General features: G+C 64.6%; 60 protein-coding genes and 1 tRNA gene (1 of these 61 cut by a window edge). 30 read left to right on the plus strand and 31 right to left on the minus strand.

The window, feature by feature from the left end:
* A partial coding sequence (locus AvAM_RS25775; RefSeq protein ID WP_212742250.1) for a hypothetical protein occupies window positions 1-296 on the plus strand: 296 nt, incomplete at its 5' end.
* Here the strand turns inward: AvAM_RS25775 and AvAM_RS02810 are convergent.
* The 7 genes from AvAM_RS02810 to cysS all read right to left on the minus strand — a co-directional run bounded on the left by AvAM_RS02810 (window position 264) and on the right by cysS (window position 7,392).
* Window positions 264-356, minus strand: a tRNA-Ser gene (locus tag AvAM_RS02810). The two genes, AvAM_RS25775 and AvAM_RS02810, sit on opposite strands and share 33 nt — an antisense overlap.
* Complete coding sequence (locus tag AvAM_RS02815; RefSeq protein ID WP_137745655.1) at window positions 318-887, minus strand: ACT domain-containing protein; 570 nt, start codon at window positions 885-887, stop codon at window positions 318-320. Before AvAM_RS02815 ends, AvAM_RS02810 begins: the two co-directional genes overlap by 39 nt.
* Window positions 888-1,008: 121 nt before the next feature.
* Window positions 1,009-1,959 carry a tRNA lysidine(34) synthetase TilS gene (gene tilS / locus AvAM_RS02820; protein ID WP_137745656.1) on the minus strand — a complete coding sequence of 317 codons (951 nt, stop codon included), beginning with the start codon at window positions 1,957-1,959 and terminating at the stop codon, window positions 1,009-1,011.
* 141 nt (window positions 1,960-2,100) lie between these two features.
* Window positions 2,101-3,951, minus strand: coding sequence for a methyl-accepting chemotaxis protein (locus AvAM_RS02825; RefSeq protein WP_137745657.1), 1,851 nt, complete (start codon window positions 3,949-3,951; stop codon window positions 2,101-2,103).
* A gap of 232 nt (window positions 3,952-4,183) precedes the next feature.
* The gene (locus AvAM_RS02830) at window positions 4,184-5,161 is read right to left on the minus strand and encodes an acetyl-CoA carboxylase carboxyltransferase subunit alpha (protein WP_137745658.1); all 978 of its coding nucleotides are present in this window, start codon (window positions 5,159-5,161) and stop codon (window positions 4,184-4,186) included.
* Between the two features lie 99 nt (window positions 5,162-5,260).
* The gene (locus tag AvAM_RS02835) at window positions 5,261-5,935 is read right to left on the minus strand and encodes a DNA-3-methyladenine glycosylase (RefSeq protein ID WP_171012119.1); all 675 of its coding nucleotides are present in this window, start codon (window positions 5,933-5,935) and stop codon (window positions 5,261-5,263) included.
* Window positions 5,936-5,982: 47 nt separating this feature from the next.
* Window positions 5,983-7,392, minus strand: coding sequence for a cysteine--tRNA ligase (gene cysS, locus AvAM_RS02840; RefSeq protein WP_137745659.1), 1,410 nt, complete (start codon window positions 7,390-7,392; stop codon window positions 5,983-5,985).
* Between the two features lie 226 nt (window positions 7,393-7,618).
* Between cysS and AvAM_RS02845 the strand changes: the two genes are divergently transcribed.
* The 8 genes from AvAM_RS02845 to AvAM_RS02880 all read left to right on the plus strand — a co-directional run bounded on the left by AvAM_RS02845 (window position 7,619) and on the right by AvAM_RS02880 (window position 14,752).
* On the plus strand, window positions 7,619-8,689 hold the full coding sequence (locus AvAM_RS02845; RefSeq protein WP_137745660.1) for a tetratricopeptide repeat protein: 1,071 nt from the start codon (window positions 7,619-7,621) through the stop codon (window positions 8,687-8,689).
* 75 nt (window positions 8,690-8,764) lie between these two features.
* Window positions 8,765-10,054: a L,D-transpeptidase family protein gene (locus AvAM_RS02850; RefSeq protein ID WP_137745661.1), complete on the plus strand. Its 1,290-nt coding sequence runs from the start codon at window positions 8,765-8,767 to the stop codon at window positions 10,052-10,054.
* Complete coding sequence (locus AvAM_RS02855; RefSeq protein ID WP_137745662.1) at window positions 10,051-10,632, plus strand: peptidylprolyl isomerase; 582 nt, start codon at window positions 10,051-10,053, stop codon at window positions 10,630-10,632. The genes AvAM_RS02850 and AvAM_RS02855 overlap by 4 nt, the downstream gene beginning before the upstream one ends.
* Window positions 10,633-10,654: 22 nt before the next feature.
* On the plus strand, window positions 10,655-11,182 hold the full coding sequence (locus AvAM_RS02860) for a peptidylprolyl isomerase (RefSeq protein ID WP_137745663.1): 528 nt from the start codon (window positions 10,655-10,657) through the stop codon (window positions 11,180-11,182).
* A gap of 36 nt (window positions 11,183-11,218) precedes the next feature.
* Window positions 11,219-11,995: a UDP-2,3-diacylglucosamine diphosphatase gene (locus AvAM_RS02865; RefSeq protein ID WP_137745664.1), complete on the plus strand. Its 777-nt coding sequence runs from the start codon at window positions 11,219-11,221 to the stop codon at window positions 11,993-11,995.
* Window positions 11,996-12,044: 49 nt separating this feature from the next.
* Entirely contained in the window at window positions 12,045-12,875 is an 831-nt protein-coding gene (locus AvAM_RS02870) for a zinc-dependent peptidase (protein ID WP_137745665.1), read from the plus strand.
* Window positions 12,876-13,022: 147 nt separating this feature from the next.
* A complete protein-coding gene (locus AvAM_RS02875; RefSeq protein ID WP_137745666.1) occupies window positions 13,023-13,700 on the plus strand; it encodes a transcriptional regulator in 678 nt (225 codons plus the stop codon).
* A 77-nt stretch (window positions 13,701-13,777) separates the two neighbouring features.
* On the plus strand, window positions 13,778-14,752 hold the full coding sequence (locus tag AvAM_RS02880) for a threo-3-hydroxy-L-aspartate ammonia-lyase (protein ID WP_137745667.1): 975 nt from the start codon (window positions 13,778-13,780) through the stop codon (window positions 14,750-14,752).
* Window positions 14,753-14,794: 42 nt separating this feature from the next.
* Here AvAM_RS02880 and AvAM_RS02885 read toward each other — a convergent pair whose 3' ends face one another.
* The 4 genes from AvAM_RS02885 to mdeB form a co-directional block, all read right to left on the minus strand.
* Window positions 14,795-15,028 (minus strand): hypothetical protein, encoded by a 234-nt coding sequence (locus tag AvAM_RS02885; RefSeq protein WP_137745668.1) that lies wholly within the window; start codon window positions 15,026-15,028, stop codon window positions 14,795-14,797.
* A 146-nt stretch (window positions 15,029-15,174) separates the two neighbouring features.
* Window positions 15,175-16,011 carry an autotransporter-associated beta strand repeat-containing protein gene (locus tag AvAM_RS02890; RefSeq protein WP_171012120.1) on the minus strand — a complete coding sequence of 279 codons (837 nt, stop codon included), beginning with the start codon at window positions 16,009-16,011 and terminating at the stop codon, window positions 15,175-15,177.
* On the minus strand, window positions 16,008-17,156 hold the full coding sequence (locus tag AvAM_RS25580; protein ID WP_171012121.1) for a hypothetical protein: 1,149 nt from the start codon (window positions 17,154-17,156) through the stop codon (window positions 16,008-16,010). The genes AvAM_RS02890 and AvAM_RS25580 overlap by 4 nt, the downstream gene beginning before the upstream one ends.
* Window positions 17,157-17,440: 284 nt before the next feature.
* Entirely contained in the window at window positions 17,441-20,080 is a 2,640-nt protein-coding gene (gene mdeB, locus AvAM_RS02905; RefSeq protein ID WP_137745672.1) for an alpha-ketoglutarate dehydrogenase, read from the minus strand.
* Between the two features lie 103 nt (window positions 20,081-20,183).
* On the opposite strand from mdeB, the gene AvAM_RS02910 reads away from it, so the two are divergent.
* Complete coding sequence (locus tag AvAM_RS02910) at window positions 20,184-20,657, plus strand: Lrp/AsnC family transcriptional regulator (protein ID WP_137745673.1); 474 nt, start codon at window positions 20,184-20,186, stop codon at window positions 20,655-20,657.
* Here AvAM_RS02910 and AvAM_RS02915 read toward each other — a convergent pair.
* Entirely contained in the window at window positions 20,605-21,897 is a 1,293-nt protein-coding gene (locus AvAM_RS02915; protein ID WP_137745674.1) for a methionine gamma-lyase, read from the minus strand. The two genes, AvAM_RS02910 and AvAM_RS02915, sit on opposite strands and share 53 nt — an antisense overlap.
* A gap of 149 nt (window positions 21,898-22,046) precedes the next feature.
* Here AvAM_RS02915 and AvAM_RS02920 point away from each other — a divergent pair, with 149 nt between their 5' ends.
* Window positions 22,047-22,514, plus strand: a complete 468-nt coding sequence (locus AvAM_RS02920; protein WP_063463138.1) for an Lrp/AsnC family transcriptional regulator — start codon at window positions 22,047-22,049, stop codon at window positions 22,512-22,514.
* A 29-nt stretch (window positions 22,515-22,543) separates the two neighbouring features.
* On the opposite strand, the gene AvAM_RS02925 is transcribed toward AvAM_RS02920, so the two are convergent.
* From AvAM_RS02925 to AvAM_RS02950, 6 genes are all read right to left on the minus strand, one after another.
* Window positions 22,544-23,440, minus strand: coding sequence for a DUF3014 domain-containing protein (locus AvAM_RS02925; RefSeq protein ID WP_137745675.1), 897 nt, complete (start codon window positions 23,438-23,440; stop codon window positions 22,544-22,546).
* Window positions 23,441-23,603: 163 nt separating this feature from the next.
* A complete protein-coding gene (locus tag AvAM_RS02930) occupies window positions 23,604-24,275 on the minus strand; it encodes an alpha/beta hydrolase (RefSeq protein ID WP_137745676.1) in 672 nt (223 codons plus the stop codon).
* A 52-nt stretch (window positions 24,276-24,327) separates the two neighbouring features.
* Window positions 24,328-25,149 (minus strand): class III extradiol ring-cleavage dioxygenase, encoded by an 822-nt coding sequence (locus AvAM_RS02935; protein WP_137745677.1) that lies wholly within the window; start codon window positions 25,147-25,149, stop codon window positions 24,328-24,330.
* Between the two features lie 125 nt (window positions 25,150-25,274).
* On the minus strand, window positions 25,275-25,688 hold the full coding sequence (arfB, locus tag AvAM_RS02940) for an alternative ribosome rescue aminoacyl-tRNA hydrolase ArfB (RefSeq protein WP_137745678.1): 414 nt from the start codon (window positions 25,686-25,688) through the stop codon (window positions 25,275-25,277).
* Window positions 25,689-25,715: 27 nt separating this feature from the next.
* Window positions 25,716-26,192, minus strand: coding sequence for a type II 3-dehydroquinate dehydratase (aroQ, locus tag AvAM_RS02945; RefSeq protein ID WP_137745679.1), 477 nt, complete (start codon window positions 26,190-26,192; stop codon window positions 25,716-25,718).
* Between the two features lie 210 nt (window positions 26,193-26,402).
* Window positions 26,403-26,744 carry a hypothetical protein gene (locus AvAM_RS02950; RefSeq protein ID WP_137745680.1) on the minus strand — a complete coding sequence of 114 codons (342 nt, stop codon included), beginning with the start codon at window positions 26,742-26,744 and terminating at the stop codon, window positions 26,403-26,405.
* A gap of 173 nt (window positions 26,745-26,917) precedes the next feature.
* Here AvAM_RS02950 and AvAM_RS02955 point away from each other — a divergent pair, with 173 nt between their 5' ends.
* The 8 genes from AvAM_RS02955 to AvAM_RS02990 all read left to right on the plus strand — a co-directional run bounded on the left by AvAM_RS02955 (window position 26,918) and on the right by AvAM_RS02990 (window position 32,836).
* Window positions 26,918-28,768 carry a glutamine--tRNA ligase/YqeY domain fusion protein gene (locus tag AvAM_RS02955; protein ID WP_137745681.1) on the plus strand — a complete coding sequence of 617 codons (1,851 nt, stop codon included), beginning with the start codon at window positions 26,918-26,920 and terminating at the stop codon, window positions 28,766-28,768.
* A 35-nt stretch (window positions 28,769-28,803) separates the two neighbouring features.
* On the plus strand, window positions 28,804-29,580 hold the full coding sequence (locus AvAM_RS02960; protein WP_137745682.1) for a hypothetical protein: 777 nt from the start codon (window positions 28,804-28,806) through the stop codon (window positions 29,578-29,580).
* Window positions 29,581-29,587: 7 nt separating this feature from the next.
* Window positions 29,588-30,553, plus strand: coding sequence for a hypothetical protein (locus AvAM_RS02965; RefSeq protein ID WP_137745683.1), 966 nt, complete (start codon window positions 29,588-29,590; stop codon window positions 30,551-30,553).
* 3 nt (window positions 30,554-30,556) lie between these two features.
* Window positions 30,557-31,201: a dTMP kinase gene (tmk, locus tag AvAM_RS02970; protein WP_137745684.1), complete on the plus strand. Its 645-nt coding sequence runs from the start codon at window positions 30,557-30,559 to the stop codon at window positions 31,199-31,201.
* Window positions 31,198-31,584, plus strand: a complete 387-nt coding sequence (locus tag AvAM_RS02975; protein WP_137745685.1) for a hypothetical protein — start codon at window positions 31,198-31,200, stop codon at window positions 31,582-31,584. Before tmk ends, AvAM_RS02975 begins: the two co-directional genes overlap by 4 nt.
* Window positions 31,585-31,803: 219 nt before the next feature.
* Window positions 31,804-32,094, plus strand: coding sequence for a nucleotidyltransferase family protein (locus tag AvAM_RS02980; RefSeq protein WP_137745686.1), 291 nt, complete (start codon window positions 31,804-31,806; stop codon window positions 32,092-32,094).
* Window positions 32,091-32,444 (plus strand): DUF86 domain-containing protein, encoded by a 354-nt coding sequence (locus AvAM_RS02985; protein WP_137745687.1) that lies wholly within the window; start codon window positions 32,091-32,093, stop codon window positions 32,442-32,444. The genes AvAM_RS02980 and AvAM_RS02985 overlap by 4 nt, the downstream gene beginning before the upstream one ends.
* A 92-nt stretch (window positions 32,445-32,536) precedes the next feature.
* On the plus strand, window positions 32,537-32,836 hold the full coding sequence (locus AvAM_RS02990; RefSeq protein ID WP_137745688.1) for a hypothetical protein: 300 nt from the start codon (window positions 32,537-32,539) through the stop codon (window positions 32,834-32,836).
* Window positions 32,837-32,928: 92 nt separating this feature from the next.
* On the opposite strand, the gene AvAM_RS02995 is transcribed toward AvAM_RS02990, so the two are convergent.
* Both AvAM_RS02995 and AvAM_RS03000 read right to left on the minus strand, forming a co-directional pair.
* Entirely contained in the window at window positions 32,929-34,035 is a 1,107-nt protein-coding gene (locus tag AvAM_RS02995) for a hypothetical protein (protein ID WP_137745689.1), read from the minus strand.
* Between the two features lie 276 nt (window positions 34,036-34,311).
* On the minus strand, window positions 34,312-35,256 hold the full coding sequence (locus AvAM_RS03000) for a M14 family metallocarboxypeptidase (RefSeq protein ID WP_137745690.1): 945 nt from the start codon (window positions 35,254-35,256) through the stop codon (window positions 34,312-34,314).
* Window positions 35,257-35,335: 79 nt separating this feature from the next.
* Between AvAM_RS03000 and AvAM_RS03005 the strand changes: the two genes are divergently transcribed.
* From AvAM_RS03005 to AvAM_RS03025, 5 genes are all read left to right on the plus strand, one after another.
* A complete protein-coding gene (locus AvAM_RS03005; protein ID WP_137745691.1) occupies window positions 35,336-36,763 on the plus strand; it encodes a serine protease in 1,428 nt (475 codons plus the stop codon).
* Window positions 36,760-37,758, plus strand: coding sequence for an FHA domain-containing protein (locus AvAM_RS03010; protein ID WP_137745692.1), 999 nt, complete (start codon window positions 36,760-36,762; stop codon window positions 37,756-37,758). The genes AvAM_RS03005 and AvAM_RS03010 overlap by 4 nt, the downstream gene beginning before the upstream one ends.
* A gap of 34 nt (window positions 37,759-37,792) precedes the next feature.
* Window positions 37,793-38,122, plus strand: a complete 330-nt coding sequence (locus AvAM_RS03015) for a hypothetical protein (protein ID WP_094287303.1) — start codon at window positions 37,793-37,795, stop codon at window positions 38,120-38,122.
* 172 nt (window positions 38,123-38,294) lie between these two features.
* Window positions 38,295-38,612, plus strand: coding sequence for a DUF2322 family protein (locus AvAM_RS03020; protein ID WP_137745693.1), 318 nt, complete (start codon window positions 38,295-38,297; stop codon window positions 38,610-38,612).
* Between the two features lie 154 nt (window positions 38,613-38,766).
* Window positions 38,767-39,228, plus strand: a complete 462-nt coding sequence (locus tag AvAM_RS03025; protein WP_137745694.1) for an SRPBCC family protein — start codon at window positions 38,767-38,769, stop codon at window positions 39,226-39,228.
* A gap of 42 nt (window positions 39,229-39,270) precedes the next feature.
* Here the strand turns inward: AvAM_RS03025 and AvAM_RS03030 are convergent, their stop codons facing one another.
* Window positions 39,271-40,056 carry a transporter substrate-binding domain-containing protein gene (locus tag AvAM_RS03030; RefSeq protein WP_137745695.1) on the minus strand — a complete coding sequence of 262 codons (786 nt, stop codon included), beginning with the start codon at window positions 40,054-40,056 and terminating at the stop codon, window positions 39,271-39,273.
* 257 nt (window positions 40,057-40,313) lie between these two features.
* Here AvAM_RS03030 and AvAM_RS03035 point away from each other — a divergent pair, with 257 nt between their 5' ends.
* Entirely contained in the window at window positions 40,314-40,562 is a 249-nt protein-coding gene (locus AvAM_RS03035; protein ID WP_063463119.1) for a hypothetical protein, read from the plus strand.
* 153 nt (window positions 40,563-40,715) lie between these two features.
* Window positions 40,716-41,648, plus strand: coding sequence for a M23 family metallopeptidase (locus tag AvAM_RS03040; protein ID WP_137745696.1), 933 nt, complete (start codon window positions 40,716-40,718; stop codon window positions 41,646-41,648).
* Between the two features lie 174 nt (window positions 41,649-41,822).
* Here the strand turns inward: AvAM_RS03040 and AvAM_RS03045 are convergent, their stop codons facing one another.
* The 7 genes from AvAM_RS03045 to AvAM_RS03075 all read right to left on the minus strand — a co-directional run bounded on the left by AvAM_RS03045 (window position 41,823) and on the right by AvAM_RS03075 (window position 49,305).
* Window positions 41,823-42,527 (minus strand): transcriptional regulator NanR, encoded by a 705-nt coding sequence (locus AvAM_RS03045; RefSeq protein ID WP_137745697.1) that lies wholly within the window; start codon window positions 42,525-42,527, stop codon window positions 41,823-41,825.
* Between the two features lie 130 nt (window positions 42,528-42,657).
* Window positions 42,658-44,040: a 3-oxo-isoapionate kinase OiaK gene (gene oiaK, locus AvAM_RS03050; protein ID WP_137745698.1), complete on the minus strand. Its 1,383-nt coding sequence runs from the start codon at window positions 44,038-44,040 to the stop codon at window positions 42,658-42,660.
* Window positions 44,040-45,302, minus strand: coding sequence for a ribulose-bisphosphate carboxylase large subunit family protein (locus AvAM_RS03055; protein ID WP_137745699.1), 1,263 nt, complete (start codon window positions 45,300-45,302; stop codon window positions 44,040-44,042). The genes oiaK and AvAM_RS03055 overlap by 1 nt, the downstream gene beginning before the upstream one ends.
* A gap of 2 nt (window positions 45,303-45,304) precedes the next feature.
* Window positions 45,305-46,654 (minus strand): TRAP transporter large permease, encoded by a 1,350-nt coding sequence (locus tag AvAM_RS03060; RefSeq protein WP_137745700.1) that lies wholly within the window; start codon window positions 46,652-46,654, stop codon window positions 45,305-45,307.
* 33 nt (window positions 46,655-46,687) lie between these two features.
* Complete coding sequence (locus AvAM_RS03065; RefSeq protein WP_249367903.1) at window positions 46,688-47,131, minus strand: TRAP transporter small permease; 444 nt, start codon at window positions 47,129-47,131, stop codon at window positions 46,688-46,690.
* Window positions 47,132-47,343: 212 nt separating this feature from the next.
* Window positions 47,344-48,330 (minus strand): TRAP transporter substrate-binding protein, encoded by a 987-nt coding sequence (locus AvAM_RS03070; protein ID WP_375708135.1) that lies wholly within the window; start codon window positions 48,328-48,330, stop codon window positions 47,344-47,346.
* A gap of 144 nt (window positions 48,331-48,474) precedes the next feature.
* Window positions 48,475-49,305, minus strand: a complete 831-nt coding sequence (locus AvAM_RS03075) for a phosphogluconate dehydrogenase C-terminal domain-containing protein (RefSeq protein ID WP_137745702.1) — start codon at window positions 49,303-49,305, stop codon at window positions 48,475-48,477.
* A 418-nt stretch (window positions 49,306-49,723) separates the two neighbouring features.
* Here AvAM_RS03075 and AvAM_RS03080 point away from each other — a divergent pair, with 418 nt between their 5' ends.
* A complete protein-coding gene (locus tag AvAM_RS03080; protein ID WP_171012123.1) occupies window positions 49,724-50,362 on the plus strand; it encodes a pseudouridine synthase in 639 nt (212 codons plus the stop codon).
* Here the strand turns inward: AvAM_RS03080 and AvAM_RS03085 are convergent.
* Together AvAM_RS03085 and gstA are read right to left on the minus strand one after the other, a co-directional pair.
* Window positions 50,284-50,988 (minus strand): glutathione S-transferase family protein, encoded by a 705-nt coding sequence (locus tag AvAM_RS03085; RefSeq protein ID WP_137745703.1) that lies wholly within the window; start codon window positions 50,986-50,988, stop codon window positions 50,284-50,286. The genes AvAM_RS03080 and AvAM_RS03085 overlap by 79 nt on opposite strands.
* On the minus strand, window positions 50,985-51,593 hold the full coding sequence (gene gstA, locus AvAM_RS03090) for a glutathione transferase GstA (RefSeq protein ID WP_137745704.1): 609 nt from the start codon (window positions 51,591-51,593) through the stop codon (window positions 50,985-50,987). Before gstA ends, AvAM_RS03085 begins: the two co-directional genes overlap by 4 nt.
* A gap of 117 nt (window positions 51,594-51,710) precedes the next feature.
* Here gstA and AvAM_RS03095 point away from each other — a divergent pair, with 117 nt between their 5' ends.
* Together AvAM_RS03095 and AvAM_RS03100 are read left to right on the plus strand one after the other, a co-directional pair.
* Window positions 51,711-52,601, plus strand: a complete 891-nt coding sequence (locus AvAM_RS03095; protein WP_137745705.1) for a LysR family transcriptional regulator — start codon at window positions 51,711-51,713, stop codon at window positions 52,599-52,601.
* 113 nt (window positions 52,602-52,714) lie between these two features.
* Window positions 52,715-53,260, plus strand: coding sequence for a dihydrofolate reductase family protein (locus AvAM_RS03100; protein WP_137745706.1), 546 nt, complete (start codon window positions 52,715-52,717; stop codon window positions 53,258-53,260).
* A gap of 96 nt (window positions 53,261-53,356) precedes the next feature.
* Here the strand turns inward: AvAM_RS03100 and AvAM_RS03105 are convergent, their stop codons facing one another.
* Window positions 53,357-53,794 (minus strand): Lrp/AsnC family transcriptional regulator, encoded by a 438-nt coding sequence (locus AvAM_RS03105; RefSeq protein ID WP_137745707.1) that lies wholly within the window; start codon window positions 53,792-53,794, stop codon window positions 53,357-53,359.
* Between the two features lie 130 nt (window positions 53,795-53,924).
* Between AvAM_RS03105 and AvAM_RS03110 the strand changes: the two genes are divergently transcribed.
* Window positions 53,925-54,292 carry the 5' portion of an alpha/beta hydrolase gene (locus tag AvAM_RS03110; RefSeq protein WP_137745708.1) on the plus strand. Its footprint extends 190 nt past the window's final position, so only the first 368 of its 558 coding nucleotides appear in the window; the start codon lies at window positions 53,925-53,927; its stop codon lies off the right edge, out of view.

Below are 54,292 nucleotides of genomic sequence, written 5' to 3' on the forward strand. Positions count from 1 at the left end.
GCGATCTCGCTGAGAGAGAGTTGGTCGCGCAGCCTCATGCGCCTGACCTTGCCAATCATGTCCATGGTGATCACCTTGAATCCCTGCTGAAATTCTCAGCAGGTCAGTGGAACACCCTGGTCAATATTGGATTGGCACTTTGCGGTTTAGCTGGTCAAGATTGCATCGGCACTAACACCTGGCCAATGGCACTGATGATTGGTAGGTTGAATGGTAGATACAAACAAAAAAGCGCCCCGGAGGGCGCATTTTTGCTTACTTACTGGCGGAAACGGAGGGATTCGAACCCTCGATGAGGCTCTACACCCCATACTCCCTTAGCAGGGGAGCACCTTCGGCCACTCGGTCACGTTTCCAATCCCGCTATTATGCCTCATTTCGGAGGTGGTTCCGGCGGCTTGGGCGGGCTGCGGATCCAGTCCGAAGGCCCTGTACAGGGTGTGCAGGGCCTGTGCCAGCTGCGTTTCGTCGATCAACACGGAGGTGCAGGCCTCGGCAGTGGAGACCATCTGCGCCTGGATGCCATCTTCGCGGAGTGCACCAAACAGCTTGCTGGCCGTGCCCACCTGGCTGTGCGTGCCAGTGCCAGCAATGCTGATTTTGCAAACACCGGTATCGGCCACAACGTCCCGCGCACCCAGTGCGGGAAGCACCTGGACCCTCAGCAGCTCCACGGTGCGCGCGCTATCGTTACGGCGCACGGTGAAGCTGAGATCGGTCTTGCCGTCCTTGCCCGTGTTCTGGACGACCACGTCCGCCTCGATGTGCGCCCTGGCCATCGTGCCCAGAATATGGCTGGCGAGACCGGGCTGGCTCGGCACACCGAGCACGGAGACCTTGGCCTGGTCGCGGTTGACGGCAAGGCTGGATGCGGCGGCTGGTTCCATTTCAGTGTTCCTCAAAGTTTCTGGCGGCCTGGGTGTGCAGTTTGCTGCACAGCCGCCCCCATCCCCTGTGGCAGGCTGCTTGTGGCGCACGACTGTGATGCATGCAAAAAGGGCGGCCCCGCTAGGGACTGGACCAATCCAGTCGAAGGCCGGAGCGCACCACAAAACCACGCCCCACCTTGATGTGGATCTGGTGACCCCGTGTGGTGCAGGCCTGGATTTGGTCAAGCAGTTCACCCAATTGCGCCGCTGCGGGTGTGGTGTGGTGGGCATGCCGCAGCCAGTGGCGCAACACGTTGGCCTGCCGCGCACGGCTGAGCCCTTGCAGGGCCTTGATCTGCGGAGGGACGCCCACCAGGGCCAGGTCCTGCTGCGCCAGTTCGTCCAGCAATTCGGCAGCCTGGGCGGCGTTGTCGGCCGAGCGCGCGAAGGTGTCACGAAAGGACGGGAATGCTGCGTCCAGTGCAGGCAGCAGCTGCGCCCGGATGCGGTTGCGCGTGAAGCGTTCATCGGTGTTGGTGGGGTCTTCCACCCAGGCTTGGCCCTGCGCGCTCAGCCAGCGGCGCACTTCTGCCCCCGCCACCTGGAGCAGTGGCCGGTGCCAGACCAGGCCCGCCCGCTCCCAGCGTGCAGGCATCGCGGCCAGGCCCGCCACGCCAGCCCCGCGCGACAAGGCCAGCAGCAGGGTTTCGGCCTGGTCATCCGCATGCTGCGCCAATGCTATTGATTTGATAGCATTATTTTGAATATGGTCGTGCGCAAAGGCCTCAAAAGCTTGGTATCTCGCCTGCCGGGCCGCATCTTCCGGGCTCTGGCCCGGGGCGTGGCGGGCGTCGAGCCGATGCACCACCAGCGGCACATCCAGCCGCTGGCAGAGCGCGATGCAATGCTGCTCAAAACCATCGGCCGCCGCCTGCAGGCCATGGTGCACATGGATGGCCCGCACCTGGCCGGGCCAGCGCCGGGCACAGGCCAGCAGCAGCGCGGTGGAGTCCGCGCCCCCGCTCAGCCCCACTGCCAGCGGGAGCACAGGCGCGAAGGATTGGATGGCCGCCTCGAAGGACTGGGTCATGCCAGCGGCTTCCGCAATGGGCAAAGGCCTGGGCACGGGCCGGAGGCAGGATCAACAAGGCGGACGAGGCGGCAGGGCATGGGCGCCGATTATCGCGGGCGGCACTGGCCTCATCAGCTACCGCCCACACGCACGCGAGCCTCAACCGGCGGGCGCAGACAGGCGTGGTGCAGAGTGCGACGCATCGGTGGACAGGCGGAAGGTGCCCACCACTTCAGACAGCCGCACCGACTGGTCTTTGAGGCTCTGCGCGGCTGCAGCGCTTTCTTCGACCAGCGCGGCATTTTGCTGGGTCATCTGGTCGAGTTGCGCCACGGCCTGGCCGACTTCGTTGATGCTGGTGCTCTGCTCGTTGGTGGACGCAGTGATCTCGGCCATGATGTCCGTGACACGCTGCACCGAGGTGACGATGTCGTTCATGGTGGTGCCCGCGTCGTGCACCAGGCGCGAGCCGTTCTCAACCTGCTCCACTGAGGTGTTGATCAGCGTCTTGATCTCGCGCGCGGCCTCAGCGCTACGCTGGGCCAGACTGCGCACCTCGCCCGCCACCACGGCAAAACCCCGGCCCTGCTCACCTGCGCGCGCCGCCTCCACGGCCGCATTCAGCGCCAGGATGTTGGTCTGGAAGGCGATGCCGTCGATGACGCCGATGATGTCGTTGATCTTGCGTGATGCGGCATTGATCTGGTCCATGGTGGTGACCACATTGCCCACCACCTGGCCACCATGCCGCGCCACATTCGACGCCTGGGCCACCAGCTGGTTGGCTTGGCGGGCGGAGTCGGCGTTGTGGCGCACGGTTTCGGTGAGCTGCTGCATGGAGGCCGATGTCTCCTGCAGACTCGATGCCGTGAGCTCGGTGCGCCCGCTCAGGTCATGGTTGCCGGTGGCGATCTCTTCAGCCGCCACGCGCACCGAGCTGCTGGCATCGCGGATCTGCGCCAGCACTCCCGAGAGCTTGCCCGCAAAGCTGTTGAAACTGGCGGCGATCTGGGCCAGTTCGTCCTCGCCCTGCGCATCAATCCGGCGCGAAAGATCACCATCGCCCGCGCCGATCTCGTGCATGGCGTCGCGCACCTGGGTGAGGCGGCGCAGCCGCTGCGACAGGATGCCGGCGAGCACCACCAGCGCCACCAGCAGCACCACAATGCCTGCGCCCAACGACACCTGCAGCATGGTGCTGATGGCCTGCAGCGCCTCGCCCCGGTCGAGCGCAATGGCCAGCAGCCAGGGTGTGCCGGTGACTGGTGCCACCGTGAGCAGCATGGCGCGGCCCTGCAGATCCATCGCGTTGAGGTCGGCACGTTTGGCCATGTCGGCCAGTGCAGCGGCGGTGAGTGCAGGGGCCACGTCGGTGGCGGGCTTCAGGGCCAGCTTGACCTCGGGGTGGGCAATGATGTTGCCGTCGCCACCCACCAGAAAGGCATAGCTCGATGGTGTGGGCTTGATAGAGGCCACATTGGCCACCACCGCCGCCAGCGAAACATCGCCCGCCATCACGGCCTTGACGGTGCCGCCTTCGCGCGCCGCCTTGGCAAAGGTCACCACCAGCCCCGCGCCCCCGGCGTCGGCATAAGGCGCCGTCAGCACCGAGGCATCGGCCCCGGCCGCCTGCTTGTACCAAGGGCGTGCGGTGGGGTCGTAGTCGGGCGGCAGGTTCTGCTTTTCGGAGAACACCGTGCGCTTGTCGGCATAGCCGAAATAAGTGGTGTGGAAGTTGCCCGCCTTGGCCAGCATATTGAGCGGCTTGGCGGCGTCGGCATCGTCAAGCGCAGCCGCCGCAGACTCAACGACCTGGGCCTTGCTGCGCGCCCAGTCGCGCAAGGCCTCAATGTGGCTGTGGGCCAGGGCCTGCGACTGCGCCGTGAGGGAGGCGTAGGCCTGGGATCGTGCGGTGAGGTAGTTGGCCACGGTCAGGGCAATCAGCCCGGCCACCAGGCAACCCACCGATACCAGAAGGATCTGGCCCTTGAGAGTCTTCAGAAGCGACATTGAGCACCCCTTGGTCCACCCGCACGGGCGGCGTCGAACCATGTTACATCCGGTATCACGGTGCGCGCCAGTGGGGGTTACCGCGAAGAGGTGAGCTGTTCGCTCTTGAAACGCCTGTGAAACGCGTGCAAAAGCCCCGGATCAGTCCACAAAAACAACAACGGCCCCGAAGGGCCGTTGTGCAGTGCAGCAGTGCAGTGTCTTGAGCAGGGTCAAAACGCCCTGTGCCATCTCAGCGGCTGTCGGCCTTGGTGTCGCCGAAGCGGCCGTAGCTTTGCAGGCGTTCGTAGCGGCGGTCCAGCAGGTCTTTGGTCTTGAGGTCAGCCACCTGACGGAAGGCGTCGCCCAGCGCGCGCTTGAGGAAGGCGGCCATCTGCTTGTGGTCACGGTGGGCGCCGCCCACAGGCTCGCTCACGATCTTGTCCACCAAGCCCAGGGCCTTCAGGCGGTGGGCAGTGATGCCCAGCGCGTCGGCGGCCTCCTGGGCCTTGTCGCTGGTCTTCCAGAGGATGGACGCGCAGCCTTCGGGGCTGATCACGGAGTAGATGGCGTACTGCAGCATCACGACCTGGTCGGCCACGCTGATGGCCAGCGCGCCACCCGAGCCGCCTTCGCCAATGATGGTGGTGATGATGGGCACTTCGAGCTGCGCCATCTCGAAAATGTTGCGGCCGATAGCCTCCGACTGGCCGCGCTCCTCAGCATCGATACCAGGATAGGCGCCGGGCGTGTCCACAAACGTGAACACAGGCAGCTTGAACTTCTCGGCCGTCTTCATGAGGCGCAGGGCCTTGCGGTAGCCCTCGGGCTTGCTCATGCCGAAGTTGCGCATGGCGCGCTCCTTCGTGTCACGGCCCTTCTGGTGGCCGATGACCATGCAGGCATGGCCATTGAAGCGCGCCAGGCCGCCCACGATGGACTGGTCGTCTGCATAGTGGCGGTCGCCATGCAGCTCCACGAAGTCGGTGAAGATGTCGCGCACGTAGTCGAGCGTGTAGGGGCGCTCGGGGTGGCGGGCAATCTTGGTGATCTGCCAAGGACTCAGCTCGCTGTAGATGTCCTTGGTGAGCTGCTGGCTCTTCTTGCTGAGCTGATCGATCTCTTCCGAGATATCGACGGCGCTCTCGGTCTGCACGTAGCGCAGTTCTTCAATTTTGGATTCCAGCTCTGCGATGGGCTGCTCGAAATCCAGAAAGGTCTTTTTCGCCAACGTTGTTCTCCTTGGGGCTCGCGCCGGGCGGCTGCCACGATGAATGGCACGCACTGTAACCGACGGTTAACGATTTTTTGTCAAACGCGTCAGAGGGCGTCAGTAAGCAACCGGCTGCGGGTCGAGCGACCGCCAAATATACCAAGTCGCCACACTGCACCAGGGCTTCCAGGCCTCAGCCACTTCGCGGGCATCGCTGCGGCTGACCGGGTCACCCGAGAAGTAATTCTGGCTGATGCCGGTGATCAACCCCGGATCGTCCAGGGGCAATACATTGGGCCGCATCAAATAGAAGATCAAAAACATCTCGGCCGTCCAGCGGCCAATGCCACGAATAGCCACCAGCTCGGCAATGATGGCCTCGTCGTCCATCGCCGCCCAGTCCTTCACGTGGAGCTTGCCGCTCTCGAAGTGCATGGCCAGGTCCACCAGGTAGTCCACCTTGCGGGCGGACAGGCCTGCGGCACGCATGTCGTCGATCTTGAGCTTGAGCACGCTGGCGGGCTTCATGCCACGCGGCAGCAGCGCCACCAGACGCTCCCACACGGCCTGGGCAGCCGTCACCGACACCTGCTGGCCCACGATGGAGCGCGCCAGAGTGATGAACGGGTCGCCCTTGGTCCGCAGCGCAGCGTCGCCAAACTGTGGGATCAGGCGCTTCATCACCCGGTCTTTTTTCACCAGGTGCTTGCAGGCCTCGGCCCAGTAGTCGGGCGTGGCCAGCACCAGCGGCGGCGCCACAGCGTCGCCCGCTATCTTTTTAGAAGCTGCCACGGCTTACCCCATGCGCCGAAGCGGCATTTTTTGCATCAAACAATGGCTCACTGGGCGGCTTCCCATGTCGTGCCTGCTGCCGAGTCCTTGAGCACGATGCCTTGCGCCAGCAGTGCTTGGCGGATGCGGTCGGCCTCGGCAAAGTTCTTGGCGGCCTTGGCGGCAGCGCGGGCGGCAATCTGCGCCTGGATGTCGGCTTCGTTCACGCCAGCGCCAGCTTGCAGGAAAGCCTTGGGGTCGCCTTGCAGAACCCCCAGGCAACCGCCCAGGGCCTTGAGCAGCCCTGCCAGCTCAGCCGAGCGGGTCTTGTTGACCTCACCCGCCAGCTCGAACAGCACAGCCACGGCCTCGGGCGTGCCAAAGTCCTCGTCCATGGCGGCCTTGAAGCGGGCGGCGTAGTGATTGCTCCAGTCGATGGCCGCCACTTCGGCGGGGGCAACCAGGCTCAGCGCCGTGTACAGGCGCTTCAAGGCCTGGCGCGCGTCGTCCAGGTGGGCATCGCTGTAGTTCAGGGCACTGCGGTAGTGGGCGCGCACCATGAAGAAACGCAGCGTCTCTGCGTCGTAACTCTTGAGCACGTCGCGGATGGTGAAGAAGTTGCCCAGGCTCTTGGACATCTTCTCGTTGTCCACGCGCACGAAGCCGTTGTGCACCCAGAACTTTGCCAGGGGCTTGCCGGTGGCGCCTTCGCTCTGGGCGATCTCGTTTTCGTGGTGGGGGAACTGCAGGTCCGCACCGCCGCCGTGGATATCAAAGGTCTCGCCCAGCGTCGCACCGCACATGGCCGAGCACTCGATGTGCCAGCCGGGGCGGCCCGAGCCGAAAGCGCTGTCCCACTTGGCCTCGGGCGGCTCCTCGGGCTTGGAGGCTTTCCACAGCACGAAGTCGAGCGGGTCTTCCTTGCCATCGAGCACGGCCACGCCACCCTGCGGGCGCGAGCCCTGCAGTTCGCGCGTGCCGGCGCGCAGCTCGTCCAGCGACTTGCCCGAGAGCTTGCCGTAGCCATCGAACTTGCGCACCGAGTAGTTCACGTCGCCGTTGCCCGCGCGGTAGGCAAGGCCCTTGCCTTCCAGCTGGCCGATGAGCGAGAGCATCTGGGGCACGTATTCGGTCGCGCGCGGTTCCACGGTGGGTGGCTCGATGCCCAGCAGGCCGATGTCCTGGTGCATCGCGGCAATCATCTCGTCAGTGAGCTGGCGGATGGTGATACCCCGCTCCAGCGCGCGTTTGATGATCTTGTCGTCGATGTCAGTGATGTTGCGCACATAGGTGACGCGGTAACCGCTGCTTTTGAGCCAGCGCTGCACCACATCAAACGCCATCATCATGCGGGCGTGGCCGATGTGGCACAGGTCATAGATGGTCATGCCGCACACATACATGCGCACATGGCCAGGTTCGAGCGGGGAAAAGTCCTCCAATGCACGCGACAGCGTGTTGTAGATGCGCAAACTCATGGGATTTCAGTCACGGGGAAGAGGTGGTTGGGTGAAGAGATTCACCCGGCAGCAAAGGGTCTGGAACAGGTTTTCAGAGCCCTTAGCGGGGGTTGGCCCGGCAAGGGGCCTCCAGTGAAATCACCCGCGGCAACAGCGTTCCGTCATGACAACCCCCTCAGCTACAATCCGCCGCAGTATAAGCCCCCCGCCCCGGCGGGCCGCTGCCCAACACCCCGGAATCCCCATGAAGCCAGTCCTCCGCACCCTTCCACAACTCCTGCGCCTGGTGGCGCTGACCGCGCTGCTGGGCGCTGGCGTGGCCCATGCCGAGGACTACTCCGACATCACACAGTTGCTGAAAACCGGCAAGGCCGCCGAAGCCCTGGTCAAGGCCGATCAGCGTCTGGCCGCCACCCCGCGCGACCCCCAATTGCGCTTCCTGCGTGGCGTGGCGCAGGCCGACAGCGGCAAGCAGGGCGAGGCCATCACCACCTTCACCAAGCTGACGGAAGAGTACCCCGAGCTGCCCGAACCCTACAACAACCTGGCCGTGCTCTACGCCAACCAGAACCAGCTGGACAAGGCCCGCACAGCGCTGGAAATGGCGATCCGCACCAACCCCAGCTACGCCACCGCGCACGAAAACCTGGGCGACATCTACGCCAAGCTGGCCAGCCAGGCCTACAACAAGGCCTTGCAGCTCGATGCCACCAGCGCCAACTCGGTCAAACCCAAACTGGCCCTGATCCGCGAGTTGTTCTCTGCCGATGCGGCCAGCAAGTCCGGCCGCCCTGCGGCGGCAGCCCCTACCCCCGCCGTGGTGACCACCCAGCGCCCCGCACCGGCCGCAGCGCCTGCAGCACCCGCCCCCGCAGTGGCTGCCGCGCCTGCGCCAGCACCAGCCGCCGCGCCGGCTGCTGCGGCACCGGCCCCCACGCCCGCACCGGCCCCAGCCCCTGCCGCCGCCAGCGACGCATCCACCCAGGCCGTCACGGCCGCCGTGCAGGCCTGGGCCGCCGCCTGGGCCGCCAAGGACATGAAGAGCTACCTGGGTGCCTACGACAAGTCCTTTGACCCACCAGGCAACCAGAACCGCTCTGCCTGGGAAAAAGAGCGTGAAGCGCGCATCGTGGGCAAGTCCAAGATCAGCGTGAAGCTGTCCGACATCGCCGTGTCGGTCCAGGGCGACAAGGCGACGGCCCGCTTTCGCCAGGCCTACAGTGCCGATGCACTCAACGTGACCAGCCGCAAGACCCTGGATCTGGTGAACAGCAACGGCCGCTGGACCATCGTTCGCGAATCCACAGGCGGTTGACCGTGAACCCCGACGCGGCGCCTGCGCCTCTTGCGCGGGCTTTTTTTTTGCCCTGACCCGATCCTGATGCCGCGCATGTCTGTGCCTTTGTCCGCACCAGGCCGCCTGGCGGCTACCGTCGTCCTGTGCCTGGCGGGCCTTTTGCTGGCCTCCCCCGCCATGTCCCAGGGCGATAAGGAAAAGAAGAGGCGGCGTGCGGCTCCCTCCGCAGCGCCGCCTGTCTCGGCAGAAGCCCTGCGCGACGGCCAGGCCGAGGCCCGCCTGATGGCGGTGTACAAGCTTGTGGGCGAAGGCCGGGGCCGCGAAGCCCTGGCGCAGGCCGAAAGCCTGGCGCGCGACTACCCCAACTTCCAGCTGGCGCAACTGGCCGTGGGCGATTTGCTGATGTCACGCACGCGCCCCATCCGCCACCTGGGCGACGTGGCACCCGAACCCGACTCAGCCCGCAGCATTCAGGCTGCCGCCACGCTCACCGAGCTGCGCACCGAATCCCGCCAGCGGGTGGACGCGCAGCGCAGCCGCCCGCCTGACAACAGCATTCCAGCCCAGTTCCTGGAGCTATCGCCCCGTTCGCGCCACGCCATCGCGGTGGACGCCTCACGCTCGCGCCTTTACCTGTTCGAGAACACCCCCAAGGGCCTGCAGCTGGTGGCCGACTACTACGCCTCTGTGGGCAAGCTCGGCATCGAAAAAGAGGTGGAGGGCGATCAGCGCACGCCACTCGGGGTGTACTTCATCACCAGCCGCCTGGATCCCGCCACGCTCAAGGATTTCTACGGCGCGGGCGCCCTGCCCATCAACTACCCCAACCCCCTGGACCAGAGCCGGGGCAAGACAGGCAGCGGCATCTGGCTGCATGGCACGCCACCCGACCAGTTTTCACGTGCGCCGCTGGCCACCGATGGCTGCCTGGTGCTGGCCAACCCCGACCTGGAACGCATCCTGCGCACCGTGGAGACACGCTCCACACCCGTGGTCATTGCACGCCAGCTGCAGTGGGTGCAACCCCACAGCGTGGCGGCCGAACGCAAGTCGTTCGAAGCCGTGCTCAATGCCTGGCGCACAGCCAAGACCGAGGGCGACATGAAGCGCCTGCTGAGCTTTTATGCCCCCAACTTCCAGAGCTACCGCAAGAAGCCCCTGGACGAATGGAGCCAGGTGCTGCAGGCCGAGGCACGCGCGCTCAAGGGCCGGGAACTCCAGCTCAAGGACAAGTCTTACCTGCGCTGGACAGACTCGGCCGACACCATGGTGGTAACGTTCGGCGAAGTCGCCGAAGGCGCCCGCACCGGCCCCACAAAGCGCCAGTACTGGACGCGGCGCGGCCAACATTGGCAGATATTTTTCGAAGGAGTGATTGGATGATTTCCAGAAGAAATTCGACCCTTGCGCTTGCCAGCATTGCCCTGGCAGCTATTTTTTCGGTAGCACCTGTCCAGGCGCAAGATGCCCCCAAGGTCAAGCTGGCCACGTCGATGGGTGACATCGTGGTGCAGCTCGACGCCGCCAAGGCGCCCAAGACGGTCGAGAACTTCCTGGCCTACGTGAACAGCAAGCACTACGACGGCACGGTGTTCCACCGCGTGATCGACGGCTTCATGATCCAGGGCGGCGGCTTCACAGCCGACATGCAGCAAAAGCCCACCAAGGCCCCCATCGCACTCGAAGCCAAGAACGGCCTCAAGAACGACACCTACACCATCGCCATGGCCCGCACGGGCAACCCCGACTCGGCCACCTCGCAGTTCTTCATCAACGTGAAGGACAACGCCATGCTCAACGCCCCCAGCCCCGACGGCCACGGCTATGCCGTGTTTGGCAAGGTGGTTGAAGGCACTGCCGTGGTGGACAAGATCAAGGCCGTGGCCACCGGCAACAAGGGCCCACACCAGAACGTGCCCACCACCCCCGTCACCATCACTTCCGCCACCGTGGTGAAGTGAATTTTTTGAAGAAAGCACTGCAATGAGCAATCCACAAGTCGAACTCCACGTGACCATCAACGTGGCTGAAACCGCCACCCAGGGCGTGATCACCATCGAACTGGACGCCGTGAACGCGCCCAAGTCCACGGCCAACTTCCTGAGCTATGTGAACAGCGGCTTCTACAGCGGCACCGTGTTCCACCGCGTGATCAAGAACTTCATGGTCCAGGGCGGTGGCATGACGGCCGACATGAAACAAAAGGAAACCCAGGCTCCGATCGAAAACGAAGCCAAGAACGGCCTGAAGAACGACAAGTACACCCTGGCCATGGCCCGCACTGGCGACCCCCACAGCGCCACGGCCCAGTTCTTCATCAACACGGTGGACAACGCCTTCCTGAACCACACCTCTCCCACCGCACAAGGCTGGGGCTATGCCGTGTTTGGCAAGGTCGTGAAGGGCCAGGACGTGGTGGACGCCATCAAGGCCGTGCGCACCACGCGCAAGGGCTACCACGATGACGTGCCATTCGACGCTGTCGTGATTGACAAGGCCGTGGCCCTGTAAGTCCACAGCCTGGTTCGGGCCTTGACTGCAGCCCCGTTGACGACCGTGCCCCCGTTCGAGGAGCTTGCCGCTCCATCGCACTGGCGCACGGTCGAATTCATTTCGGACTTGCATCTGCAGGCCAGCGAGCCCGCCACCGTGGTGGCCTGGCAGCACTATCTGCAGACCACCCAGGCCGATGCCCTCTTCATCCTGGGCGACCTGTTCGAGGTGTGGGTGGGCGATGACGCCCTGCAGGAGCCCGGCAGCTTCGAGGCCACATGCTGCGCCACCCTGCAGGCCGCCGCGCAGCGCCTGCCGGTGTACTTCATGCACGGCAACCGCGACTTTCTGGCCGGCCCGGCCTTCCTGACTCATTGCGGCATCACTGGCCTGGCCGACCCTACCGTGCTGGTGTTTGGTGGCCAACGTTGGGTGCTCAGCCATGGCGACCTGCTGTGCCTGGATGACGTGGACTACCAGCGTTTCCGGGTGCAAGCGCGCAGCGCTGAATGGCAGCAGCAGTTCCTGGCCCAGCCCCTGGCCACACGCCGCGCACAGGCGCGCGGCATACGGCAGGAGAGCGAGGCGCGCAAACAATCCGGCGCCACCTATGCCGATGTGGACGGCCCCGCCGCCACCGCCTGGCTGCAGGCTGCGGGCGCACACACCCTGGTCCATGGCCACACCCACAAGCCTGCCAGCCATCCACTCGCCCCGGGCCTGCAGCGCGTGGTGCTCAGCGACTGGGACGCCGCCGCATTGCCCCCCCGCGTGGAAACACTGCGTTTGTCCGGCGCGGGCTTGGAACGGGTCGCACTGGCCCCCACGTAGATGCGATCCTGAACTGCGCGGGGCGTTACCTCCCTGCTGTCTGATCGCCATGCCCCCTTTCCTCAACCGGCTCTGGCGCCATGTGCGCTCCACCGTGGCCCCCGTGCCCGACATCTCGGCCACGCTGTGGCTGCAGACGCTGCAGCGCTACCCGTTTCTGGCGGCGCTGTCGTTGCACGACCAATCCAAGCTGCGCGCGCTCAGTGCCCTCTTCCTGCACCACAAGGAGTTCCACGGCGCCCACGGCCTGGTGGTGACCGACGCCATGGCCATCGACATTGCGGCCCAGGCCTGCCTGCCCCTGCTGCATTGGGGCGACCCCGCCAAGGCCCTCGCCTGGTACGACGATTTTGTCGGCATCGTGCTCCACCCCGGCGAAGCCGTGGCCCGCCGCAAGACCGTGGACGAAGCCGGCGTGGTGCATGAACACACCCAGGTGCTGCTGGGCGAAGCCATGGAGCGCGGCCCCATCATGCTGAGCTGGGAGCATGTGGCCAACGCCACCGAAAACACCGCGCGCGGCCACAACGTGGTGGTGCACGAGTTCGTGCACAAACTCGACATGAAAAGCGGCGAGCCGAATGGCTGCCCGCCCCTGCCTGCCGGCTTCATGGGCGCACGCACCGGCCGTGCGGCGTATGAAGCCTGGTGGAACACCTGGGAACCCGCCTACCAGGACTTCCGCGAAGCCGTCATCAAGGCCGAGCGCTTCGGCGCAGAACGCCCTTGGCTGGACGCCTATGGCGCCACCTCGCCCTCCGAGTTCTTCGCCGTGGCCTGCGAGGCGTACTTTGTGAACCGTGCAAGGTTTGCGCTGGAATTTCCGGGGCTGATGCCGGTGCTGGACACCTTCTTCCAGCGCCCCGCCCACGCGGGCTGACAGGGTTGCCACAGGGGGGAGAGCAAAGCGCCCCTCCAGCATGCACCGGAACCCCGATACCCGGGCACTGTGGACTTGGATGGACTGCTCACCAAGACAAAAAGTCCATATTTTGACAATTTATCCAATTTTGGATAAATTGCCACCATGCCTCAACACGCCCCGGCGCCAGCCCGTCCCCGCACCCGCCAGCGGACTCCAGCGCGCACGGCCGAACAAACAGCCCTGCTCGCCCAGATCGAACAGGTCGCCCAAGGCCTGGCCGCCACGTTCGCGCCGTTCTGCGAGGTGGTGGTGCACGACCTGCTGGACCCCAAGCACTCCATCCTGGCCATCCATAACAACCTGTCGGAGCGCATGGTGGGCGACCCCACCACCGAGATGGGGCTCACGCGCATCGCGGACCCGGACTATCCGCAGGTGGTCGCCAACTACGCCAACCAGTTCGCTGACGGCCGCCCGGCCAAGAGCACCTCGGTGGGCATCAAGGACGCATCGGGCCACTACATCGCCGCGCTGTGCCTGAACGTGGACCTCACCCTGTTTCGCAGCTTGCAGAGCGTGGTGGGCCAGTTCACCGCCACGGACGGCGACACGGGGCTCAAGGAATCGCTGGACCCCGCCGGGGCCGAAGCCATCCGCCAGCGCATCGACCAGTTCGCTGCCCGCCTGTCGTCGGCGCCACGCGCCCTCAAGGCGGCCGAGCGGCGCGCGCTGCTGCGCGAACTCAAAGCATCGGGCAGCCTGGAAGTGCGCCGTGCCATGGAGGTGGTGGCGCAGCACCTGGGCGTGTCGCGCGCCACGGTGTATGGCGACGTGAAATGACACGGCACCACAACACAGCCTTCGCACCCGACGCACCTGATGCATCTGACTTTTCCACTTTCCACCCGGACCTCACCATGACCTCTGCCCTCCCCGCCCTCCCCACCTATGACGACGTTGTGGCCGCCGCTGGCCGCATTGCGGGTGTGGCGCACCGCACGCCGGTGCTCACCTCGCGCACCATCAACGAAGAGTTTGGTGCCCAGGTGTTCTTCAAGTGCGAGAACCTGCAGCGCATGGGCGCATTCAAGTTCCGTGGGGCCTACAACGCGCTCGCAAAATTCAGCCCTGCGCAGCGCAAGGCCGGAGTGGTCGCGTTCTCGTCGGGCAACCACGCACAGGGCATTGCGCTGGCCGCGCGCGAACTGGGCATCCCGGCCACCATCGTCATGCCGCAGGACGCACCCGCTGCCAAGGTGGCAGCCACACAGGGCTATGGAGCCACCGTGGTGTTCTACGACCGCTACACCCAAGACCGCGAGCAGATCACCCGCGACCTGGCACAGCAGAATGGCCTCACGCTGATTCCGCCCTACGACCATGCTGACGTGCTGGCCGGCCAGGGCACGGCCGCCAAAGAGCTGTTCGAGGAGGTCGGCCCGCTCGATGCATTTTTTGTCTGCCTGGGCGGCGGCGGGTTGCTGTCGGGCTCGGCCCTGGCCACGCGCGCGCTCTCGCCCCAGACCAAGCTCTATGGCGTGGAGCCCGCAGCGGGCAATGATGGACAGCAGTCGTTCCGCAGCGGCTCCATCGTGCACATCAACACCCCCACCACCATTGCCGACGGCGCGCAGACACAGCACCTGGGCAACATCACCTTCCCCATCATCCAGCGCGATGTGGACGACATCCTCACGGTGACGGACGAACAGCTGGTGGATGCCATGCGCTTTTTTGCCGAGCGCATGAAGTTGGTGGTGGAGCCCACCGGCTGCCTAGGGTTCGCCGCCGCGCGGGCCATGCAGAGCGAACTCAAGGGCCAGCGCGTGGGCGTGCTCATCAGCGGTGGCAACGTGGACTTGGCACGCTTTTGCGCCTTGCTGGCGCAGTAACGGAATAGCGGGCGCGGGCTCGCACCGCGAGCAACATACGCACTATGGCGACAGCGCCTGCTCCACCGCCTGCTTGGCCTCTTCCAGGCTGCTGAAGAAACGCGTGGGCTGGGGCATGGCCTTGGGGAGATGGGCGGGCGCGGGCCACAGGCGCTCATCCGTCCAGGCCGCCGTCCACCCGCCGATTTCTTTGCGCTTGACGGCGCAAACGGCCTGCCCGTCCATCAGCGCGGTCCAGGTGGTTGGCAGGTTGTTGTCCCAGCTTACATGTGCCATGGCGCCCTCCAGCGGTTGCTTGGTGCAATCCATTCTATGAAGCCGACCTGGGGCGGGCAATGTGCCCAACCCTATACATGTTCTGCGTGAGTCGAGCGCAAAAAGTGCGAATGCATATGGCCCAGCGCCGACCGGCTGTCGCAGTACTAAGACCGCCTGATGACGAAAGCCCCCCACCCCACCAATCCAAACGTCAACGCAAGCAGCATCCACGTGTTCAAGGTTGGCACCGGTGTCAGTGTGGCGCCTGCAGAAACAATCGTCACCTGCACGGAGGTGGGAGCCCCGAGAGGCAAGTAGGCGACGGAGTAGCTCGCTGGCGTTGCACCCGCAAAGGTGACTGACCCGAAGGTGCCCGTCACGGCGGACGCCGTGAGAATCGTGTAGGTGCCTGACTGATTGACGGTTGGCCCAAGGTCGATCTCCAAAGTACCCGCCAACTGTGCCGCCCCAGTTGCCGCGACAAGATCGCTGGCACCTCCCGCCGCCAGCTCCATCTTCAGCCGACTGGAAGCGTTCAACACAAGGCTTGCCGTATGGATCGTTCCAACCGAGTTCCCGGGCGCCAGGATTCCAGAATTGGTCAAGGCACCCGATACCGTCGCGTTGCCAGAAAGCGTGCCGCCCGCACCGATGACGGCGCTCCCAACCAAGCTGCCATTCAGATTGAGTGTCCCGCCATCGACCGCCGTGGTGCCTGAATACGTATTTGCCCCGCTGAGGTTCAGGGTCCCGGCACCGATCTTCTGAAGGCCACCCGTCCCGTTGGGCCCGTTGGTCTGATCCCCTGCGATGGGCGTTGCGATGCTGAGGGTATTGCTCAGATTGAATACGATCGACCCTTGCTCGCGCACGAAGATGTCCTGGCCCAGCGCCACGCCATCACCGGCGGATACATAGCCTGGATCAGCAGCATTGGTGGAAGCTCCTCCAACACCGGCGATGGCGGTGTTGCCAGAGATTTGCGTTGCATCCACGATCACGAGGGTGCTGCTTCCCTGAACGAAAATCGCGCCGCCCAGCCCAGAGCCGCCGCCACCGCCCCCAACGCCAGATGCATCGGATGCACCACTGCCCCCACCAGCACCGAATCCACCGCCGCCCGCGCCGGCAATAGAACCGCCGCCGCCTCCGGCTCCAAACCCTCCTTGCCCCCCCGCGCCGGCGATCCCGGCGCCGCCACCACCACCACCGAGGACACCCCCAGCACCGCCAGTGTTGTTTGACCCGCCCCCCCCCCGGCAGCGCCCACTCCCATCGCACCCGAAAATCCGGTTTCCGACGCAGCTCCGCCGCCACCACCACCTCCGAACAGGAGGTCCAGGCCAATCCCATTACCACCATTGCCCGGCACACCGCCGCCACCAGCCCCCGTCGCGGAAAACCCGTCCTGGCTGGCTCCGGCCCCGCCCCCGCCATTGCCCGCTGACTGGGCGCCTCCCACAAAGGCACCGGTTGGATTGGCGCTGCCACCTACACCACCGGGCACAACGGAATTGATGCCAGCGCCGCCGCCTCCTCCTCCAAAGTACACACCGGCACCGCCATTCACAGAAAGCGAAGACCCGCCATTGCCTCCATGGCTGTGGCCTCCGCCACCGCCGCCAGTGGACACGTTGAGCACCGCGCCACCTCCATTGCCACCGCCAAACCCTCCCCCGCCACCTCCGCCCGAATTTCCATTGTTATTCGCAAGGCCTCCATTGCCACCCCGGGCAACGTTGCTGATCAGGCTTGAGGCCGCCATGGTGACTGACGCACCGCCATGAACGTAAAGCGCACCACCGCCGCCCACGCCTCCGCCTCCGCCGGAATACCCATCACCACCGTCACCGCCCCTGGAAAGCGCGTTCTGAACCGTGACATTGCTGACAGAGACGGTGCCCGCCGCCACCTGAAAGGCCTGGTGGCTTCCAGCACCATTGATGGTGATGCCCGCCCCATTGATCGTGTAGTTTCTGACAATGGCTGGAAGCGACGACGTCAGAATGATTTGCTGCCCTGCAATGGCGGCGCAGTCGATGGTGTCACCGTCGGCTGCATTCAGTAGCCAATAAGGCAAGGTTCCGATCACCGAGGCATCGTCGGACGTGCTGTTGACGGTTCTCGTAGCGGCCTCTCCAACCATGGGCGCGGACGCCAGGAGTAAGAGGCTTATCGCTCTGAAGACAGGTGACCTATGACTCTGAATGGATCTCATGGTGAGGTCGCCCCATTGCTTCGAAAAGCACGTCATGCTGCCTGAATGCCCCGTGGGGCTGGCAGGCCGCGCGGGGGCTGTGTGCGGATGCACTGAGCGCGGCCGGTCCCTTCAAGGACTCAGTGCGCGCGGACCATCGTACATCAGGCTACGTTTTGAAACACTGACCCAATCGCCACCGTCGCGCACTCACCACGGCCCACGCGGGTGCATCACCCGCAGGTCGCCCGCGCCACCTGGGCAATGTTCTGCGCATCCACTCCGAATAAGTCGCGCAGCGCAGCACGCGTGTCGCTGCGCCCAAAGCCATCGGTACCCAGGGTTCTGTACCGCCTGCCTTCCGGCAGATAGGCCCGAACGCTTTCGGGCACGGCGCGCACGTAGTCGGTAGCGGCGACGATGGATCCTTGCGTGGCGGCCAGCACTTGCGCAAGCCACGGTGTGGCGCCACTGGCCTCGCACGCAATGCCGTCGCGGGCCAGTTCGCTCCAGCTGGTGACGCTGAGCACGGTCACATCCAGGCCTTCGCTGGCGAGTTGTTCTGCGGCCTTGACCACCTCGGTCAGGATGGCGCCGGAGCCCATCAGGGTGACGGAATTTTGAGAAGAAACAACGCCCCTCCGCGCGTCCACATTGCCCTGATAGCTCCTGAAAACATAGCATCCACGCAAGACCCCGTCTGCAGCGCCTGCGGGCAGGTCGGGCTGGGCGTAGTTCTCGTTCATCAGCGTGACGTAGTAGAAAACATCGCGCTGCTCGGTCACCATCTCGCGCATGCCGGCGTCGATGATCACGGCCATTTCGCCCGCATAGGCCGGGTCGTAGGCCTTGCAGTTGGGGATGGTGGCGGCCACGAGGTGGCTGGTGCCGTCCTGGTGCTGCAGGCCCTCGCCGCCCAGCGTGGTGCGGCCCGACGTGGCGCCCAGCAAGAAGCCACGCGCACGCTGGTCGGCCGCCGCCCAGATGGCATCGCCCACGCGCTGGAAACCGAACATGGAGTAATAGATGTAGAACGGCAGCATGGCCAGGCCGTGCACGCTGTAGCTGGTGGCGGCGGCCGTCCAGCTCGCAATCGCACCCGCTTCGCTGATGCCTTCTTCGAGGATTTGCCCATCCAGCGCTTCGCGGTAGCTCAGCACCGAGCCGATGTCTTCGGGCGCATAGCGCTGGCCCACGCTGCTGTAGATGCCGACCTGCTTGAACAGGTTGGCCATGCCGAAGGTGCGCGCCTCGTCGGCCACGATGGGCACGATGCGCGGGCCGAGCTGGGTGTCCTTCAAGAGCGTGCCGAGCATGCGCACAAAGGCCATGGTGGTGCTCATCTCCTTGCCATCGGCCTGCAGCGCAAACTGGGCGTAGCTGGCCAGGGGCGGCACGGGCAGCACATCGCAGGCCGTCTGGCGGCGCGGCAGGTAGCCGCCCAGCTGCTGGCGGTGGCGGCGCAGGTACTGCATCTCGGCGCTGTCTTCTGCTGGCTTGTAGAACGCCAGGCTGGTTGCCTGCTCGTCGGTGAGCGGCAGGTTGAAGCGGTTGCGAAATTCGATCAGGTCGGTGTCGTCCAGCTTCTTCTGGCTGTGCGTGGTCATCTTGCCCTGGCCGGCGGTGCCCATGCCGTAGCCCTTTTTGGTGTGGGCCAGGATCACCGTGGGCTGGCCCTCGTGGGCAGCGGCGGCAGCGTAGGCGGCGTGGATCTTCACCAGGTCGTGCCCGCCACGCTTGAGGCGATCGATCTGCTCGTCCGTCATGCCCTGGGCCAGGGCGGCCAGTTCGGGGTTCTGGCCGAAGAAGTTGTCGCGGTTGAAGCGGCCGTCCTTGGCGGCAAAGGTCTGCATCTGGCCGTCCACCGTGCCTTCCAGCGTGCGCACCAGCGCGCCGGTCAGGTCACGGGCGAACAGGCCGTCCCAGTCGCTGCCCCAGACCAGCTTGACCACGTTCCAGCCCGCGCCAGCAAACAAACGCTCCAGCTCGTCGATGATGCGGCCGTTGCCGCGCACCGGGCCGTCCAGGCGCTGCAGGTTGCAGTTGACCACCCAGACGAGGTTGTCGAGGCCTTCTCGCGCGGCCAGGGTCAGGGCGCTCATGCTCTCGGGCTCGTCCATCTCGCCGTCGCCAAACACGCCCCACACCTTGCGGCCCGTGCAGTTGAGCAGGTTGCGGTGCGTGAGGTAGCGCATGAAGCGCGCGTGGTAGATGCTGCTGATGGGGCCGATGCCCATGGAGCCGGTGGGGAACTGCCAGAAGTCCGGCATGAGCCAGGGGTGCGGGTAGCTCGACAGGCCCTGCGCGCCCGCGCCGGGAGCGGTGATTTCCTGCCGGTAATGCTGCAGGTCGTTCTCGGTGAAGTGCCCTTCCAGAAACGCCCGCGCATACACGCCGGGCGCGCTGTGCGGCTGAAAAAACACCAGATCGCCCCGGTGCTGGCCCTCGCCCACGCCTTCGCGCGCGCGGAAGAAATGGTTGAAACCGCTCTCGAACAGATCGGCCGCGCTGGCGTAGCTGGCGATGTGGCCGCCCAGCTCGCCATACGCCTGGTTGGCGCGCACCACCATGGCCAGCGCGTTCCAGCGCATGATGGACGCCAGCCGCTCTTCTACCGCCAGATCGCCCGGGAACGCAGGCTGCGCCTGGGCCGCCACGGTGTTCACATACGGCGTGTTGAGCTGCGGCTGCCAGCCCACGCGCTGGGTGCGGGCCAGGCGCACCAGCTCCTGCAGCACAAACCGCGCGCGCTCGGGGCCTTCGGTGGCCACCAAGGCCAGGAAGGCGTCGCGCCATTCGGCGGTCTCTTGCGGGTCAATGTCGGCCAGGGTGTCCTGGGGGCTGAGGAGGTGGGGGGGCAGTGGGGCGTTCATGGGAGCACACTGTAGAAGGGTTTTCCAAAAATAGGATGCCGAAACGCGCAGGCTTGGCGACTTCAAAAGCACAATATGCCGTATTAAAAAGAAATGACAGCATATGAAGCTTGACGTGACCGATCTGCGCATTCTGGCCGAGTTGCAGGCCGATGGTTCGCTCTCCAACGTGGAGCTGGCGCGCCGCGTGCACCTGTCGCCTTCGCCCTGCCTGGCGCGGGTGAAGGCGCTGGAGGCTGCAGGCGTGATCGCCCGCTATGTGGCGCTGGCCGACGCGGCAGCGCTGGGCCTGGGGCTGAATGTGTTCATCAGCATCAGCCTGAAGACGCAGAACAAGGAGGCGCTGGCCGACTTCGAGCGGCGCATTGCCGAGCACGACGAGGTGATGGAGTGCTACCTGATGAGCGGCGACTCCGACTACCTCATCCGCGTGGCGCTGCCCGACATTGCGGCGCTGGAGCGGTTCATCCTGGAGCAGCTCTCGCCGATCCCTGGGCTGGAAAAAATCCGCTCCAGCTTTGCGCTCAAGCAGGTGCGCTACAAAACGGCGCTGCCGCTGCCGCACGCTCGGGGCTGAGCCCGGCGTGGATGCCAGCGCTGAGGTCCATGGCGTGTGCCAGGTCCAGCGCCTGGCCGATGTCGGCCAGCAGGTCGTCCAGGTCTTCCAGCCCCACCGACAGGCGCACCAGCCCTTCGGCAATGCCGTGGGCGGCACGCTGCTCGGGGGTGTAGGTGGAATGCGTCATGCTGGCCGGGTGCTGGGCCAGGGTTTCGGCATCACCCAGGCTCACGGCGCGGGTGACGAGCTGCAGCGCGTCCATGAAGCGCACGCCCGCTGGCAGGCCGCCGCGCAGCTCAAAAGCGATCATCCCGCCCATCTGGCGCATCTGCCGCTGGGCCAGCGCGTGCTGTGCAAAGCTGGGCAGGCCGGGGTAGTGCACGGCCGCCGCAGCCGGGTGGGCGGCGATGAATTCGGCCACCTTCTGCGCGCTCTGGCAATGGCGGTCCATGCGCAGGGCCAGGGTCTTCAGGCCCCGCATCACCAGGTGGGCGTCTTGCGCCGACATCACCGCGCCGGTCATGTCTTTCAGGCCGTACAGGCGCACACGCTGGGCCAGTTCGGCATCGGCAAACACCGCTGCGCCTGCGGTCAGGTCGCCGTGGCCGCCCAGGTACTTGGTCATGGAGTGCACGCTCACATCGGCACCCAGCAGCAGGGGCTGCTGCAGGTAGGGTGTGCAGTAGGTGTTGTCCACCACCACCTTGGCGCCCTGGGCGTGGGCCAGGGCCGACACGGCGGCGATGTCCACCAGGCGCATGTTGGGGTTGGCGGGGGTTTCGAGATAAAGCACGCGCGTCTTGGCGGTCAGCGCCTCGGCCACGCGGGTGGGGTCGGTCATGTCCACATGGCGCACCGTGACGCCAAAGCGGCCGAGGCCATGGTGCAGGAACGAGAAGGTGCAGCCATAGAGCGTGAGGTCGGCCAGGATCTCGTCGCCCGGCTCCAGCATGGACCACAGCGTGGCCGTGATGGCCCCCATGCCCGAGCCGAACACCACGGCGCCCGCGCCCTCTTCCAGCGCCGCCAGCCGCCCTTCAAGCAGCGCCAGCGTGGGGTTGGCGATGCGGGTGTAGAAGTAGCCCGGCTCCTGGCCCGCAAAGCAGCGCGCGCCATAGGCCACGTCCGGAAAGGCGTAGGTGGCCGAGGTGTGGATGGGCGGCACCAGCGCGCCCTGGTGGTCGGCGGGGTTGTAGCCGTGGTGGATGGCGCGGGTGCTAAAGCCGGTGGCTGGGGTGCGGTCGGTGGTGCGGGTCATGCTTGTCTCCTGATGGGCCGACCACAGACGGGATGAGGGTCGGATGCGGAGATTCTTGGCCTCATTGGCGGGCAAAATTTCGCCTTCTTTGCCCAAAAAACCAATCGCAAGGGCAAAATTTGCCCCAATCAATCACCTTGCAAGCCACCATGCACCCCTACCCGCTCGACCCCGTGGACCGCACCCTGCTCAACGCCCTGCAGCGCGACGGCCGCGCCACCGTGGGCGATCTGGCCGAGGCCGTGTCGCTGTCCACCTCGCCCTGCTGGCGGCGCGTGCGGGCGCTGGAAGAAGCCGGAGTGATTGCGGGCTACCACGCCCACCTGCACCGCCAGCGCGTGGGCTGGGGCGTGCTGGGCTTTGTGCAGCTGGCGCTGCACGACCACACGGCAGAGACCACCTCGGCCCTGGAGCGCGAGGTGATGGCCATGCCCCAGGTGCTGTCGTGCCACAACCTCTCGGGCCGCTACGACTACCAGCTGGAGGTGGTGGCCGCCGACCTGGAATCGTTTGCCGAATACGTGCGCACCCATGTGCGCAGCCTGCCGGGCGTGCGCGAGATTTCGACAAGTTTTTCGCTCAAGGAAGTGAAGCGGACCATGGCGCTGCCTGTGTAGCCCCCAGCGCGGCAGCCACCGCGCTCCCTTCAGCGCGGCGAGGGCTGCAGCGCGCTGGTGGCCACACGTTTGCGCAGATTGCGGATCAGCGCCTTGGCCCGTGCCTCGTTGGCGGGCCCCATGCGCACCAGGATCTTCTGGCCGCTGGAGAGCGATTCGAGCGCCGGATCGACAAACTCGTACCGCACCCACGGGCGCAGGTTGGGCACCTCGGTGTTCACTGGCGTGAGCTTCACGCGCAGCGGGCCCTGGGGCTCGGGCGCCAGCAGCAGGTGGTCCAGCACGGCCACCAGGCGGTCGTTGAAATAGCGCCGGGGGTAGCCCAGCTCTTCGTATGCCTGCTGAAACAACGGGTACAGCCGCGCGTAGAGCGCCACGGCGGGCTCCATCGGCACGGCTTCGGCAAACGCCAAAAAGGCGCTGTAGCGGGCCGCATTGGCGGCGGCCACCGTGGTGGGCGCGTCTCCGTCGGCATCCACCACAAAGCGCTGTGGCATGGGCTGCACCGGCCACATGCGCGACGGGGCCTGGGCGCGGGCCAGGTTGTCCACCGTGGCAACCACGCGGCGCACAAAGCCATCGGTCAGCAGAAACGACGCCACTTTGTCGCGGCCCAGCAGGTCGGCGAGCAGCTCCGCCACCCGGGGGTCGGATTCCGCCAGTGCGGGCAAGGCGGCGTCTGCCGGGGCCAGCGCATCGACGGGGTTGTGCGGCCCCGAGGCTTCGGGCATGGGCGATGGGGCCGCAGGCGCTTCTGGGGCGGCGGCCACCGGGGGTGGCGCCATGGGGGTCTGCGCCGGGCGCAGCCAGAACCACCAGGCGGCGCCGGCCCCCACTGCGCAGGCGAGCCCGGCGGCGAGAACCCAGGGCGTGGAAGAGGTGCGCTCTGGCGCGGGGCGGAACTCGGCGGTGTCGTGGTCAGGCATCGGGTCTCCTTCCATACAGGAACAACCCTTGTCCGAGTGGCTGCAGCGCCGGGCGTTCCCCATCCACACCAACGAGGTTGTAGCTGGATTGGATACGCGCTGGATGAAGCGCCGGTAACGCGATGTAGGCAGCGCCTCGCACGCCGCACCGCACAAGCCCCGGCTAAAACGCCGTGGGCGTCGTCGAAAGCGACTCCAGCCACGCCACCGTGGCCGCCAGTTCCGACGGCCGAATTTCGTGCGCGCTGGGGAACTCGTGGTACGTCACCGCCACCGGCAACGGCGCCATGTGGTGCGCAATGGCCTGGGCATTGGCCAGGGGGATCACGTTGTCGTGCGTGCCATGGCTCAGCCACAGGCGTTTGCCCCGCAGCGCATCGGCCGGGGCCGTCAGCGGCACCACCTGCGGCAGCAGGCGGCTGTGCCACACCAGGCCGGCGTGCATTAGCTCAGGCCGCGTGAGCAGCAGCGACAGCGCCATGATGCCGCCCTGGCTGAAGCCGCCCACCACCACGCGCTCGGGCGGGATGCCCAGTTGTTCGGCGGCAGACTCCAGCGCCTGGGCCACCAGGGCACGGCTTTGGGCCTCTTGCGCTTCGTTGATGGTGCGGTCGCCGTTCGGTTCGATGGAGAAATCAAACCACGCGTGCGAGCCCGGCCCCATGCGGAACGGCGCGCGCAGGCTCAGCACATGAAAGCGCCCGGGGATCTGCGGCGACAGGCTGAACAGGTCCTGCTCGTTGCTGCCCACACCGTGCATCAGCACCAGCAGCCAGGGGCGGGGCGTGGAGGCGGCAGCGGGGCGCTGCAAAAATGTGAGCGGCAAATTGAGCATAGACAGGCGGCAGGGGCAGTTTTTACTTAAGAAATGCGGGACTGGTACATCATCAATGCACCGGCTCCAGGGCAAATGCATCCATCGACAGCATGCTGTACATCACCTCGCGGCTCAAGTAGTTTGCGTGCAGGTCGTCGCCCGCCGCGCCCACCGCAAAGAAGATCGGCAAAAAGTGGTCTTCGGTGGGGTGTGCGCGGTGGGCGTGGGGCGCCTGGCTGCGGTAGTTGAGCAGCGCCGCCATGTCGCCACGGGCCAGCGCGTCTTCGATCCAGCGGCTGAACTCCAGCACATAGGGCGCGGGAGCACGCTCGCCGCCAAAAAATTCGGCCAGGTTGTGCGTCATGCTGCCCGAGCCCAGCACCAGCACGCCCTGGCTGCGCAGGCTGCGCAAGGCCGCGCCCAGCGCATACACCTCGGCCGGGCCAGCCCCCACAGGCAGCGCCACCTGCACCACGGGCACATCGGCCTCGGGGAACAAATGCATCAGCGGCACCCAGGCGCCATGGTCAAAGGGGCGCGCGGCATCGCCCTGGGCGGCCACACCAGCGGCCTGCAACAGGCCCAGCACTTCTTGCGCCAGCGCGGGCGAGCCCGGGGCGGGGTATTGCAGCTCGTACAGCGCGGGCGGAAACCCGCCAAAGTCGTGCCAGGTGGCGGGCTGCGGGCCGGTCATGACCTGCACCGAGCGCGCCATCCAGTGCGGCGACATCACCACCACGCCACGCAGGCCGGGGTATTGCGCCTTCAGGCCCTGGCCCCACTGCGTGAGCGCAGGGCCGGTGGTGCCAGCGTCCACCGCAAACAGCGGCGCGCCGTGCGATACGAACAGGGCTGGAACAGTGGGGGAAGGGGTGTGGGCAACAGCGGTCATGGCAGTTTCATCCGTGAATGCCTTCACTGTAGGCCTGACGGGCGCCCGCACCAAGCCCTGCAGGGCAGACAGATTGTTCTATGGGTGATGCCAATCAAGCCCGGGGGTGCCCCACCCCGCCGCCATCAGGCGCCGTCGCGCACCCGCCCCCGCAGCGCCTTGGTTTCGCTGCGCTGGGTCTTGCCCTGCAGGCGGCGCTGCTGCGATCCATAGGTGGGCTTGGTGGCGCGGCGCACGCGGGGCGGCACGGCCACGGTGTTGACCAGCGCGTTCAGCCGCGCCAGCGCATCGGCACGGTTCTGCTCCTGGCTGCGGAACTGCTGTGCCTTGATGACCACCACACCCTCTTGCGTGATGCGGGTGTCGCGCAGGGCCAGCAGGCGCTCCTTCACCCCCTCGGGCAGCGACGAGGCCGCCACATCAAACCGCAGGTGGACGGCGCTAGAGACTTTGTTGACGTTCTGCCCGCCCGCGCCCTGGGCGCGCATGGCGGTGATTTCGACCTCGTCTTCAGAGACTTGCAGGGGCAGCGGGGCCATGGCAGTGCAATCCCGCGCGCCCGGCCATCAGGCCGCTGGTTGCTGCTGGGCCAGCAGTTGCGCCAGGCCGTCAATCGCCAGGCCATAGCCCAGCACGCCAAAGCCGCACATCACCGCCTTGGCTGCGGCGGCCATGTACGAATGGTGGCGATACGCCTCGCGCGCATGCACGTTGCTGATGTGCAGCTCGATCAGCGTGATGCCCGTGCCCTTGATGGCGTCATGCAACGCAATGCTGGTGTGGGTATAGGCCCCGGCGTTGATGACCACCCCCGCCAGCTCGCCCGCCGCATGCAGGCGGCCCGCCTCGTGAATCCAGTCCACCAGCGCGCCTTCGTGGTTGCTTTGGTGAAAACGCAGCGCAAAACCGTGGCGCTGGCAGGCGTCGGCGCAGAGTTTTTCCACATCGGCCAGCGTTTGGGCGCCGTAGACGGCAGGCTCGCGCGTGCCCAGCAGGTTCAGGTTGGGGCCATTCAGGACAAAAACGGTTTTTTGAGCGGTCACAGACAGGGTCTCCGGGGCAATGCGCCTGCCACGCTGGCAGGCCAGAGTGCGGGATTATGCGGCGCCCCAGCGCAGGGGCCGCCCCAATAAAAAAGCGGCCCCGAGGGACCGCTGTAAAAGGCAGCCTGTGCAACGCTGCCTGTGAGCGACTCGCGCCCAAGAGGTTGGTGAAGGATCAGCCTGCCAATGCAGTGCCGCCAGGCTGGCTGATCAGCGGTCCCAATGGCGACCGTGGCCGTGGTGGCGATGGCCATGGTGCCGGTAGCCTTGGCCATAACCGCCGTAGTAAACGGCTGGTGGGGGCGAGTAGTACACCGGTGGGGCGTTGTAATACACAGGCCGGGGAGGCGCGTAATACACCGGAGGGGGCGGCGCCACGTAGACCGGGGCGGGTGCGTAGTAGCCATTGCTGGCACCGATCACCACGCCGGGCACGCCAACGCCAACCGACCAATTGACGTCACGGGCCTGGGCAGCGCCAACACCGGCCAACAAAGCCAGAGCCACGCCAGCCGAAGCGGCCATGGCATACAGAGAACGGGTTTTCGTCATGGAAATCTCCTGTTAAATGAAGGCCACCCGCCAGGTGGCAAGGGCCCTCACCGGTACACAACGCACCAAGTAGGCAAAAGGATGGCATAAAAGCGTCTTTACGTTGTGTCTGAACGTACACGTGCTCGTTTTAATGCGTAAACCGTCACGAAACCGCCGCCTAAAATGGCTGGATGAGCACCCCCTCCCCCGCCAATACCTCCGCCAATCCCCCCGCCAGCGCCACCGCTGCGGACACCGCTGAATCCACCAAGCCCAGCAACTTCCTGCGCCAGATCATCGAAAAAGACCTGGAGCAAGGCACCTACACCGCCCGCCGCTGGGCTGGCGCCCCCGGCGACGCCGCCCACCACGCCCAGGGCGAGCCCGACCCCGCCAAGATCCGCACCCGCTTCCCGCCCGAGCCCAACGGCTACCTGCATATCGGCCACGCCAAGAGCATCTGCATCAACTTCGGCCTGGCGCGCGACTACGGCGGCGTGTGCCACCTGCGTTTTGACGACACCAACCCCGAAAAAGAAGACACCGAATACGTCAACAGCATCATCGACGCCGTGAAATGGCTCGGTTTTGACTGGGCCCAGCTCGGCCAGACACCCGGCAGCGCCGCCCCCTACCAGGCCAGCGACTACTTCGGCTTCATGTACCGCGCGGCCGAATACCTGATCGAAGCCGGCCACGCCTACGTGGACGAGCAAACCACCGAGCAGATGCGCGCCAACCGGGGCGACTTCAGCAAGCCCGGCGTGGACAGCCCCTTCCGCACCCGCACGCCCGAAGAAAACCTGCGCATCTTCCGCGAGATGCGTGACGGCCAGCACGAAGACGGATCGATGGTGCTGCGCGCCAAAATCGACATGGCCAGCCCCAACATCAACATGCGCGACCCGGCCATCTACCGCATCCGCCGCGCCACGCACCACAACACGGGCGACACCTGGTGCATCTACCCCATGTACACCTACGCGCACCCCATCGAGGACGCGCTGGAGCAGATCACCCACAGCCTGTGCACGCTGGAGTTTGAAGACCAGCGCCCCTTCTACGACTGGCTGCTGGAACGCTTGACCGAAGGCGGCCTGCTGGCCAGCCCCGCGCCCCGCCAGTACGAATTTGCGCGCCTGAACCTCACCTACGTCATCACCAGCAAACGCAAGCTGGCCCAGCTGGTGTACGACCACAAGGTCAACGGCTGGGACGACCCCCGCATGCCCACCATCGTGGGCCTGCGCCGCCGTGGCTACACGCCCGAAGCGCTGCAGGTATTTGCCGAACGCATTGGCGTGACCAAGTCCGACAGCTGGATCGACTACAGCACCCTGGAAGGCTGCCTGCGCGAAGACCTGGAACTCAAGGCCCACCGTGGCATGGCCGTGCTCAACCCCGTCAAGCTGGTGCTCACCAACTGGGACGACGTGATGGGCGCAGGCCACCTGGAGCCTTGCAGCCTGCCCGCCCTGCCCCACCCGCCCGAAGGCGTGGAAAGCCCCTTGCGCCACTTCACCATCGGCAAAGAAGTCTGGATCGAACGCGAAGACTTTGAAGAAGTGCCGCCCAAGGGCTACAAGCGCCTCTTCCCCGGCAACAAGGTGCGCCTGAAGGGCGGCTACGTCATTGAATGCACCGGCTGCACTAAAGACGCCGACGGCAACATCACCGAAGTGCTGGCCACCGTGGTGCCCGACACCAAGAGCGGCACTCCCGGCGCCGACAGCGTGAAGGTCAAGGCCGCCATCACCTGGGTGGGCGTGGCCGACGGCGTGAACGCCGAAGTGCGCATGTACGACCGCCTTTTCCTGGACGCCCACCCCGACGCGGGCGGCAAGGACTTCATCGAAAGCCTGAACCCGAACAGCCTGAAGGTGGTGACCGCCATCGTGGAGCCGTCATTGGCCAATGCCAAGCCGGACGACAAGTTCCAGTTTGAGCGGCATGGGTACTTTGTGGCGGATCGTATTGACCACAAGGCGGAGAAGCCGGTGTTTAACCTCGCGGTGGGGTTGAAGGATAGCTGGGGCAAATAGTTCAGCGACAGCCACCCTTTAACTACCAATGCCTGATGACGATACTATCAAACACAGAAATACGCTCGCGATCAAGGAATCAAGGTTTGATTACCCCCTTCCATCAAAGCGGACTGGGGGGGGCATCGTATGAACTTAGATGCAGCTCAACATATTACGACTTAACAGAAGGCGGAGTAAAAATTGATGCCAAGCCATATGGCGACAAGATAATCATAAAGCCTAAACACACAATAGTGATCATTACCGAAGAATCACTAAAAATCCCAAGCGACCTGACGGCGCACATAATTAGCAAAGGGAGTTTATTCAGTATCGGCCTTTCACCCGTCAGCACGTACGCCGATCCTGGCTTTACTGGTCAGCTCGGCCTAGTTACTACAAACACTAGCGATAAATATATTGTTCTCGATACACAGCAATCTGTAGCAAAAATCCACTTTACGCAGTTGTCCTCCAACTCCACCGTTGCATATACAGGCCAACATGGATATCAAACCCGACTATGGCCGATTAGAACCGATTTGCAAAAGATCCATGCCGAGGTTAAAAATGACAAGAGAGTAAAAACAGAAGAAGCGGAGGCAACGGCAATTTTACCTATGCATATCACATTGGCACTGAAAAATATAAGAGCACAGAATACAAAAATTCTAGCCGCGATTGCAGTCGCATTTTTATTAAATGCTCTTCTTTTTTACAACATCGCAAAGAATAACAACATTGAAGTAATTTCTAACATTGCAATAAATCTTATCTCAAGCGTTATTACGGGATGGATTGCAATTACTAATTCTCGCTCTAAGTTATAGCAAAGCGATGGGACGCATCTTTTTCTTAGGAGTAAATACCGGCTATGTAAGGGATGAAACCCCGACCGCGCAGCATATAAAATTCCACGCAGAGCGAAGCGGGAATGGGCTCTACTGCACCATTGTGGGAAATGTCCTAACACCTCGGGGGCACGGAACGAATAGTGTTTGCGCAAGAATTAGCCGCGCACCGGAATGGAAGACACTAGTTAACGAAATTCAAAACTCCGGAGCAATTGCCGGCATACAATTAAGCTCAACTTGGACAGAATATCAAGGAATAAAAGAATTTAAAAACAAAAGTCCAGAAAATAAACTCGACGAGTATCTTTTGGTAGCAAAAAAAATCAACAACAGCAATATTAAAGATCTTTTTTCGGACCTTCGAAGCGCATCCGAACTATCAATAGAGGCCGGTTTCAAGCACATCCAACTTCACGCAGCACATGGTTACTTATTTAACTTGCTGCTCGATCCATTTTTTTCCTCGAACTATGAGCTCGCTCTAGAAGAGTTTTACAGATGGGTCGAATACTTAAAAGCCAACAATATTGAATCCTCAATTCGGCTATCCACAAAAATTGGAGTGGCACAAATTGATTCAAATGACACTAGGCTTGCCGAGTTAATGGACACCCCCTGCGACTATGTCGACTTATCGCAAGGCCTCTATAACATCGAGAAAAGGCTAATCTACCCAACTTTGGCCGAAATCTTAGATGCCCGCTGGGAGACCAATATTGACACTGCAAAAAGGCACCCAAATCGAAATTTTATTGCCTCTGGCAAATTTCGAAGTAACAACGCACGATCCAGAATTCTTCCCGAAAATATATATATTGGCATCTGCAGAGATTTGATAGCCAATCCGAATTTTCTAGAGAATCGGAGTGATGGATGCCAAAACAAGATGAAATGTCATTACTTCTCCAGAAACGAAGATAGTCTATCCTGCGGAAAATGGAATAAATAAGACATGAAGCCAATTTTTATTGTATTAGAAGGCCTAGACGGGTCCGGCACAACAACGCAGGCACACCTTCTGGAAAGTTACTTCCGGGAACTTGCTCTGCCTGTAGAAAATACAGCAGAACCTTCCACCGGACTAATAGGCTCTACTATTCGCCTCGCGTTGAAGCGCAGAGTATCATTTCAGGATGATCCAAAGCTATTTGACAGGCAAATGGCTCTTATGTTTGCGGCAGATAGGCATGATCATCTCTACAATGACAAAGAAGGGATTATTCCCACATTGAACAGAGGCATATCTGTTATATGTACAAGATACATACCTTCATCTTTTGCTTACCACTGCGCAAGCGAAGCGGACTGGGATTTTGTAGAACTTCTAAATTCCGAGTTTCCCTTGCCTGATCTTCTCATATATCTCGACAATGATGTGGAAAATTCTTTAGATAGAATATCCAGAAGAAATACCATAGACTCATACGAACGAGAAGAAAAACTCAACCAAGCAGCACTTAACTATAAGCGATACCTATCAAATTATCCAGCTAGGTCGATTAAAATAAACGCTTCCTCACCAAAGGAAGATGTATTTTTAACAATCATCAGTGCAATAAAAGAGATCATGGAAAAAGACGAAAGGATTAAATCATGAATCGACTAAATAACGACGATAATGAGAGCCAAAGAATTCTTGCGTGGTTCAACAAGAGCGATGAAAACACAGTTAAATCTGCACTATACAAAATCGCCGACTCCAACCCCGAACTCGATAAGCAATTTTCAACCAAATTCACCGCAAACGAGTATGAATTGCTATTCAACTCAAACAGAATTTCCGGAAGGATTGCAATTTTAATTGGCGCAATTCTCGGTTTAATTGACCCATTTATGGCTCAAACCTCCATTGCAGAAAATCTGAGAGAAAAAGCAAAATCAATTTTAGCATCTGGCGGAATAAACACCCTCAGTTACAATCCGCGAGCTATTGAAATGAATAATAGCGAACTCAAAACCATTTTCAGTGAAATTATTTGATTGACGAATTGCTCTCTCGCTCCTTCCCGCTGCAGCACTCAGACCCACAGCTCCGGATTTATTATTAGAGCGAGCATTGGGGCCAGGTCTTGCCTTTTGCCTATTTCACCCCGGACTTGCGGAGCCGGGCACAGAGCTTTAGTAGCTGCTTTTGCAATCTTCGCAAGCGCCATCGGCCAAGCTGGCATGTAAACATGCAGCGCCGCTAAACTCCAATCCATGCGCCCCTCCGAAGCCCTTTCCCTCCACCGCTCGCAAATCCGCGAGATCGCACTGCGTCACCACGTAAGCAGCGTACGGGTGTTTGGGTCGGCGCTGCATGGGGACGACACGGCCGACAGCGACCTGGACCTGTTGGTGGAGCCCACCGCGCAAACCACGCTGATGGACATTGGCGCGATCCGGTTTGAACTGAAGCAGTTGCTGGGCATGGAGGTGGATGTGCTCACCCCCAACAGCCTGCCCGCCAGCTTTCGGGACCAGGTGCTGCGCGAGGCGATCACCGTATGAGCCGGGCGCACCCGCTGCGGGTGGCGGACTATTTGCAGCACATCCTGGAAGCCATTGGCAACATTCAGGACTACACGGCTGGCATGGACTTGACGGCGTTCCTGGCAGACCGCAAGACCTGCGACGCGGTGATTCGCAACCTGGAAGTGATTGGCGAGGCCTGCAATAACGTGGCCAAGAACCACCCCGACTTTGCGCAGAAACATGCCCAGGTGCCGTGGGGCTTCGCCTATGAAATGCGCAATGCACTGGCCCACGGCTATTTCACGGTGGACCTGGGCATTGTCTGGCAAACCGTGCAGAACGATCTACCAGCGCTGCGGGCGCAAGTAGCAGCACTCTCGGTCTAGGTTGCGTCAATTTCGATAGCTTCTTGCGCTTATCCATCAGGCGCGAGAGGCCAATTTCATTCAAGAAACTGCAGCATAGCTAAAGCCCCTCGATGACGCCCCCGTTCACCCCCACCTTCGCCCGCATACCGCCCGGCCCGCTGGCAGGCCCCTTGCGGCTATTGCCCATCAACGCCACCGCGGTGTCCGTCCACACCGCCGATGGCGCGCATCTGGGCTCGCTCAAGCTGGTGGGCGGGGTGTGGAAGTTCAAGGCCATGGGCTACGACGCTGCCGGGCGCATAGAGCCGGGCCACGGCCCGCTGACGGAGCAGCACAACATGCAGTTCGCCACGCTGGATGCGGCCGAGGTGAGTGCGCGGTTGTTGAATGCTTTGGGAAGCAATCCTTAGAGCGCACTCGCACTCACGCCTCAAACCCTTATTGCTTTCATTCTGATAGCAATAAAGGCAATACCATCAGGCGGAAGCGGCCGATTTCGCCTCTATTTCCGCTCCACCAACGCCCGCAACGGCTGCCCGCCTGTGGACAGCTGAAACACCAGCCCCATGGCCTGCACCTGCCAGCCCTGCTTGGCCAGGGTGGGGGTAATCTGAAAGCCCGCCATCACGCAATCGGTCGTGCGCACCTCGCCTGCTTCGGGGGGGTTGCCCAGCATCTGGGTGTAGGTCTGCGGCAGTTGCTGCGGCTGCGCCGCCTGCCCCTCTTTCACCAGCACCAGGTACGCCCTTTCGCGCGCGATGGGGGCGGCGGGGTCGGCGCCGTCGGGGCGCAGGGTGAGGGGGAAGTCAGGCACGGGGGTGGCAGGGTCAAACACCAGCTGGGGCGTGAACTCGGCCTTGGTGGGTGCGCCGTTGCTCTGGGCCCAGTGCAGGCGCAGGTAGGGTGGGGGTTCCTGGGCGGACCACATCAGGTGCACGTCGTTGCCGTGGGTGCAGTAGCTGGGGTGGGCCACGGGGTGGGGGTGGGCGGGCCATTGGCCGCCGCCGTCGCGCTGTTCCACGCGCAGCAGGCGGGTGTCGGGGGTGCCCAGTAGGGATTGGGTGTAGATGAGCCCCACGCCGGGCAGCTGGTAGCGCTGCACGGGTTGCACGGTGTGGGCCAGCGGGGGGTTGCTGGCGGGCAGCTCGCGGCGCTGGGCCACGTCGCGTGCGGCGGTTTGCAGGGCGCTTTGCGCCAGCAGGCTGGCGTAGACGGGCACGGCGGCAATGGCCAGGCCGGTGAGGCCCAGCACCAGGCTTTCGGCGCGCGAGAGTGCGGGCCGCACCCAGCGCCCGGCCAGCACATGGCCCCCAAACCACACCACGGGGCCCAGGGTGTAGAGCGACAGCACAAACACGCCCAGCGCGGCGGGCCCGCCCACGGCGCGCGCGGGCAGCAGCACAGCTGCTACCGCCAGCAGCGCGGCCAGCATCGACACCAAACGCACCGCCAGCCAACTGCCCACGCGGCGGCTGGGTTGGAAGTAGCGGCTCTCCAGCCACAGCAGCGCCACCACCACGGCCAGCAAACCGGCGGCCATGCGCCACCACGCCTGCTGCTCGGCGGCGGGCATGCGGGCGAAGGTGTCCAGCATCTGGGGCAGGTCCATGGGCGTTTCCTTCCGGTCCGGGCGGTGCGTAGGCTTATGCCTTGGTGTGTCAGCGCCTCATTGCTTCAATATTGATAGCTATCAGCGCTTATCCATCAGGCGGCAGCAGCCTATTTGATGCATATAAGGCTGATGACTTGGAACCGTTCACGCTGAGCCCGTCGAAGCGCCGCGCGAGGCTTCGACGGGCTCAGCCCGAACGGATTTTTCAGGTTCAAGCGCACCCGATGCTGATCCATTCAAAAGGCGGCAGCACGGGCTGACTGCCTCACTGCCTTACCGCGCCCCACATACAAACTCCACCGCCGCGCACACCGCTGCCACCTGCGCGGCGATGCACTGCTCGGGTGTGGCGCGGGGGCTGTCGGGGTAGACCTCGGTGGTGGTGGTGTAGCGTGCGCCGCTCACGCTGGCGCACAGGCCCCAGGCCTTGAGCTGGTAACGGATCACGCCGGGGGCCACCACGGGCGAGCCGATGATTTCGTTCTTGTCGTCCGCAGGCGCGATGTGCGTGACGCGGCCCACGGCGTCGATGATGGCTTGCTGGAAGGCGGGCTGCGGGCTCTCGGTGTCGTCCACCAGGTAGAAGCCGTCGGGGATGCTGCCGGGCTCGAACACCTTGTCGTCGCGCGCGGCCACGGCGGGGCGGTATTCGGATTCGTCGGTGTCGGTGGTTTCGTGCAGGTCGATGTGGGCGTCGAATGGGCCGTACTGCGCCTGGTGCTGCGCCACCAGGCGCATGAGGGCGGCGGATTCCTGTGCGGGCGAGCCTTCCTTGAACGAGCGGTTGGGGTCGATGGCGTCGAAGTTCCAGCGCTGAAACCGCTCATACGCCCAGGGGCTGACGCAGGGCACCACCAGCAGGTTGGCGCGGCCCACAAACTCGGCGGCATGCTGTTGCGCAAAGCGCAGCGCGCCGTGCACGCCGCTGGTTTCGTAGCCGTGCACACCGCCGGTCACCAGCACGCTGGGCAGGCCGGGCTGCCAGTTGCGGCTGCGCAGGGCCTGCAGGGGGAAGTGTTCGGGCGCGTGGTGGGCGTTGGCATAGGCCACCTCGCCGTAGGGCTGCACATCCCACTGGCTGCGCAGGGCGTCGATGGCGCGCAGCACGTCGTCGGCATAACTGCGCTGGCGCACCTGGCGCGCGCGCCACTGGTCGCGTTCGGCGTCGCCCCAGGGTTGGCCGGGCGTGCCGATGGGGTAGGTGTGGTTTTCTTGCATGGGTGCGTGGCTGCGTAGATATTGGATGGATTGCCCAGGGAGAGCCTGGGGCGGTGCAGGGCGTTCATAGAATACCGCGATGCCCTTCCCCCTGATCCGGCCCCTGCGGCTGGCCACCTCCTCCCTGGTTCTGCTGCTTTGCGCCCTGGCGGCCCAGGCACAGAATGCCCCCTCACCCGCTTCCGCATCCGCCCCTGCCCCGGCCACACGCCCCGCGGGCAGTGACCCGGCAGATGGCACAGCCCAGCCCCCAGCAGCCACAGCACCCGCAGGGGCCGATGCCGCCCTGCTCTCGCGCGATGCGCGGCGCATCTACGAGCTGTCGCGCGACAAGCTAGTGCAGATCCGCACGCTGCTGCGCAATGCGGGCACGCAGGCGTCGATTGGCTCGGGCTTTTTTGTGTCGGCCGATGGGCTGATCGTGACCAACTTCCACGTGGCCAGCCAGCTGGCGCTGGAGCCCGAGCGCTACCGGGGCGTGTACGTGACGATGGAGGGACAGGAGGGCGAGGTGGAGCTGCTGGCGTTTGACGTGCAGCGCGACCTGGCCGTGCTGCGCGCCAAGGGCCGCACGGCAGCGGCGCCGGTGCTGGGCTTTCGGCCCGCCGACGAGGCGCTGGCACAGGGCGAGCGCATCTACTCGCTGGGCAACCCGCTGGACATTGGCTTTGCCGTGACCGAGGGCACCTACAACGGGCTGGTCAAGCGCAGCTTTTACCCGCGCATCTTTTTTGGCGGCACGCTCAACCCCGGCATGAGCGGCGGCCCGGCGGTGGACGACGCAGGCCGGGTGCTGGGCGTGAACGTGGCCAAGCGGCTGGATGGCGAGCAGGTGAGCTTTTTGATCCCGGCCGAGTTTGCGCAGGCGCTGGTGCAGCGCGCGGCCAACGCGCAGCCCATCACCCAGGCTGCATATGGCGAGGTAACGCGGCAACTGGTGGAGCACCAGCAGTTGCTGACCCAGCGGTTCCTGAAGGCGCCGTTTCATGAGCAGCGCCACGGCAACTACCGCGTGCCGGTGCCCGACGATGCGCTGGCACGGTGCTGGGGCTCGGGGCGTGACCCGTCCTTCCCCGGCCTGAACCTGGAGCGCACACAGTGCCGCGCCGACAGCGATGTGGTGGCGGGCGACTTCAACACCGGCGCGGTGCGCCTGTCGTACGAGGCCTACAACGCGCCCACGCTGGGCGCTGCGCGGTTTGCGCGCATGTATTCGCAAAGTTTTGCCAACGAGCAACTGCCCACGCGCGGCAACCGCCACCAGACGGCGGCCGAGTGCACCGAGCGTTTTGTGGACCCCGGCAGCCTGCCGCTGCGGGCCGTGGTGTGCCTGTCGGCCTACCGCAAGCTGACGGGCCTGTACAACATGACGGTGCTGGTGACCTCGGTGAACCAACCCACGCAGGGCGTGCTGGGCCGCCTGGATGTGCAGGGCGTTGCGTTTGACAACGGCATGAAGCTGGCCGGCCACTACCTCAAGGCCTTCCGCTGGGAGGCCGCACCATGAGCACGATGCCAACAAACACCACCCTGGGCCTGATCGAGGCCCATGACCGCCACGGCGCGCTGCTGGCGCGTGCGCCCATCACCCACTGGCCCGTGACGGTGGGCCGCGCACTGGACTGCGACCTGGTGCTGGACGACCCCTTTGTGGCGCCCCGGCACCTGCGCATTGAGCGTGCGGTGGACGAACCCCGCACCGTGCAGGTGGAGGTGCTGGAGACGCGCAACGGCGCGCGCCTGCAGCGCAAGCGCCATGCCCAGGGCGAGCGTTTTGACTGGCCCGGCAGCACGCCCATCGACCTGGGCCACACCCACATCACGCTGCGCCTGGCCGATGCGCCCATTGCCGACGAGCAGGCGCTGCCGGAGTTTCCGTGGCGCACCGTGGGCACCACCGCCGCGCTGGTGGTGCTGGTGGGGGCTGCAGCCATGGCTTCGGCGTGGCTGGAGTCGCGCGACAGCTCGCAGTACCTCAAGTCGCTGCCCAGCGTGCTGCTCATGCTGCTGTTGGTGGTTAGCGCCTGGTCGGGCCTGTGGGCCGTGGCCAACAAGATGTTTGCGGGCCGCCTGCAGTTCTGGCGCCATGTGCGCATTGCCTGCACGGTGTACCTGGCCAGCGAGGGCCTGCGGCTGGTGGCCAACCTGGCGGCGTTCTCGTTCTCGCTGGAGGCGCTGTCGCAGTTCGCCAGCGTGCTGGGCGTGCTGGTGCTGGCCTGGGCGCTGTATGCCCACCTGGCCACCGTGCTGCCCCGCCGCCGCGTGGGCCTGGCCTGGACAGTGGCCGCCGTGGTAGCCCTGGGCGTGCCTGCTTGGCTGGGCGCACAGTGGCTCAACCGCATGCGGCTGACGAACGAGATGTACATGAGCAGCCTGTTCCCCCCCAGCCTGCGTGTGGCCCCTGCGGCGCCGGTGGACCAGCTGCTGCAAGACGCCGAAGCCCTGCGCGCCAAGCTGGACCGGCGCCTGAAGGACGACGGGCTGGCGGACGAGGACGAATAGGCGCGCCGCACGCAGCTGCCCAACCCCCTGCCCCATGCGCCGCCGCAAGCCCCACCACCACGTCTATGTGGTCGAACTCTCCAAAGACGTGCTGCTGGAGCCGCGCTTTCGCAAGAACAACCCGGGCTACATCGACGGCAAGCCCTGCGTGTATGTGGGCATGACCGGGCTGGACCCGGATGTGCGCTTTGACAAGCACAAGGCGGGCATCCAGGCCAACCGGTTTGTGACGCAGTACGGCCTGCGGCTGCTGCCGGATCTGTACGAGGGCTTCAACCCCATGAGCTATGAGGAGGCGGTGGACCGGGAGATCGAGATCGGCATCGATCTGCGCTCGGCGGGGTTTGGGGTGTGGCAGGCGTGAGGGGCTGTTTGCGCCCCAAAAGGACATCGAAAAGGTTCTCTGCCCCCCGCCATGCTGCCGCGCCCTTACCATCGCCCCCCACTTATCCACTCCTCTTTTGGTAGCTAACAGCGTTTACCCATAGCGCGGAAGCGGCCCATTTCATTCAAATTTTCACTCCTAACACCATCCTATGAACTTCGCAGACCGCCTGAAACAACTCCCCTCCGCAAGCCACCTCGCCGCCTTGCACCTGCTGGGTGCTGACGGCCAGGTCCTCGCCAGCATCGAGAACAAGCCCGGCCAGACCGGGTCGCTGGTGGTGTATGCCGCGCTGGGGGCGCTGTATGGCGGCCGCATCACGCCCGCAGCCGCCAGCCTGGGGCTGGAGTGGTATGCCGAGCATGTGGCAGATGCGCGTGCCTTCCCCGGCAAACACCCCAACATCGACCGGCTGCTGGCCTGGGCGCAGGGCAGCGAGAGTTTTGGGGTGCAAGCGGTTTCGGCCTGATACAAAAAAGCCGCTGTGGCCACGGCGGCTTGTCGAAAAAGCCCGGGGCCATTCGTCGTAATAGGTGTGGGCTGGCTGGAATGCGCGGTATGGTTCTGCGGCCCACGCTTTCTTCTTCATCATCCACCCCGATGTCCCTTCAGGAGACCCGAGCATGACGACAGACACCACCACCGGCACCGTCACCCTGCACCGCGTGCTGCGCGCACCGGCCGAGCGCATCTACCGCGCGTTTCTGGACCCCGACGCCATGTGCAAGTGGCTACCGCCCCACGGGTTTACCGGCCGGGTGCTGAGCATGGACGCACGCGTGGGCGGCAGCTACCGTATGCAGTTCACCAACATGAGCAGCGGCGGCACCCACGCATTTGGCGGCGAGTATGTGGAGCTGGTCCCTGGCGAGCGCATCGTGCACACCGACCGCTTTGACGACCCCAACCTGCCGGGCGAGATGCGCACCACCGTCCAGTTCAGGAAGGTGATCACGGGCACCGAGGTGTCCATCGTGCAGGCAGGCATCCCGGCGGTGATCCCGACCGAGATGTGCTACCTGGGCTGGCAGGAGTCGCTGCAGCTGCTGGCGCTGCTGGTGGAGCCGGAGATTCCGGGCGAATAAGCCACCCACACACCGTGCCAGGCCCGGGTCACCTCAACCGCGTCACTTCAACCACTTGTCAGCGGCCTGCTTGATGGTGCCCCGGCTGTCCACCAGGCCCCACACAAAACCCATCACGCGAACATAGTCGGCGTCGTCGGTGGGCAGCATGAAGCCCAGGTAGTTCTTGGGCGTGAGCGGTGCGTCCACAAACGCGGCGTGCAGGCGCGGGTCGGCCTTGGCGTAGTGCAGGGCTTCGTAGGTTTCGGTGATCATCACGTCGCCCTTGCCCTCGGCGATGAGTGCGGGGATCTCGGCGTTCTTGTCGTGCGTGCTGACCTGCGCGGCCTTGAGGTTGGCCAGCACATAGGTCTCGTTGGTGCCGCCGGGGTTCTTGATGACGCGCACCGTGGGCTGGTTCATCGCGTCCACGCTGGTGTACTTGGCCTTGTCGGCCGCGCGCACCAGGGCCACTTTGCCGAACGGGGCGTAGCCGGGCAGCATGTCAAAAATGCGCATGCGGTTGACGTTGCGGGTGATGCCGCCCACGGCCACGTCGAACTTGTCGCCTTGCAAATCCTTCACCAGGTTGGGCCACGAGGTCTGCACGTACTCGATCTTCACGCCCAGCTCCTTGGCCATGGTTTCGATCACGTCGATGTCATGGCCGCTGTAGCCCGCGTCGGTCTTGATGGCAAACGGGCGGTAGTCGCCCGGCGTGCCCACGCGGATGACCTTGGCCTCCATGATCTTGTCGAGCCGGGGCCCCGCCTGCGCGGCCTGGCTGAAAAGGGACAGGGCGGTGAACAGGGCGGCGGCAGCCACGGCGAGTGTTTTCTTGGGGATCATGTGGGAAGTGCTCCAGAGGACAAAGGGAATGAAACCGGCCGCCAGGGCCGTGCTGCGCGCACCACCCTGGCAGAGCCGAAAAAAGGATACGCCAACAGCAAGCATGCAACATGCCACGCGCGCGACCGCGACCGGTGGTGGCTTCTTGCGGGCACTGCCACCGTGCTGGGTTACCCTCCGGGGCTTGAAGACCCTTCACCGGCTTGCACCCACAGCAAGCCACCCCCCATTACCCAATGGACTACCCAAGGAACACCATGAAAAAACTCAACGTCACCATCCAACTCGAAATGACCGTCCCCGACGACTGGGCCCTGGTCGAAACCTCCGAAGGCACGCCGGTGATCCAGATGGCCGATGGCAAGTTTCTGGACATCGCCATCGAACCCCTGTTTGCCACCGACCCCGAAGACATGTGGAGCAGCACCGACAGCGAGGAAGAACTCCATGAGGTGCTGGACATGGTCGAGAGCGAGGCCGTGACCTACGAGTTTGTGACGCACTGACCAGCCCCGCCCGCCGTTCCGCCCCGCGCGCCCTGGCGGGGGTCGACCTTGCGGGCCCGCTGTCCGCTGTCCGCTCGCACGCCGCAGCCTGCGCAACCGCCGCTGTGGCTGTGGCCGCTGAAACCGTCTTTTTGCCACGCCCCCTCCGTCCCTGTGCCCCACCCTACCCACACCGCCGCCGCCTTGACCCTCACCCGCCGCACCGCCTTGGCCAGCGCGGGTGGCCTGCTGCTCGCGCCCGTCACGGGCCTGCACGCCAAGCCGCAACCCGCATCACCCACCACACCCGCCAAGCCCCCGGCAGCACCCGCCGTGCGGCCCCAGGCGCTGCAGGTGCCGGGCGGTGTGGCCCGGTTGTCGCTGGGCCCCGCCGCCGCGCGGCCCCGGGCCCTGGTGCGCCAGGGCGACGTGGATGTGCCGGTGCTGGTGGTGGGCGACGTGATCGAGTGGACAGCCATCGTGGGCATCCCGCTGGCGACGGCGCCGGGCGATGCGCACATCACCGCGCTGACCGATGGGGGCGCCCCGCGCCCGCTGCACTACACCGTGGCGCCCAAGCAGTACCAGGAGCAGCACCTCAAGGTATCGCCCCGCACGGTAGACCTCTCGCCCGAAGACCAGGCCCGCTACGAGCGCGAGCGCGACCACCAGGCGCAGGTGATGGCCACCTTTACCGAGCAGCCCGCTGGCGTGGCCCTGGCATCGCTGCGCATGCGCGTGCCGGTGCCCGGGCGGCGGTCCAGCTCGTTCGGGCTGCGGCGCATGTTCAACGGCCAGCCGCGCAATCCGCACAGCGGCATGGACATTGCCGCCGCCACCGGCACGCCCATCGTGGCGCCGCTGGCGGGCCGGGTGATCGACGTGGGCGACTACTTTTTCAACGGCGGCACGGTGTGGCTGGACCACGGCCAGGGCCTGCTGAGCATGTACTGCCACCTGAGCCGCATGGATGTGCGCGTGGGCGATGTGCTTCAGGCGGGCGACGCGTTCTGCCAGGTGGGTGCCACCGGCCGCGTGACCGGGCCGCACCTGCACTGGGGCGTGATGCTGAACCGCACCATGGTGGACCCGGCGCTGTTTTTGTAACGGTTGCTGCACACGCCGTACGGCTTCGAAATAGCTACCAATTTGATAGCGCGGCAGGACAATGCGACAGGCGCCTTGCCTGCATATTTTCAAGAAAAAGAGAGCGCCACCCGGTTTTCGTGTGTTTCGCTTTGATGCCTTCTGCCGCGCAACCTGCCAGTGCTGCGTTGCACGCTAGCTGTGCGCGCGGTACAGCACGTTGGCACGGGTCAGGTGGTCGTGCATGGCCATTGCAGCGGCATCAGGGTCGCGCGCGGCAATGGCTTCGTAGATGCGGGTGTGTTCTGCCAGGGTGACCTGTTCTGCCCCGGGGGCGCGCACGATGGTCTGGTAGAAAGCGCTGGCCCAGTTGAACATTGCTTCGACGATGGCCGGAAAAATCGGATTGCCACTGATGACCGCAATCTCTCGGTGAAACAGCATGTCGCGGTTCACAAAGACGCTCAGGTCGCTCAGGGAAGCGCGGTGCGCATCCAGGCAGGCCCGCAGGCGCTCAATGTCGGCATCGCTCGCCTTTTGTGCCGCAATACGGCACAGGCCGGTTTCGAGGAAGAGGCGCGCATCCTTGAGGTGGCCGAGCATGTCAGGCTGCATCTGCAGCAGGTGCTTGGCGCCGCCAGCGACCTGCTCAATCAGGAGGTCGGCCGTGGGTACCACGACCCGGGCGCGCTCGCCATGGGTGATCTCGACGATCCCGGACCGCGCAAGGTCCTGAAGTGCCTCGCGCACCGCAGGCCGCCCTACACCGTAGGCGTCCATCAGATCTCGCTCTGACGGGAGATGGTCTCCGGCACCCCATTCGCCGGCCCGAATCCGGTTCATCAGGCGATCCACCACCTCCTGGTAGATTTTTCGTCTCTGGATAGGCTCGGAATTCATGGCGGTGGAGGATACCGTACCCCTGGCGTCGGCAGGACCTCCGGCGGATTCCCACGCAGCCACAGGCGGCTGCGGGTGGCCGCTAGCTCCCAGAAGCGCCAAAGCGGTGACTGTGTGTGGATCACCCACTTCATGCGGCGGTGCCGCGCAGCGCCTGGCCAAAGAAGTCTTCGCCCCCCATTTGGCCGCCCTTGAGCACGATTTCAAGGCCATCCATCGCCGGGGTATCTGACCATGCTCGGCACAACGGGGCGCCAGGCACCAGCTGCGAATGCACCGTCAGCGCGGTGATGTCCAGGGCGCTGGCCACGGCACCCGAGCTGTCGCCACCCGCAATCGCCACGCGGCGTACTCCGGTCTGAGCGATGACCTCCTGCATGCAGCGCGCCAGCGCCTGCCCCACCATGGCATGGGCCTGCGGCACGGTCACCCCCGCGCGCATCGCCGCTTCAGGAAACTGCACGACATGCGGGTCGTCGGGCCCGCTGGCCGAGTAGATGAGGGGCGGGCGCCCTGCGGCAACCGCCTGCACCGCGCCTGTCACCACCCGTGCCACTTCGGCCTGTGCCACCTGCGCATCCAGCAGGCGCTCAACGACCAGGCGCTCGGTGGCAAAGCCATGGTTTTGCGCCCAGGCGATCTGCGCCGCCGTCACGGGTGAGCAGCTTCCGCTGACCGCCACCATGGATGCAGCAGGCTGCGTGCGCGCAAGTGCTGCACCGCCCGCCAGGGCACCGCTGTGCCGCCAATGCGCCACCAGCGCGTACTCCAGCCCGGACGACGAGGCAGAAAACACGCCGTTTCCGCGCTCTTCCCAAATCACCCGCCCGGCTTCGGCCAGTGTGCGGTCATCCACCACGTCCATCAAGACGACGGGTGGCGCGGCGGCATCGCGCAACGGCGCCAGGGCCTCCGGTCCGTGCCCGGCGTGCAGGGTAACCAGATCGATCAGCTCCAGCCGCCGCGGCGTCTGTTTTGCCAGGTGCTGCCTCAGGTCGGCCTCGGGCATGGGGGTGACGGGGTGGCGCGACATGGTGGGATGCCGGTCCAGGCGGTGCACCGTGCCTCCCATGGCAGCAAACAGGTTGCCAAAAGCCTGGTAGCGGCGCAGGCGGGGCGCACCAATGACCATGGGCGACCAGGCGCCGCCCATGGCGGCCACACCCAGTTCGATGGCCTGACCGATGGAGCCGATCTCAGGGCTGGAGTCGAAGGTGGAGCAGACCTTGTATTGCAGGATGGGCGCCCCGAAGGCCTGCAGGACGGCAAAGGCCGTGGGCAGGTGCTCGCGCATCCAGGCCGGGCTGCGCCCGCGCGAGGTGCCGGCCAGGCCGATGCAGCGCATGTGCGCAAAGCGCTGCACCCAGGCGGCAGACGGTGGCTGCAGAAACAGCACGGTGGGAACGCCGGCCAGAGTAAAGGCCTCCATCACGTCGGTGGAGCCGGTGAAGTCGTCGCCGTAGTAGGCCAGCAGGGGCCCTTCGGGCAGGGCGTGGTCGGTGTGCGCGTTCATCACCAAAAGCCCAGCGCCTGTTGCAGTTCGGGGTGGGTGGCGGCGTGCTGCGCCAGCGGCACATCGGCCACGGCTGCATCCCAGGCCTGGCGCAGTGCGGTCACCCCGGCGGGCACGCCCGCCGGATGGCCGAAGATGCCGCCCCCGGCGGCAAAGATCAGGTCCTGGCTGCCCGCAGCGGCATAGGTGGCAGCGGCGACCAGGCCGGTCTGGCCCGAGCTGAACACCGGCATGACATGCATGGGCGCATGCGGCCACAGCGGCTCGGTCACGGCCTGTACCGAGGCGCGCACCTGGTCGTCGCCCTCGCTGAACTTGTTGCCAAGGCCGTTGACGTGCAGATGGTCGGCACCGGCCAGCCGCCAGAGCTTGTGCCAGGGGCGGTAGTCCCAGCCCAGCGCAGGGTGGCGGCTCAGGTAACCCCAGCCGTTGCGGTGAGCGTGGATGGGCAGGCTGCTGTGGCGACGCAGTTCGTGCAGCCCGCTCAGGCCCACCGAGTTGAGACTGACCATGACGCAGGTGCCGCCCTGGGCCTGCACGAAGTCGTGGCGTCGCTTCATCTCGTCGATCTCGCCCGTGAGGTTGAAGGCCACCATCACTTTGCGGCCCAGGCGGTCAGCGCCGGCGTGCACCTCGCGCATGACGGCGCGCACGCGGTCCTCGAACGGGCAATGGGGGCCGTCGGCCTGCAGCTCGTCATCCTTGATGAAGTCGATGCCGCCTGCAATGAGCTTTTTCACCTCGGCGGCGGTCTGCTCAGGGCCCATGCCCACGCTGGGTTTGAGGATGGTGCCTATCAACGGCCCATGCGCCCCCCCCGCCAGCGCCCGCGTCCCGGTAATGCCAAACGCCGGCCCTGGGTAGACATCGGCGAACGCACTGGGCAAGTGCAGGTCGGTGATGCGCAGGCCCGAAACGCATTGCAGCTCAAACAGGTTACCGGCCACCGTCGCGAGCACATTGGGCAGCGATGTGCCTATGTTGCCCAGCGGCCACGAGAGTTCCAGCTCGCAGCGGGTAAAGCGCGCGCCTTCGGCGTAGCACCCGGGCAGGCTGGGGTGGTCCACGGTGTCCAGCACGGACAGGCGCTCAACGCGAGCGCCGCTGCGCTCCTTGAGTTCGGCTGTCTCGTTGGCGAGGGCTAAGAAAGTGCCGCTGGATTGCTCACCCGCAATGATCTCTGCGGCTTTGGCTGGGGACTCACTGGTTTCCAGCCAGTAACGCGCGTGGATGCGATCGGAAGACGCAGGAGACTGCAGCATGTTCATTGGGAGTTGGAAGTTGGAGCAGTAGGAGCGGATGGAGCCGCTGGCGCAGGCGCCACAACGGCCGCTTTGCGGGGGAACACCGCATCCCGAGCAAGCAGCGAAATGGAGGGGATGTAGGTGACCAGCATCAGACAACCCAGAATGACCAGCACAAACGGAAGCAGATGACCAATGATGCGGTCCAGGGAAATCTTGGCCACGGTACAGGCCGCAAACAGGTTGACGCCAAAGGGCGGCGTGATCATGCCCAGGGCCAGGTTGACAACCATGATCGTGCCGAAATGCACGGGGTCTACCCCGAAGTGGATAGCAACAGGCACCAGGATGGGCGCCAGAACAATGATGGCGGCCGAGGTTTCAATGAACATGCCGATGACAAAGAGCGCCGCATTCACGCCCAGCAGAAACCAGCCGGGCGAGCGCAGCACCTCGGTCAGCCACACGCCAATCGCATCCGGGATGCCAGCCCGTGTGATGAGGAAAGCGAACAGCCCCGCATTGGCAATGATGAACAGGATCACGGCGCTGGAGAGCACCGACTTGCGCAGCACCTGGACGAGGTCTGCGAGCCTGAGCTCGCGATGGATGAGCAGCCCCACCATCAGGGCGTAGAACACCGCAACCACGGATGCCTCGGTGGGCGTGAAGATGCCACCATAGATGCCCCCCAGGATGATCACCGGCATCAGGAGAGCCCACCCGGCCTCGCGCGTGGCCACCAGCGGAGGCAAACGGCCTTCGCCGTCTTGCTTGCCCCAGCCCTTGTAGCGTGCGTGCAGGTGCACAAACAGCATCAGCGCACCGCCAATCAGCAGGCCAGGACCCAGGCCCGCAACAAACAGCTCGCCAATGGACACTTCGGCGGCCACACCGAACAGGATCATGGGAATGGACGGCGGAATGATCACGCCCAGCTCTGCTGCCGTGGCCTGCAATGACGCGGCATAGCTGGTGGGATAGCCATGCTTGACCAGCGCAGGGATCAGGATGGACCCGATGGCGAACGTGGTGGCCACCGAAGAGCCTGATACGGCCGCAAAAATCATGCAGGTGAGCACGCAGCTCATGGGCAAACCGCCTTGCACGCCGCCCACCAGCGATTTCGCGAAATGGACCAGGCGGCGAGAGATGCCACCGTTCTCCATCAAGTTTCCGGCAAGGATGAAAAACGGTACGGCGGCCAGCGGAAAGCGGTCGATGGCGGAAAACATTTCCTTGGGAACAAGTATGAGCCGCGCCGGGTCGAAGAACGCCAGCCCCAGGATGGCAGAGCCACCAATGGAAACGGCGATGGACACGCTGAACGCGAAGCCCAGCAACATGGTGACAAGCAGGGTGAGCGACATGGCTTGGGGTGTACAGGTTGACGCAGCAGAGGACTACTGCGCGGTAGAAAGCTCGTCGTCCACGGGGTCGAGGTGGTGCGCCACCACCGCCAGCATGGCAAGCAGCGCGCCCACAGGCAACGCGGCGTATGCCCAGCCCATCGACAGATCCATGCTGGCAAAGGTCTGGAAACGCACGCGCTGCACCAGGTCCAGCCCAAACCACGCCAGCACAACGAGAAACAGGAGGTTGACCGTGGTGATAGTCCCGCGCACCACCTTGCGCCATGCGCCCTTCGAGACACGCAGCATCAGGTCCACCGAGACCAGGGCACCTTGACGGAACGCCGCCACGATGCCCAGCGCCACCATCCAGATCAACAACCGCCGCATGGCTTCTTCCGTCCATGAAGAGGGCTGCTGGAACAAAAACCGGGCGATCACCTGCCACAGCCCCAGGCACGAGACGATGGCGAGCAAGCCACATGCAACAGCCATGCTGAGGCTGGTCAAGCCACGGTCAAGGCGGAGTATGAGATTTTTCATGGATGGGAACGGTGGACCCAGGGGCTGCAGGCACGCCACGGCCGCCATCGGCGCGTGGAATGGCCCGGCCCTGACGGACCACCCTGAACAAGAACCAAGGAAGCGGAGGGTGCGCACCCAGGGGTGCGGCCCCCGCTGACGAAGAACGCAGCAGTCCGGGTGAACTACTTCACGGCCTGGATGCTGGCAATGCGCTCTGCACCGAACTCCCGGGCATAGGCCGTATAAGCGGGCGCCACAGCTTTGCGGAAGCTGTCGCCATTGACGTTTTCGTCAATCTGCATGCCGTCCTTGCGCAGCTCGGCGATGCCGTTGGCTTCGTCATCATTGACCTTTTTGCGCTGGACGGCGGCGGCCTTGCGCGCGGCCGCAGTGAACACCTGCTTGTCGGCCTCGGACAGCTTGCCCCAGATCGCAGGAGAGAGCACCAGCACCGCTGGCGAGTACACATGCTTGGTCAGAGACAGGTACTTTTGGACCTGGGACAGCTTGGCAGAAAGGATCACGGGGATGGGGTTTTCCTGTCCATCCACGGTCCCTTGTTGCAGCGCGGTGAAAACTTCGGGCCAGGCCATCGGCGTGGGCATGATGCCGAAGGTCTTGTAGCCCTCCATGTGCACCTTGTTTTCCATGGTGCGCATCTTCAGACCACGCGCATCTTCTGCACTGTGGATCGCGCGCTTGCTGTTGGTCATGTGGCGAAAGCCGTTCTCGGTCCACGCCAGCCCGACGATGCCTTTGGCCGTCATCTTGGACAACAGCTCCTGCCCGATAGGGCCGTCCATCACCTTGCGGGCATGGTCGTAGTCGCGGAACAGGAAAGGAATATCGACGATCTTCACCTCGGGCACAAAGTTTCCAAGGGCGCCCGTGGACACGTTGGCTGCATCCTGGGTGCCCAGCTGAACGGCTTCGATCATCTCGCGCTCACCACCGAGCGAATTGTTGGGAAACTGCTGGCACTTGTAGCGACCCTGGGTCCCCGCGTCCACGGCATCACAAAACGCCACAGCCCCCATACCGTAGTGCGAGTTGAGGGCGTTGGAGTAGCCAATCTTGAGCACAGTCTGCGCTTGCGCGCCTGCGTGCAGAAACAGGCAAGCCATCAAGGCGGCGGCCTTGGTCATCGAACGGCGGAAAGTTTTGTTCATCGTTTTGTCTCCTGTGTGGTGGTTTTTTCAAACATGACGGGGGCGCAACACAACCCAGGCCAGCACGCCCCACCAAGGCGGGCGGCTTTGCACACTGCTTTTTGCGGAAGCCCCGGGAAAGATGCGCGCGCGGTGCCCAGGCAATCAGGTAATGCGACGGATGCTTTCCGCAATCTCGTCCTTGTCGAACACGTTTTTCCAGTCATCCCGCATGAGGCGGGGCTTGCCATGGACGATGGCCTTGTTGCAGGCATCGGAGAACTGGCCGGGAATCTGCTTGAAGATCACTGCGCTCAGGATGGTCATGTGGCCCAGCAGGAAATCGCGGGCCGCATCGGCAGGCACGCCCCGGGCGATCACTTCGTCCATGGCCTCCCGCATCACATCGAGCAAGGTGGCGCAAACAGTTTCTGAAAGGCCGGGCTCCAGCATCGCCATCTGCTCCACCGTCACGCGGTACGAGCGCTCAATCGGCTGATAGATGGTTTTGGCAATCGACTCACCCAGATCAAAAGCCGACTCGGGCCCCTGCATCAGCGCGCTCACGACCGACTGCGGCGCGGCCACTCCGCCAAAGTAGTCGGGCGAACCTGCCTGGTGCGCCCGGGGGTGGAAGATCGAAGGGTGACAAGGGTGCGCCACGAAATACACCAGATCGGCCCGATCCGGCAGATGCCCGGCAAAAGGCGCCGCCGCATCCAGCGTCATCACCATCGTGCCCGGCTTGAGCTGCGGCGCCATGTCGGCAGCCAACCGGCCAATCAGCGTATCCGGCACGGCAAGGATCACCACATCCACGCCATCCAGCGCCTGCGCCATGGGCATGCATTCAACACCCACCTCGGTGCGCAAGCGCTCCTGACCCACGGCGCTTGGCTCGACGTGGCGCACCTCATAGGGCGAACCCTTCAAGTTCTGCGACAGGCGAACCCCCATCTTCCCCCCTGCACCAAACAGCGCAATCTTTGCGGTCATGTATCTCTCCATCGTTGGCAAGAGTGCGGCTGAATGCCGCCCCCCTGAGTCACCGGAGATGGCCTGCGGATCGGGCCACCTTTCTGGTGTGATGGTATGACGAGTACATCATCATCTATAGAGGGTTTTCCCGGGACTGTCGCTCCGTGATCCCGCTGCGCTAAAGGCCCGACAAGGGTTCAACCGCCGAGGACAAGGAGGACGCACACCACGCATCTATAAGGCAAAACCAGCGCGTTCCATGAAGCACACCCCGCATGCCGAAGTGCTATCCATTCAATAGCGTGATATGAATATTTGGCAAGCACCTTGAGCCCCTCTTACACCTAAACTACCCACTGCATTTACCCAATCTGCACCGCACGGCCCCGGTGCCCGCCCTGGCGGCACGACCAGCCCTACCTGCCCCACGCCTCCCATGACCCGCCCTGCCCCACCCCGCCTGATCCGCTTCAACAAACCCTATGGCGTGCTCAGCCAGTTCACGGCCGAGGGCAAGTGGCAGGGGCTGAAGGACTACATCGACCTGCCCGGCGTGTACGTGGCCGGGCGCCTGGACGCCGACAGCGAAGGCCTGCTGCTGCTGACCAACAGCGGCCCGCTGCAGGCCCACATTGCCGACCCGCGCTTCAAGATGGAGAAAACCTACTGGGTGCAGGTCGAAGGCGTCCCGGATGAAGCCGCGCTGGCCGCACTGCGCAGCGGCGTGGTGCTGAACGACGGCCCCACCCTGCCCGCCCGCGCGCGGCTGATGGAACCCGCGCCCGCCGTGTGGGACCGCGACCCGCCCATCCGCGAACGCAAAGCCATCCCCACCGCGTGGATCGAACTCATCATCCGCGAGGGCCGCAACCGCCAGGTGCGCCGCATGACGGCCGCCGTGGGTCACCCCACGCTGCGGCTGATCCGCGCAGCCATCGGGCCGCACACGCTCGACGGCCTGGCGCCCGGCACCTGGGCCGACGCCGATGCAGGCAGCTACGCCGCCACCGCCCCCATGCGCCGCGACAGCGCCGAGCCCCGCGCGCGCAAGAACCCGCGCAAGCCGTCGGCGTAGTCCGGCCCCACGGCCTGCTGCACCGAGGTGCGGGCGGCCAATGCGGTGCGCCAGTGCGCCACCTGCGGCAGGCCCTGCCACAGGCCCAGGTCGTCCACACCCGGCAGGTCATCGATCACATCGAAGTACCGGAACACGGGGCCGAACACCGCGTCCACCATGCCAAAGTCCGCCCCCGCGAAATAGGGGCCGGGCCCGCTGCGTTGCGCCAGCGCGTGTTCGATCTGCACAAAACGGCTGCGCAGCTCCTGCGCGCGGCCCTGCAGGGCGGCCTCGTCGGGCGCGGAGTAGAACGCGCCGATGGTGCCCAGCACCGCAGAGCCAAACTCCATCCAGGCCCGGTGGCGTGCGCGCTGCAGTGGGTCTTGCGGGTGCAGCGCGGGCATGGCCACATCGTCCAGGTATTCGCAGATCACGGCCGATTCGAACAGGCTCTGGCCGCGCACCTGCAGCACGGGTGTCTTGCCCAGGGGCGAGAGGGCCAGGAACCAGTCGGGCTTGTTCGCCAGGTCGATGGTGCGGCGCTCGAACGCCAAGCCCTTTTCGTGCAGCACGATGGCCACGCGCTGCACGTAGGGGCACAGTGCGTGCGAGACCAGCGTGAGCGCGGGTGCGGCCCCGGTCACGACAACAGCCCCTCGGCGCGCAGTGCGACCTGCACCTGCGGGCGGGCTGCCACGCGCGCCATCCAGGCCTGCAGGTGCGGGTAGGCGGTGAGCGGGATGCCCAGCAGGTTCGACCAGTTGACGATGGTGAAGCCATAGGCATCGGCCACGCTGTAACGGCCCGCCAGGAAGTCGCTACGCGACAGCACGGCATCCATCTCGGCAAACCGCACGGCCAGTTTGGCCCGCACAGCCTGGCGCGTGGAGTCTGCCGTCTCCTTGTGCCACAGCCAGGGGCTGAAGCCCTTGTGCAGCTCGGTGCTGACGAAGGTGAGCCACTCCAGCACCGCCAGGCGTTCGCGCGAGCCAGGCTGGCCGATGAGGGTCTGTGCCGGATCCAGGTCGGCCACGTACTGCAGCAAGGCTGCGGCTTCGGTGTGGCGCGAGTGGTCGTCCAGCTCCAGCAGGGGCACATAGCCACGCGGCGAGATGTCGAGGTAGTTGGTGCCGGTTTCGGTGGTGTGGCGGGCCAGATCGACCTTGACCAGGTCGAAAGAGGCGCCCACCTCACGCAGGGCAATGTGGACGGCGAGCGAGCAGGCGCCAGGGGCGTGGTAGAGCTTCATGATGGCAAAGTGCTTTCTTGGGTGTGCAAGGTGGAAGGTCGCCCCCGGAGACCACAGGCTGGCACCGGGCGGCAAACAGAATCTATGCTTGCACCTACGCAAACAAAATCCGCAGCCATGAAATCAACCATTGCACCAACGCAATATCGTCTGGGCGCTGCCGAGCTAGAAGTGCTGCTGGCCATGGTGCGCACCGGCACACTGGCGGCGGCGGGCGAGCGGCTGGGGGTGGATGCATCCACCGTGTTCCGCGCCATCCAGCGCATCGAGCGCGGGCTGGGCCAGCCGTTGTTCGAGCGCTCGCGTGCGGGCTACCGCGCCTCGGAACTGACCAAGGCGCTGGCCGAACAGGCCGAGCGTGTTGAGGCCGCACTGGAAGCCGCGCGCACCGCCGCGCAGGCCCAGCCCGAGCAGATCACAGGCACGGTGCGCATCTCCACCACCGACACCATCCTGCACGGCCTCATCGCCCCGGCCCTGCAGCAGCTGCAACCCCAGCACCCGGCCCTGGCGTACGAGCTGCACGCGGGCAACGAGCTGGTGAGCCTCACGCGGCGTGACACCGACATCGCCGTGCGTGCCACCAAGCGCCCGCCGCAGCACCTGGTGGGCCGGCAGCTGGGCATGGTCCGCGCAGCGCTCTACACCGCCGCAACCAGCCCGCTGGCCCTGTCCGACGTGGAGGCGGGCCACGCGGCCTGGATTGCCCCGGACGACGCCCTGCCCGACCACCCTTCAGTGCGCTGGCGCAAGAAGCGTTTTCCCAAGGCGCAACCCACCTACCGCGTGAACAGCCTGCTCACGGTGATGGAGCTGGTGGCGCTGGGCATGGGCGTGGGCGTACTGCCGATCTTTCTGGCTCAGGCCCGCAGCGACCTGCGCCCGCTCACCGGGTCGCTGGCCGACTGCGAGACCGAGCTGTGGTTGCTGACGCACCCCGAGTCGCGCCACCTGCGGCGCATTGCGGCGGTGTATGGGCACCTTGCGGAGACGGTGCAGATGCCGTGACACAGGGCAAACCGTACAGGAGAGCTGTGAGGATGTGCTGCCAACACGTTGTCAGCAGCCACGCACTATGGTGTCCGCACCCACAGCGCAGCCCCCACCCCCGCATTCATCCCATGACCTCCGCCCAGTTCTACGGCGCAGCCAGCCTCGATGGCTTCATCGCCACACCCGACCACGACCTGGGCTGGCTGCTGCAGTTTGGCGATATCGAAGGCTCCAGCTACCCCGCCTTCATCCGCGATGTGGGCGCGCTGGCCATGGGGTCGCACACCTATGAATGGATGCTGAAACACGCCATCGACGCGGGACAGCCGTGGCCTTACGCGCAACCCACATGGGTATTCAGCTCGCGCACGCTGCGGGGCATTGCGGGCGCCGATGTGCGGTTTGTGCGCGGCGATGTGCGGCCGGTGCACCAGGCCATGGTGCAGGCGGCGGCGGGGCGCAATGTGTGGATCGTGGGCGGGGGCGAGCTGGCAGGGCAGTTTTACGACGCGGGCCTGCTCGACGAGCTGATCGTGCAGATCGCCCCGGTCACGCTGGGCGCAGGCACGCCGCTGTTGCCGCGCCGGATCGCCCAACCGGCGCTGCGCCTGACGTCGGTGACCACGCTGGGCGGCCTGTTTGCGGAGCTGCGCTACGCGGTGCCACGCCCGTAGCCAGTGCATGAATTGCTACATATTTAGTAGCTTCTTGAACAATACAGACGCGCGGTAACGGCCATTTTTTCTTGCAAGAGAATCGCCCCACCCGGGCTACCCCAGCGGCACCGCCTTATTCACCGGGTGCGACAGCACCAGCGAAGTGGACACACTGCCAAACGCGGCCAGGGCATCGACCACACGCTCCAGGTCGGCGGGCTGGCCGAAGGCGCAGCGCACCACAAAACAGTCTTCGCCTGTCACGCGCACGGCATCCAGCACCTCGGGCATGGACTGGAACAGCAACACATAACGCTGGATGTGTTCGTGCGTGGTGCGCACCCGCACCACGGCCTGCAGGCTCAGACCCACGGCGGCGAGGTTGATGCGGGCGGCGTAGCCCGCAATCACACCCGCGTCTTCGAGCTTTTTCACGCGCTCGCTCATGGCGGGCTGCGACAGGCCGATCTGCTTGCCTAGCGCCGACAGGCTCTGGCGCGCGTCGTGCTGCAGGGCCATGAGGATCTGCCGGTCTTTCTTGTCCAGTTCCACAGCGTGCTTTCTTAACGATGACTTCAAGGTTTGGGCGGGTGATTTCCGATCGCTGCCACTGGCCGAAGCGGCGGCGGTTTCCTATCGTGGGCGGGCAGTGATGGATCTGCTTTGACGACAAGGAATTTGGATGACGACGCGACCAGTTTTGCTCATTCCGGGCATCTACAACTCGGGCCCCACACATTGGCAATCATTGTGGCAAACCCAGCATGCAGGGGTGCTGCGGGTGGAGCAAGCCGACTGGGACCACCCCGTGTGCGACACCTGGGTGCGTGCGCTCGATGATGCGATTGCCGCGCTGCCGCAGCCCCCCATTCTGGTGGCCCACAGCCTGGGCTGCCTGGTGGCGTTGCACTGGGCCGCGCGCCACCACCGGGCCGTGCATGCGCTGCTGCTGGTGGCGGTGCCCGACCCCAGCGGGCCGAACTTTCCGGCCGAAGCCCGGGGTTTTGCGCCGCTGCCTGCCGCGTTGCCAGCACGGCCCACCCTGCCGCC

Origin of the sequence: Acidovorax sp. NB1 (assembly GCF_005405905.1) — a bacterium.
GTDB lineage: Bacteria > Pseudomonadota > Gammaproteobacteria > Burkholderiales > Burkholderiaceae_C > Acidovorax.

What these genes read in the sequence shown, in the direction of transcription:
- gstA (WP_137745704.1), bottom strand. Translation starts at nt 51,593, where the DNA reads ATGAAGCTCTACCACGCCCCTGGCGCCTGCTCGCTCGCCGTCCACATT.
- AvAM_RS03055 (WP_137745699.1), bottom strand. Translation starts at nt 45,302, where the DNA reads ATGCTGCAGTCTCCTGCGTCTTCCGATCGCATCCACGCGCGTTACTGG.
- AvAM_RS02885 (WP_137745668.1), bottom strand. Translation starts at nt 15,028, where the DNA reads ATGGCACATGTAAGCTGGGACAACAACCTGCCAACCACCTGGACCGCG.
- AvAM_RS02955 (WP_137745681.1), top strand. Translation starts at nt 26,918, where the DNA reads ATGAGCACCCCCTCCCCCGCCAATACCTCCGCCAATCCCCCCGCCAGC.
- AvAM_RS02930 (WP_137745676.1), bottom strand. Translation starts at nt 24,275, where the DNA reads ATGCTCAATTTGCCGCTCACATTTTTGCAGCGCCCCGCTGCCGCCTCC.
- AvAM_RS02925 (WP_137745675.1), bottom strand. Translation starts at nt 23,440, where the DNA reads ATGCCTGACCACGACACCGCCGAGTTCCGCCCCGCGCCAGAGCGCACC.
- AvAM_RS02850 (WP_137745661.1), top strand. Translation starts at nt 8,765, where the DNA reads ATGTCTGTGCCTTTGTCCGCACCAGGCCGCCTGGCGGCTACCGTCGTC.
- AvAM_RS02980 (WP_137745686.1), top strand. Translation starts at nt 31,804, where the DNA reads ATGCGCCCCTCCGAAGCCCTTTCCCTCCACCGCTCGCAAATCCGCGAG.
- AvAM_RS03060 (WP_137745700.1), bottom strand. Translation starts at nt 46,654, where the DNA reads ATGTCGCTCACCCTGCTTGTCACCATGTTGCTGGGCTTCGCGTTCAGC.
- AvAM_RS25580 (WP_171012121.1), bottom strand. Translation starts at nt 17,156, where the DNA reads ATGGTTGGAGAGGCCGCTACGAGAACCGTCAACAGCACGTCCGACGAT.
- AvAM_RS02910 (WP_137745673.1), top strand. Translation starts at nt 20,184, where the DNA reads ATGAAGCTTGACGTGACCGATCTGCGCATTCTGGCCGAGTTGCAGGCC.
- tilS (WP_137745656.1), bottom strand. Translation starts at nt 1,959, where the DNA reads ATGACCCAGTCCTTCGAGGCGGCCATCCAATCCTTCGCGCCTGTGCTC.
- AvAM_RS02975 (WP_137745685.1), top strand. Translation starts at nt 31,198, where the DNA reads ATGAATCGACTAAATAACGACGATAATGAGAGCCAAAGAATTCTTGCG.
- AvAM_RS03045 (WP_137745697.1), bottom strand. Translation starts at nt 42,527, where the DNA reads ATGAATTCCGAGCCTATCCAGAGACGAAAAATCTACCAGGAGGTGGTG.
- AvAM_RS02815 (WP_137745655.1), bottom strand. Translation starts at nt 887, where the DNA reads ATGGAACCAGCCGCCGCATCCAGCCTTGCCGTCAACCGCGACCAGGCC.
- AvAM_RS02985 (WP_137745687.1), top strand. Translation starts at nt 32,091, where the DNA reads ATGAGCCGGGCGCACCCGCTGCGGGTGGCGGACTATTTGCAGCACATC.
- AvAM_RS02875 (WP_137745666.1), top strand. Translation starts at nt 13,023, where the DNA reads ATGCCTCAACACGCCCCGGCGCCAGCCCGTCCCCGCACCCGCCAGCGG.
- AvAM_RS03030 (WP_137745695.1), bottom strand. Translation starts at nt 40,056, where the DNA reads ATGATCCCCAAGAAAACACTCGCCGTGGCTGCCGCCGCCCTGTTCACC.
- AvAM_RS03010 (WP_137745692.1), top strand. Translation starts at nt 36,760, where the DNA reads ATGAGCACGATGCCAACAAACACCACCCTGGGCCTGATCGAGGCCCAT.
- AvAM_RS03035 (WP_063463119.1), top strand. Translation starts at nt 40,314, where the DNA reads ATGAAAAAACTCAACGTCACCATCCAACTCGAAATGACCGTCCCCGAC.
- AvAM_RS02825 (WP_137745657.1), bottom strand. Translation starts at nt 3,951, where the DNA reads ATGTCGCTTCTGAAGACTCTCAAGGGCCAGATCCTTCTGGTATCGGTG.
- cysS (WP_137745659.1), bottom strand. Translation starts at nt 7,392, where the DNA reads ATGAGTTTGCGCATCTACAACACGCTGTCGCGTGCATTGGAGGACTTT.
- AvAM_RS03025 (WP_137745694.1), top strand. Translation starts at nt 38,767, where the DNA reads ATGACGACAGACACCACCACCGGCACCGTCACCCTGCACCGCGTGCTG.
- AvAM_RS02960 (WP_137745682.1), top strand. Translation starts at nt 28,804, where the DNA reads ATGACGATACTATCAAACACAGAAATACGCTCGCGATCAAGGAATCAA.
- oiaK (WP_137745698.1), bottom strand. Translation starts at nt 44,040, where the DNA reads ATGAACGCGCACACCGACCACGCCCTGCCCGAAGGGCCCCTGCTGGCC.
- AvAM_RS02880 (WP_137745667.1), top strand. Translation starts at nt 13,778, where the DNA reads ATGACCTCTGCCCTCCCCGCCCTCCCCACCTATGACGACGTTGTGGCC.
- AvAM_RS03020 (WP_137745693.1), top strand. Translation starts at nt 38,295, where the DNA reads ATGAACTTCGCAGACCGCCTGAAACAACTCCCCTCCGCAAGCCACCTC.
- AvAM_RS02920 (WP_063463138.1), top strand. Translation starts at nt 22,047, where the DNA reads ATGCACCCCTACCCGCTCGACCCCGTGGACCGCACCCTGCTCAACGCC.
- mdeB (WP_137745672.1), bottom strand. Translation starts at nt 20,080, where the DNA reads ATGAACGCCCCACTGCCCCCCCACCTCCTCAGCCCCCAGGACACCCTG.
- AvAM_RS03075 (WP_137745702.1), bottom strand. Translation starts at nt 49,305, where the DNA reads ATGACCGCAAAGATTGCGCTGTTTGGTGCAGGGGGGAAGATGGGGGTT.
- AvAM_RS02950 (WP_137745680.1), bottom strand. Translation starts at nt 26,744, where the DNA reads ATGACGAAAACCCGTTCTCTGTATGCCATGGCCGCTTCGGCTGGCGTG.
- AvAM_RS03065 (WP_249367903.1), bottom strand. Translation starts at nt 47,131, where the DNA reads ATGGCTGTTGCATGTGGCTTGCTCGCCATCGTCTCGTGCCTGGGGCTG.
- AvAM_RS02995 (WP_137745689.1), bottom strand. Translation starts at nt 34,035, where the DNA reads ATGGACCTGCCCCAGATGCTGGACACCTTCGCCCGCATGCCCGCCGCC.
- AvAM_RS02965 (WP_137745683.1), top strand. Translation starts at nt 29,588, where the DNA reads ATGGGACGCATCTTTTTCTTAGGAGTAAATACCGGCTATGTAAGGGAT.
- AvAM_RS02915 (WP_137745674.1), bottom strand. Translation starts at nt 21,897, where the DNA reads ATGACCCGCACCACCGACCGCACCCCAGCCACCGGCTTTAGCACCCGC.
- AvAM_RS03070 (WP_375708135.1), bottom strand. Translation starts at nt 48,330, where the DNA reads ATGAACAAAACTTTCCGCCGTTCGATGACCAAGGCCGCCGCCTTGATG.
- tmk (WP_137745684.1), top strand. Translation starts at nt 30,557, where the DNA reads ATGAAGCCAATTTTTATTGTATTAGAAGGCCTAGACGGGTCCGGCACA.
- AvAM_RS02855 (WP_137745662.1), top strand. Translation starts at nt 10,051, where the DNA reads ATGATTTCCAGAAGAAATTCGACCCTTGCGCTTGCCAGCATTGCCCTG.
- AvAM_RS02870 (WP_137745665.1), top strand. Translation starts at nt 12,045, where the DNA reads ATGCCCCCTTTCCTCAACCGGCTCTGGCGCCATGTGCGCTCCACCGTG.
- AvAM_RS03000 (WP_137745690.1), bottom strand. Translation starts at nt 35,256, where the DNA reads ATGCAAGAAAACCACACCTACCCCATCGGCACGCCCGGCCAACCCTGG.
- AvAM_RS02990 (WP_137745688.1), top strand. Translation starts at nt 32,537, where the DNA reads ATGACGCCCCCGTTCACCCCCACCTTCGCCCGCATACCGCCCGGCCCG.
- AvAM_RS03015 (WP_094287303.1), top strand. Translation starts at nt 37,793, where the DNA reads ATGCGCCGCCGCAAGCCCCACCACCACGTCTATGTGGTCGAACTCTCC.
- AvAM_RS02845 (WP_137745660.1), top strand. Translation starts at nt 7,619, where the DNA reads ATGAAGCCAGTCCTCCGCACCCTTCCACAACTCCTGCGCCTGGTGGCG.
- AvAM_RS03080 (WP_171012123.1), top strand. Translation starts at nt 49,724, where the DNA reads ATGACCCGCCCTGCCCCACCCCGCCTGATCCGCTTCAACAAACCCTAT.
- AvAM_RS02935 (WP_137745677.1), bottom strand. Translation starts at nt 25,149, where the DNA reads ATGACCGCTGTTGCCCACACCCCTTCCCCCACTGTTCCAGCCCTGTTC.
- AvAM_RS03100 (WP_137745706.1), top strand. Translation starts at nt 52,715, where the DNA reads ATGACCTCCGCCCAGTTCTACGGCGCAGCCAGCCTCGATGGCTTCATC.
- AvAM_RS03095 (WP_137745705.1), top strand. Translation starts at nt 51,711, where the DNA reads ATGAAATCAACCATTGCACCAACGCAATATCGTCTGGGCGCTGCCGAG.
- arfB (WP_137745678.1), bottom strand. Translation starts at nt 25,688, where the DNA reads ATGGCCCCGCTGCCCCTGCAAGTCTCTGAAGACGAGGTCGAAATCACC.
- AvAM_RS03005 (WP_137745691.1), top strand. Translation starts at nt 35,336, where the DNA reads ATGCCCTTCCCCCTGATCCGGCCCCTGCGGCTGGCCACCTCCTCCCTG.
- AvAM_RS02860 (WP_137745663.1), top strand. Translation starts at nt 10,655, where the DNA reads ATGAGCAATCCACAAGTCGAACTCCACGTGACCATCAACGTGGCTGAA.